The sequence below is a fragment of the Sediminibacterium sp. FW305-C-269 genome, assembly GCF_058231045.1.
The window spans coordinates 173,014-214,625 of the sequence record NZ_JBIQXQ010000005.1 but is presented as its reverse complement, the minus strand read 5'-3'; the positions used below and the strand labels follow the sequence as shown (position 1 = coordinate 214,625).

The window sequence follows — 41,612 nt, the reverse complement described above, 5'->3', positions numbered from 1 at the left end:
GCTGGAGCATGTTACCAGCGGGGCCTACCAGCATTATTACCAGTCCATGTACACCAACAGATAATTATGAGAATTGAAGAAACCATTTTGCCCGGCTGCTTCCTCATTCATGATAGCTTTCATGGTGATCATCGGGGTTATTTTTTCGAGAGTTTTAACCGAAAAACTTTTTTGGATAAAACGGGGCTTGACATCAATTTCGTCCAGGATAATCAATCACGCTCACAAAAGGGAGTACTGCGTGGGTTACATTGTCAACTGGGACAACATACACAAGCAAAACTTGTAAGGGTATTACAAGGTAAGGTATTAGATGTAGCAGTAGATCTTCGAAAGGAGTCTCCAACCTTTGGAAAACATATTGCCGTAGAATTATCCGAAGATAGCCATACCCAATTATTTGTTCCTCGTGGCTTCGGCCATGGTTTTGTTGTGCTGAGTGAAGAAGCAGTTTTCTTTTACAAGTGTGACAATTATTATCATCCACCGGCAGAGGCTGGCGTGATCTATAACGACCCCTCCCTATCAATCAATTGGGGGCTACCAGAGGGTGAATTAATATTATCAAAGAAAGACACCATATTGCCCCGTTTACAAGAGGCAGCAAACTCTCTATATTTTACATTATGAAAGGCATTATACTGGCAGGCGGATCCGGTACCAGATTGTACCCCATCACCAAGGGTATCAGCAAACAGTTGATGCCGGTGTATGATAAACCCATGATCTACTACCCGCTCTCGGTATTGATGCTGGCGGGTATCCATGAGATACTGATCATCACCACACCCGAAGATGCTGCACAGTTCCAGCGTTTGCTGGGTAATGGCGCTGAGCTGGGCTGCCGGTTTGAATATGCCGTACAGGCCGTGCCCAACGGACTGGCACAGGCTTTTGTGATCGGGGAGAAGTTCATCGGTCAGGATAAAGTGGCGTTGATACTGGGAGATAATATCTTTTACGGAGCAGGCTTCAGCAAACTGGTGCAATCGTTTAACGATGTAGACGGCGCTGCCGTATTTGCCTATGAGGTGAATGATCCCGAGCGTTATGGGGTGGTGGAATTTGATGAGAAGAACAGAGCTGTCTCCATCGAAGAGAAACCGGCACTTCCCAAGTCCAGTTATGCGGTGCCGGGTCTGTATTTTTATGATAACAGCGTAGTGGAGATCGCAAAAAATATTGCCCCTTCTGCCCGGGGTGAGTATGAGATCACAGATGTTAACAGGGTATACCTGCAACAGGGTAAACTACAGGTGGGCATCATGAACAGAGGCACTGCCTGGCTGGATACAGGGACCTTTGATTCACTGGCTGATGCTTCGGAGTTTGTACGGGTGATAGAGAAAAGGCAGAGCCAGAAGATCGGCTGCATAGAGGAAGTGGCCTACCGGATGGGGTTCATCAACCAGCAACAACTGCTTCAACTGGCCGATTTATATGCCAAAAGTGGCTATGGAGGGTATTTAAGACAGGTTAAATAATGTGGTCTTTGGTTGATTTGGAGTAAGATACTGGAAATTAATGAGTGAATGAGTGGATGATAGAATGAGTGAATGTTTTATTACTGCTAACCGCATGTTCGGGTGAAGCAATGGGGGGATTGTAAATGGGTAGGCTGGATACTGGATGCTAGATACTGGCTACTGGATTCTAGACACTAACGCGTTGTATTAACCACTTCATATAATCGGAGTCGCTCTGCGAAAACGCTGCTCCTCATGTTCTCCGCGGTGAAAAAATACCTCACACAAAGGCTAGCTGCTGGAAATCAATGAGCGAATGAAGCAAGCCCAAACACCCATTCTATCATTCTATCATACTATCATTCTATCATTATCTCCTCCCCCCTGACATATTTCCAGAAAAAAATATCACTCACCCATAGGGAAGTATCAAAAAAGCAGCTATCTTAGCTAAACTCCCCCCGTGATTGTTGGATTGTATGGTTAGATCGGTTTTTTGGGCAGGAAGTCCTGTGGGCTGCAGCCGAGGATCCTGGCGAGGTCGTTGAGGTGGCGGAGATTGTAGTGTGCGGGATAGTTCTTACTCTCCACTTTGCCGATAAAACCAACAGACATACCCAGTTCATAGGCAAGGTCGGACTGAGAAAGACCGTTTTCGATCCTTTTCTCTTTCACCCGCTCTATTACGTAACTGTCTATTTTGGTTTTCAATGCTGTCTGGTATAGGTGATTTAAAATTGAAGATTCTGCAGCTACCACTCAATCACCTATAGGCAAGTATTTGAAAAGACACAGTATTTGATGCAGGCTTATCGGCGGGAAACCGTCTTTCAGCAGCAACAGTTGATAACCGCATCAATACAACCATCAGCAGCGGCCCAGGAACCGCTGCAGGTTAACAGAGATACCGATATACTTTATTGACTATATATACTTTATCAACTTTATATACTCCTTCATGCCCAACCACCAACACCCAACCCCCATACAACTGCCTGCTAACCAGCGCAGGGAAGTACAGTCAGGGGTATTGTATTACCTGTTGCTGAAACGGCATCCGCATAAAGAACGTTTTCCGATACTGCCCAAAGCCATCTGTGTCTATAAAAATCATTGCCTGAAAAACCGCCTCTTACCCTCACCCATCGGACAGGCCCTGTGCCTATTGAAGACACAGTATGCCAAAAAGCCCAAGAACCCGGTGTAAAGCAGTGGTCTAATTGCTGATCCTCAATCTATTGTACAAACCTAAAACTACTGCAAATGATCCGAATTCTTTGCTTACTGTTATTATTATGCCCATTACGGAATGTTGCACAAAAAAGTGTTCTCACTGGCAGCATCCGTTCCGCTGCTGATACTTCATATCCCATAGCAGATAGCTTTTCTAAGGCTTCTGCATGCTGGAACTCAATCCTGGTCGCAGCCTGATGGCAGCTTCCGTTTTAACAACACAAAACCACTACTGCAAAATGAAATACTTGCTTTGCTTATTGGCAGTTTTGTGCCAACAATGGCTGTTTGCGCAAACTGTACAACCACTTACTGTCGGGGATCGGGTGCCGGACAAACTCCTTAGCCCCATCCTCAATACATCTTATTCTTCCTATCAACTGAATGCAGAAACAGGGAAATTGATCATCCTCGATTTCTTCGACACCAGGTGCGGCTCCTGTATCGCTGCCCTGCCCATGCTGGATTCGCTTCAAAACCATTTTGGAGATGCAGTCTCTTTTCTGGTGGTCAGCACTGAACCGGCTGCAGCCATCGGTCGGTTCCTAAAAATCAACCCAAGGGCAAAGCATATTCGCTTACCCTTTCTGGTGGGTGATACTGTTCTACACAAAGCCTTTCCGCACAATCTCTTACCCCATGAGGTCTGGATCAAAAACGGGAAGGTTATGGCCATTACCGAAGCATACGCCATCACCCCTGCCAACCTGCAGGCTGCATTATCTGATAAAGGGATCACCCTTCCGCTAAAAAGAGACCTGCTGGAATTTGACCCCACCACACCGCTACGTAGTCAACTGGCGGCCTCGGATCCTGGACTCTTTCTGCGGCAGAACCTCTTTACCAGACAGGTAAATGGACTGGGTACCAGGCGCGGAACCCAACTGAGCGCGGGGACCAAAAGGGTCTATTATATTAACTGGGGGCTTTTAAGCCTCTTCCAATATGCCTGGAAATTTGAGGCTAACCGGGTGATGCTCGACATACCGGATCCAAACCGTTACCTGGATAGAACAACCGATCCGGATAAGTGGAAACGCAATAATCTCTATTGTTACGAAGGCATATTTCCAGAAAACTGCCCGGATTCTTTGGTATTGGAAGACCTGAGAACCTCCCTGCAATCTGCTTCTCCCCTGCTGGGTTCCTGGCAAAACAGGGAAATGCCCTGCTATGTTCTTACTACTGAGGGGAATGGGCCTGCCCGATCTAAAGCAGAAAGACCAGCTTACAGGAAAGACAATCTTTCAGACAGTGTATTCATGCAAGGGCATAGCATGCAGGCCATTACAGCCATCTGCAATAGTGCATCACAGCCCTCACCGGGAAAAGCCATCATCCTCAATGAAACTGGGATAGACTATCCGTTAGACCTGGTTATTCCATTCAAAGCGCTTTCTGATCCGGACTTATTAAGAGAAGCATTGATCCCTTTTCAGCTAAGACTCTCTCCTGCAAAAAGAAAGCTTGCCGTATTCGTATTGACAGAGAATCCATCCTATCAACCCAAAAACTAAACCGCTATGAAAAAATACCTGATCCTACTTTTTAATTGCCTGCTGATAACATGCAGCGGGTTACAAGCACAGCAGGGCTTCCAGATCAATGGAACCCTTATCGGTTCAGACAGCTCCCTCCTGGTGGGAGCCAGGATCGCCCTGAAGCAATCAAAGAGCCAAACCATTTCAGCTACCGACGGCTCCTTTACGCTTACCTGCCGGTATCCAAAAGATACACTGATCATTGAATACATTGGTTATCCAAGAATGAGTCTCCCGGTAAACGTGTCCCTGGTTCAGCCCATGCTTATCCGGATGACCGGCAACGGCGAGATCCTCCAGGAAGTGATCGTCCAAACCGGTTATCAGTCAGTATCCAGGGACAAAGCCACCGGTTCCTTTGCCCTCGTCAGTAACCGCCTCTTCAATGAACAGGTAGGCACTTCTGTACTGGCAAGGCTGGATGGGATTGCCAATGGTTTAACCATTGATAAAAAAAGAGCCAACTCCTTTTCTACGGGCATCATGATCCGCGGCCTGAGCACTATTGGAGGACCGAAAGATCCGCTGATCATACTGGACAATTTTCCCTATGATGGTGACCTGAACAACCTCAACCCAAATGACGTTGAATCGGTTACCCTGCTGAAAGATGCAGCGGCAGCGGCCATCTGGGGAACACGTGCAGGAAATGGGGTGATCGTCATTACTACTAAAAAAGGGCATTTTAACCAGCCCACCACCATCGAATTTTCCTCCAATCTGTCCCTGACAGCCAAACCGGATATCTGGTATACACGTCCCATCAGTTCCACCGATTATATCGATGTGGAACAGTTCCTCTATGGCAAAGGGTTCTATAACACGAGTATCAATTCAGTAACTAAACCGGCCTTATCCCCGGTGATAGAATTGCTGATCAAAAAAAACAATGGGCAACTAACACCCGCAGAAGCAGATGCCAGGATCAATGAACTGCGTAAGATTGATGTGAGAAATGATTTTCAGAAATACATCTATCAGACCGCTATTCAACAACAATATGCCCTATCGCTCCGTGGTGGGAATTCAAAAACAGCATGGTCGCTTTCCGGAGGCTATGACCGCAATATCTCTGAACTGTCCGCCTCACTGGAACGGATCAGCCTGCGTAGTGAAAATACCATCCGCCTGAATTCCAGGCTGCAGCTCACTGCTGGTTTATCCTATACCCAAAACACCAATGGCAGCGGTCAGAATGGGTATGGTTCCATCACCTCAGGAACAGGCGTTTCCCTGTATCCCTATGCCAGGCTCGCGGATGAAAACGGTAATGCACTGGCCTTGAATAAATCCTATCGCCAGACCTATCTCGATACAGTGGGTCAGGGTAAACTGCTCGACTGGAAATATTACCCGCTGGAGGACTATAAACATACAGTTACTACCAGTAACCGTTACGATCTGATGGCATTTGCCAATCTTACTTACAGGATCTCCCGGGACTGGACAGCGGAATTCCAATACCGGTATGAAAACCAGCGTATCTCAAACCAGACCCTCTTCGACAAGGAAAGTTTTTTTACCAGGAATACTATTAACAACTTCACCCAGATCAATTATACCACCGGCCAGAAAACCAACAAAGTGCCCATAGGCGGGATCCTTGACCAATCCAATATACTGATGGAAGCAAAGAACTACCGGGCGCAGTTCCAGTACAACCGCAGCTGGAAAAACCACCGGCTCAGCGGTTTGGCAGGGGCGGAAATAAGGGAAGTGACTACCAACACCAATACCTACCGGACCTACGGATATAACCCCGATAACCTGACTTCTGTCAACGTGGACTATACGACGACCTATCCGCAGCTGGTTTCCGGGTTCTCCTCATTTATACCCAGTAATAGTTTTCTCTCCAGGTTGAATAAACGTTATGTGTCCGCTTATGCTAATCTGGCCTGGACTTTCCTGGATCGTTATACGGTCTCAGCCAGTGGCCGTCGGGATGCTTCCAATATTTTTGGAGTGAACACCAACCAGAAATGGACACCACTCTGGTCAGCGGGCGTTTCCTGGCAGCTTTCCAGGGAAAAATTCTACTCCGTCAGGTGGTTGCCCTACCTCAAACTGAACATGAGTTATGGATATAGCGGGAATATCAATCCCAATCAATCTGCTTTAACAACCATAACGTACCTATTCACCTCGCCCTATACGCAAACACCCATGTCAACCATCAGCCAGTACGGCAACCCCGACCTGCGCTGGGAAAGATCTGGGCAGTTCAATATCCGACTGGAATTTAAAACACCTGGCAACCGGTTTACTGGCACCATTGAATATTTCTCTAAAACTGGAAAAGATCTCTCTGGACTAACGCCCATAGACTATACCGGTGTGATTGCAAGTACACTAGTAAAAAATACCGCTTCAATGAAGGGTTCGGGATGGGATCTGGAAGTAAACAGCCTGAATATCAACCGGAAATTCAAATGGCAAACCACACTGATGTGGAACATGGCAAAAAACAAGATAACTGAATACTATACCAATACCGCCAGGGCTTCAAGTTACATATTAAGTTCCGGAACCTACGCTCTTTCTCCTTTACAGGGCTACCCGGTGTATTCCGTATTCTCCTATCCCTTCGCAGGTCTGGATCCGCTTACAGGCAATCCACAAGGTATCTTCCAAAAACAATTGAGTACCAACTATACGGCATTGGTGGGGGACTCCCTCCAGAATGTGGTATACAATGGTTCAGCAGTCCCCTTATCACAACTGGCGGTAAGAAACACGTTCACCTATGGACGGTTTGCACTGGCTGTAAATATCGTAGGCAAAACAGGGTATTATTTCCGGCGCAGTACCATTAGCTACTATACGCTATTCAATAATGGAGGAGGCCATGCAGATTTTGCCGGAAGATGGCAGAATCCTGGCGATGAAAACAACACAACAGTTCCTTCCATGATCTATCCGGCAGTATCAAACAGGGATGTTTTTTACCAGGGCTCCGAGCCCATGGTGGAAAAAGGAGATCATATCCGACTGCAATATATTACCCTGAGTTACGACTATACACCAGACAAAAGGACAAACACTGTATTCAGGCGTATCAGGTTATTTGTCAATGCCAGTAACCTGGGTATACTCTGGAGGGCCAATAAAGCAAAACTGGATCCTGATTACCTCGATAACACCATCCCTCCTTCAGCTGCTTTTGCACTGGGATGCAACCTTAGTTTTTAATCACCAAAAACATAACCATGAAACGACAATATAGATATACGATTGGTTTTTTAATGATGACTTCGCTACTGATGGAGGCCTGCACAAAATACCTGGATACCAAACCCAGCCAGGCGCTTTCTGTACCCAGCACTTTGAGTGATCTACAATCTTTACTGGATACCTATTACAAGTTAAATAACACCGATCCTGGCGCTGCCGAAACCAGTGCTGATGACTACTACCTGACTGAGGCAGATTGGAATCCGTTAGCAGAATTCTATAGAAGACAGTACACCTGGCAGGACGACCGCGTATTTTCCAACTACCAAAATGACTGGTCGAATATTTACAGCACGGTATATATAACAAATGTTGTTTTGGATAATATCAGATCCATTGAAAGAAATGCCGGGAACCAATCTGAATGGGACAATGTGAAAGGATCAGCTTTGGCATTACGTTCTCGCTCCTTCCTTCAGGCGGCGATCATCTGGACCCTCCCATATGATCCAGCCAAAGCAGAAACTGCGATGGGAATACCCTTGCGCATGTCACAGGATTTCAATGAAAGATCCGTCAGAGCCTCCCTGAAACAAACCTATACACAGATCCTGCAGGATTTGAAAGAGGCAGCTGAACGCCTGGCACCTTCCCCGCTCCATGTGATGCGTCCATCCAGAGCAGCAGCCTATGGATTACTTGCGAGAACCTATCTCTCCATGGGAAACTATGACAGTTGCCTGTACTATGCGGATAAAACACTACAGATCAAAAACACACTGCTCAACTATAATACCCTAAATTCAAACAGCGCCTTTCCTTTTTCGCAGCTCAATACTGAAGTCATCATGGAAAACCTGATTCCTGTTCCGTCTCCCATTTCTATTAACCGGGCAAAGATAGATTCGAACCTATACAATAGTTATCATCCCAATGATCTGCGCAAAACCTTGTTTTTCAAAAGCAATGGCAATGGAACTTATGGGTTTAAAGGCAGCTATGAAGGAGGAGGTAACCTATTTAGTGGCGTAGCTACAGATGAGGTTTACCTGATGCGGGCGGAAGCTAATGCAAAATTGGGCAACCTCTCACCGGCTATTTCCGATTTGAATACCCTTTTGCAGAACCGCTGGCGGACGGGAACTTATATTCCGGTCTCAAACCTATCCGGGCCAGCCTTACTGCAAATGATACGAACCGAAAGGAGAAAAGAATTACTGATGCGTGGTCTCAGATGGATGGACCTGAAAAGACTAAATATGGAGGGAGCTGGCATCAACCTTACACGAAATCTGGGTAGTCAGACCTATACCCTGCCACCCAATGATCCAAGGTATGCCATTGCGATCCCAGAAGAGATCATTCAATTGTCAGGTATTCCTCAGAACCCAAGATAATAATGAAAGAACACCAATGAAAACAGTTCATTGGTGTTCTTTTTTAGGAGCCCTTAATCCCTTTTCGTAATAACCTGCGCATCCAACAGCACCTGCTTATTAGGCTGTTGATTTAGCCAGGTCATGTAATCTTCTATACTGGAATACCCATCAGGCACCTGAACCTCACAGGCCAGGGTATTACCAGAACATCCACCAGACGGAGGGTTGATGTCATACTTGGTCGGATCGAACTCCTGACCAGCCGCCCCGGTGAAATAGTAGGTCAGCACCAGGTTATTTTTAGGTGCCGGCTTCATGGCAAAGGCTCCGGCCACTGCGATCAGCAGGGCCAGGATTGGAAGGATAGATGATAATTTTTTCATGATGATTTTTTTAAGTGTAAAAAAAGAAACCCATGTGTTGCTCCTTAGGCAACATTGGTGATAGAAATATCGCCTACTTTTTTATACAGGTTTTCGGCTTACTCCCTGCGATGCATGCATCTCTTTCATTTTTCTGTTTTTATGCAGGTACCAACCCGCCACCGATACCACCAACAATACCAGGTTTACCACCAGGTGCTGCCCCCAACCCAAGCCACTCAGAAAACCTCCACAGGCACAGGGTACCCGGTCAAACACACCCAGCAACACGGCCCCCACATACAGGGTAAACGCTCCCATCAGCACCACCGACAACCGAAAACCCCATACAACCCGCTTCGGAAAAAAGAGCAAAGCCGCCACCGCCAACTCCAGCAAGGGCAGCACCCCTATCAACAGATCCGCCAACCAGCGGGCAAAGGGCTGGTTATGCATATCATGCACAAACCGCCCAAAAGCAAACCATTTGCCGAAGGCCACATAACTATACAACCCTATTAAAATCAACCGGATCAACTGTAGTATGCTGTTTTTCATAAAGCCAAATTAGCAGCAGGCAGTTATGAGGGATGCGGTTTTTTGTATGAGGGAGAGAATTAATGAGTGAATGAGTGGATGAGTGAATGAGTGGATGTTTTGATGGGTGCTAACCGCTTGTTCTGGTGAAACAATGATAGAATGATAGCATGATAGAATGAGTGAATGTTTTGATTACTGCTAACCGCATGTTCTGGTAAAGAAATGGGGGAATGGGGATGCTGGATACTAGATGCGTGACGCTCACAGCTCGTGGCTCAAAGCTAGATGCTGGAGTCGCATGCCGCAGGCAGGAACCAAAGACCAAAGACCCAATCCCACTCACGACTGACGATTCACGACTACCCATTCACTCATTCTATCATGCTATCATTCTATCATTCTCTCCTCATCCATCCAAATCATCCAGAGATATCATATTATGCTTAAGTGCATAGATGACCACACCGGCGGGGGTTCTGACGTGCATTTTGCTGAAGAGGCGGGAGCGACTATTTTCGATGGTGCGTGTGCTGAGGGAAAGGGACTCTGCAATTTCCTGGTTGGTATTCTGGTGGCATATAAGGTAGATCAGGTCTCTTTCATGATCCGTGAAGCTGGCTTTTCTTTTATGGGAAAATGGGTTATAGTTGCTTTTGCTAAGTAGTCTCACCATTTTTGCATTGGTGCTGTGGCAGAAATAAGGGAATCCCCGGATGATCTGTTCCAGCGCCGTAAAGAGTTCCTGTTTCGGCATATCCTTGGTGATATAACCACTGGCTCCCGCTTCCAGGGCCTCGATAACGGAGCTGTTGTTTTCGTAGTTGGTCAGCACCAGGCATTTGCAGGTGGGACTGGCCAGGGTGATCTGATGAATGGCCTGTGCGCCGCTGAGCATGGGCATGCGCAGGTCGGTGAGTATGATCTGTGGCTGGTGCATTTTGGCCAGGGCTACCAGTTCTTTACCATTGTGTGCTGCTGCCACCACCTGGTAGACAGACTGGGTCTGGAAGAACCCTTTAAGGCCATCCAGGTACAGCTCATGATCGTCAGCCAACAGGATCCGGATGGGTGTTTTATTCATGACAGCAGCGATTCTAAGGGAATACGAATGGATATATCTGTACCGGTGCCGGGCAGGGAATGGATGGACAGACGGGCTTTGAGGATATTTGCCCTGGACTGTACATGCGATAAACCCATACCCTTCAGCCAGGTAGCGGGCTGCCCGGGTACAAAACCGATACCGTTATCGGAGAGGGAAAGAATAACAGATCCTTTGTTCTCCCTTAGCTGTAAGGAGATACGGCTGCAACAGGCATGTTTCAACGCATTGGTGAGCAGTTCGCGTGTCAGCCGGTACAGGTGCACCGATTTAGGGAGGGAATAGTGCTGATCCCTGATCTGAATATCGGCGGTGATAGAGACAGGATGGTTGCTGGCGATCTCTTCCACCTGATCCTGTATGGCAATAGCCAGGCCGCGTGTTTCCAGGATAGCCGGCACAAAATTATACGCGATCTCTTTGATCCTGGTTCGGAGCAGCTGGGTCTGGTGGTAGATCTTTTCAACAATGGGTGTAGGGTCATGGGGCTGTAACTGCTGCGTCAGCAGGCTGATATTGGCAAGGCCCGTACCTAATTCATCATGCAGATCGATATGTATTCTTCTTCGTTCAGCATCGATCAGTTCTACTTCGCGGGCCAGTTGCAGGTGGTATTGCTGCAGGCGCAGACGGAAACGGCGGATCAGGCTTACCAGAACGATGAGCAATAGTACACTCATAAAACCAAGACTGGTCAGGAATACCTGCTTGAGATCGATGGTTGTTTGGGTATCCATAGGATGGCAATGGTGTAAGTAATATGAATCAGGATATTAATGACAGCCAGGGCCAGCCATAACTGACGGCTGACAACAGAAAAAGGGTGACTGGCAAAAAAGCTGAACAGCAGGATGAAACTGCGGTACGTATGGTATACGAAGAAAGTGAGGCTGAGAGCCAGGTCGGTCTTATGCAGCACAGGGGAGAAACCGCCCAGCATTAATTGCGTAATGGTATCCATACTGAAATACACCATGATCAGCGAAGCGCTGATCCGGAACCAAACATTGGCCTGGTTAATGCCATGTAACCAGGTATTATCGACCAGCCAGATGATCAGTCCGGCGAGTGCGGCAACGGTAAGGATTGTTTTTTCCTGTGCCTGCATCCTTAGCAGTTGCCAGAGCAGGAGCAGGTATTCGATGAGGGTATAGGCGTTGGCATTTACCTGGTTATTATGCCACCAGTGTGCCGCTGTATAACTGATGAGTTCATTCAGTGTACCTGCCAGCAATAAAATGACCAGGGGCAGGTAGCGATACGATAAACGCCGGTACCTGCCTGCGGCCACGATCAGCGGCAACAGGATAGAGCAGGCAGATACCAGCAGGATATCAAAATCGCGCATATTATTCATTTAAGGGCGAAGGTGTTGGACAGATCGGGGGGCATTGAATGGCTTCTTCCAACAGAATACCTTCATCAACTGTAAAGTTTGCCGGCCCGGTGGGGGGAAGGATATCATGTCCGTTGGCATCAACACCTACCAATACGGTACAGATACGCTGGTCGGGCTTTCGTCCTAAATATACGCGAAAAGACCGACAACCCGGTTGGTTCAGCAGCGCCAGAACAGATGCGCCATCATAGACTTCTGAAAAAAACGCAGCAGTAACAGGTGCGGTTCGGTAACGGGAGGTAAGCGCAATGGCTTCCTGCAGAGAGATTTGATTTGGTATCATATGATTAGTTTTCGACAAAAGAAGCAGATAAAAAGTATGTTGCATAGCGTATTTATACGCTAATTCTGGTGGAAAACACTCTATTTTTCCAAAAAATCCTCCCACATAAGTGGACTAAGTTAGATTTACGATTGTTTTACCATGCAGCTGTACCTGAACGATATGCCGATTGTCTGCTCGAAGCAGGTCCCTGATCGCCTGCTTCCCTACCGTTTGCCCGGTACCGAGGCAAGCGTGTGGACCGCGCCCCAATGTGCTATCCTGTTACAAAACCTGGCCATTGTAACAACCGATATCTGGTATGTAGTGGCATCGCTTAAAGAAAATGACAGGTTACAGTTGAGACAAGCGGTATCGGCGCGTTTATTTGGCATCGTTTTTTCCGGTGAATGCAGTGTTCAACTGGAAAACGAATCACCCCTGCTGCTCGACCCCACCCATTTTATTATCGGCAGCGGCAATGAAGTAGTCATCACATCTGAGTGGAAAAATAACCAGTTCCTCCATTTGCTGTTGATCCATTACCCCGAATACACCCAGGATCCGTCATCCAAACGCAATAGCTGCTGGCAAACGATCGGACGGGTAAATACCCGCCTGGTACGTTCCTGCCTGCTATTAACACAAGCTTCCTATTCGCCGAAGCCCTTACCTTTTCACCATACCTGTTTATCCTTTATCAAAGAGCTGATCCGGAATCATGTATATGGCAGAACCGGCTCCGCAGAACTCAGTCTTGACGATATCCAGCAACTGTTTTCGGTAAAACAGTATATACAGCAACATATTCGCGATACCCCCGATACCCAGTGGCTGGCACAACTGCATGGCATGAGTAAACTGAAACTGGAGAAAGGTTTTCATCACCTGTTCCAGACCAGTCCCTACCGTTTCCTGGAACTGCAAAAAATGGAACTGGCCAAACAGGAGCTGGCTTCCTATAAAAGCATCAAAGAAATTGCCCACCGCTGCGGATATAAAAACGCCACCAATTTCAGTACGGCATTCAGGAGGGTTATGGGGTGTTCGCCGGGGGAGTATAGGGCAATGAGTGAATGAGTGAATGATAGAATGAGTGAATGTTTTGATGACTGCTAACCGCATGTTCAGGTGAAGGAATGGGGGGGGATGGAGTTGCTGGATGCTGGATACTGGATGCTGGATACTGGTTGCTGGATACTGGTTGCTGGATGCTGGATGCTCATAGGTGGTTTCTGGTTCGCTGAATCTTTTGGTCTTTAGGAGGAACATTAAATACTCAGGAATTATTATTCCCTTCATCGGCTTCTTGTTCATCTGTGAGCATTGGGCTTTATGTCGTCTGCCTGAGCATAAGGATTAGCGTATTAATCATTCACTCATCCACTCATTCACTCATTCACTCATTGGTTTGTCTTTGGTCTCCCGCAGAACGGGACTGCGATTTGGCTTATTCGGAGTAGTTTGGGGGGCGCAGTTCTTTGATTGATGAAGCATTTAGCATTTGGCTTTAAGTCGTCTGCCTGCGGCATACGGATTAGCGTATTAATCATTCACTCAATCACTCATCCACTCATTGGTTTGTCTTTGGCTTGTTTGGAGTAGTTTGTGGGAGCAGTTCATTGATTAAGGAAGCATTTGGCGGTTGGCATTTAGCTTTGGGCTTGTTCGGAGTAGCTTGGGGGAGCAGTTCATTGATGGGTAGGTCGCATTGGCGAATTAACTTTGGACGGCTGCCTGCGGTAGGCGGTTAGCAGCATTCAGATTTGAGCCTCGAGCAGTGAGCATCTAGCATCTAGTATCCAGCATCTCAATCGCTGATTCATTGCCTATTCACCTTTGACCATTCACAATAATCCCATTGCTTCATCTGAATATGCGGTTAGCAGCGATCAAAACATTCACTCATCCACTCATCCACTCATTCACTCATTGCCCCCTAAAGCCTTGCATCAACGAGCCCTCTATCCAACACACTTTTTGCATCAAAGATGAGTGCGCCATTGTTTCGGAAACCGGGGAAATCGAGTTGTTGAAAGACCTGGTGGGCCACGGCGAGGATCACAGCATCTTGTTGGTAAGAGAAAGTATCCGACAGCTGGATGCCATATTCCTCCGCTACGGCTTCGCTGCTGACACAGGGATCGTATAGGGTAACCTGCAGTCCTGCATGTTGCAGGGTATGGTAAATATCCACCACTTTGGTATTACGGGTGTCGGAGCAATTCTCTTTGAAAGCAAAACCGAGGATCAAAACTTTAGCTCCGGGTAAATGCCCTTTTTTACGTGCCGCCAGAAGGGCAATGGTCTTTTCGGCAACGAATACACCCATGCCATCGTTCACTTCTCTTCCGGAAAGGATCACTTTGGGCTGGTAACCCAGCTGCATGGCTTTATGTGCCAGGTAATGCGGGTCAACGCCGATACAATGTCCACCCACCAGTCCCGGCTGAAAGGGCAGGAAGTTCCACTTGGTGGCGGCGGCTTTCAGTACTTCCTGCGTATCGATACCCATCCGATCGAAGATGAGCGACAGTTCATTCATGAAAGAGATGTTCACATCACGCTGGGCATTTTCGATGGCTTTGGCGGCTTCGGCCACTTTCATACTGGGAGCCAGATAAGTACCCGCAGTAATGACACTGGCATACAGATCGTCGATCGATCTTGCCACAGACTCCGTAGAACCGGATGTTACCTTTCGGATAGAAGTGATGGGCCGCTGTTTATCACCGGGATTGATCCGTTCCGGCGAGTATCCACAGAAGAAATCAATATTATACCGTAACCCACTCTGTTTCTCCAGTTCAGGCACACAATCCTCTTCGGTGCAACCCGGATAAACAGTTGACTCATAGATCACGATATCACCTCTTTTCAAAACACTACCCACCTGCCGCGAAGCCTGTAACAGGAAATGCAGGTCGGGTTCTTTCTGTTGGTTGAGGGGTGTGGGAACGGTAATAATATAAATGGTGCAGCCTGCGATATCCGAGAGCTGGCTGGAGAACTGAAGCTGAACGGCATCCTGTATCGTTTGCCTGTCAACCTCATGGGTACAGTCAATCCCTTGTTGCAGTTCCGATATTCTCACGGAATTGATATCATACCCGGTCACCCGGTATTTCCCCGCAAAAGCCAGTGCCAGCGGAAGTCCTACATATCCCAACCCAACAACAGCAATATGTGGCGATGCACTCATAGGGGCTAAAGGTAATGTGTTGATTTGAGAGAAGGAGGGGGAAGTTAATAGTTAGGAATTAGGAATTGATTGCAGGGGGTGCTGGATGCTGGATACTGGATGCTGGATACTGGATGTTGGATGCTGGCAACTTTCACTGACGACTGACGACTGACGACTGACGACTCACGATTAACAATTCACCATTGCCCATTCACAATTCCCCCATTGCTTCACCAGAATATGCAGTTAGCAGAAATCAAAACATTCACTCATTCACTCACCCACTCATTCACTCATTGATCTACCCTCCAACAAACACACCGCATGCGCCACCAGTCCTTCTTTGCGGCCTACGAAGCCCATTTTTTCGGTGGTGGTGGCTTTGATGGAGATGTCTTTGATGGAGATCTGGAGTATGTCAGCGATCACTTGCTGCATGGCGGGGACAAAGGGTTTGATCTTGGGGGCTTCCAGGCAGAGAGATGAATCGATATTGACAACTTTGTATCCTTCTTTTTGGATCAGTTCATAGGTTCTCGCCAACAGTATTTTGCTGTCGATATTCTTGAATTCATTAGAGGTATCGGGAAAATGCACCCCGATATCGCCCAGGCTGAGGGCTCCCAGCATGGCATCGCAGATGGCGTGTAACAGTACATCCGCATCACTATGTCCCAGTGCACCCATATCATGTGGAATCTGTACGCCACCTATGAACAGGTCCCTGCCTGTAACCAACTGATGAAAATCTATTCCATATCCGATCCGTAAACGCATACAAGTGATTTTAATACTGCTTCAATGTTTATTTTGGTAAATGTAGTGAGAATTGTTGGGGGGACTAGATACTGGATACTAGATACTGGATACTAGATACTGGTTGCTGGATACTCATGGCCAGCAGGTTCTCAGCATTCACTCATCCACTCATCCACTCATTCACTCATTGTCTTCTGCTACTCCCCGCTCCCATTCAGGTTGAATACGATGCCAAAACGAAGGGTATTCGATAAGGGGTTACGTGTAACGCCGCTGCCGGAGGGGACCAGGTAGGAGAAGTTCACCTGCATCTGGTCGATGGAGAAACCGGCGCCAACGGAGAAAAATTTTCGGTTGCCGCGGTTCTTGTTCTCATAAAAATAGCCGGCACGGACAAAGAACTGGTTATTATAGGCATACTCTGCGCCCAATGAGGCCTGCAGCGATTTGAGCTGGCTACTGCCATCACTGAATGATTTCATCCAGCTGGACACTACGCTGGTGGAACGGTAATCGACCAGTCTTGCAGAGTCCACGGAATAATTACCGGTGGCCTGTGGCGCAGTAGGTACCAGCAGTTTATTGATATCCAGCCCGAACGTGATCTTGTTCATTTCGTTGATGGCTTTGGTATAGGTGAGCCCCAGTCCCAGGTTGGCGGGTATGAAATCCTTGTTGCGCGAGTCGTTGGTGTAACCCACTTTGCTGCCCAGGTTAGATAAAGTGACTCCCCAGTTCAATCCCTCCCCTTCTTCATTCACACCATGATAGAACAGCGACACATCGCCTGCCACTGCATTACCGGCTTTGTACACCACGCCAGTACCCACATCGCCCACCACCAGTCTGGAATTGATGTAACGCAATGCCACACCGATACTGAGTTTTTCATTCAGGATACGTGAATAACCGGCATCCATTGAAAATTCACTGGGTTTTACCGTGTTCAGAATATTACCGGAATAATCGGTGAGCTGAATATTTCCCAGACTGAAAAAACGGATGGAGGTAGAAATGGCCTGCCGTTCATCCAGCTGGTGATAAGCAGCCAGGCTGGCCAGGTACACATCTGTCAATCCCAGGTCCTTTAACCAGGGCGTATAGTTTAGGGCGATCGCCGATTTCTTTTTGGCAAAAGGTACTTTGGCCAGGTTCCAGAAAGGCGCATTGGCATCGGGTGAAGTGGCAATGGCCAGATCGCCCATACCTCCTGCCCTGGCATCGGGAGATATACGCAGGAAGGGTACTGCGGTAGATACGATATTAATAGAATCGGCCTGCGCCCTGGCAACACCATGGATACAGAACATAATTGCCAGACAGGCACTGATCTTCTTAAGAATCGAACGCATCAACAATGGTTTTAGACTGCCCCATAAGCCAAAGCAAACAGAACAGTAACAATAAATAGGATTTAGGGATATACCCATCTCTGGTTCTCTGTAAGAGCAGTAAACCAGAGCCAACGCTTGCCGGTGCCCGACAAAGTTTTCAGGCTATTCTTACAAACAGCCCGGGCGGTATACTACAATACTATTAAATTAATGTGTAACGTTAAGAACCAAAAAATGTAGAAATCAAACCATTCAGTCAGTTTTAGAGAAGAATCAGTTGCCGGGCAGTTTCGGCCCGATCGGTTTTGGTGGCAACGATTATTTTGTAAATATAGATACCTTTTTTCAGTTTTGAACCCGACTGGTCGGCCCCGTCCCAATTTATCTGGCAGTTACGGGTACCACCGGTATTGACCGTTTTCCTGATCTGTTTTACCAGCCCGCCACCCATATGGTAGATGCCGATGGTGATATCCAGGTCCGTATCGGGCTGGTTGTGTTCAAAGGCAAAAGTGGTGGCACTGCTGAACGGGTTGGGGAAGTTCCGAACCGCTGCTATCTGCAGGCGGTTCTGCTTCAACACCTGGCAATCCAGGCTCACTTCGCTGGAGTTATTGGCCACATCCCAGGCTTTGATGCGGATGGTATGTTTGCCCTCGCTAAGCGTGGGTAACTGGTACCGTACCCGGCCCCGTTGGTAGCTATCCTGGTCGGCCGTATAAAAATCGTTCAGCACCAGGATGCTTCTTTCCACCCCATCGATCACTGCGGTAATATCATGACCGATACCCGTACCGGAGGTATTGATGCCCGATGAATCGTATAGTTTCAGCAGCAGCACCGGGTTCTCGTGGGTCAGTCCGCCATTCTGGAACTGGTCATCATTCAGGTAAGGCAGGATCTGCGGGCCGGTGCGGTCTGCTAACACGGAAGTTCCGGTTCCGCCAATGGCCAGGTCTGCCTGCACACCATTGGCATCTTTTACGCCATCCTGCGCATACAGGCTGATCCTGGCTTTGCCTGCGGCATAGTTGATGTCTTTGGGAACCACAAATGTGAAACGGAACTTTCCGTTGGTGACAGTGGCGTTGCCTTTGTACAAAATATTCGTCTGCTGCTGAAACGTCACCACTTTACTGCCCGCATCATTACCCAGTGTCTTGACAGTCTGTGCCTGATCGTATACGGTCGAGTAAACGGTTCCGTTAAAACCGTTCTGCAGCCTGCCCTGTGCATCGGTCACTTCACCGGTGAAAGTATATGGCTGGAGCGCGCATAATGTATCGTTCGTGCCGATGGCATGGCCGTTGATGCCGGTGAGCCGCACCCTTCCTTCGGGGAAGGCGAGGCGTAGGGCGGGATCTCCGAGTAAAGTGAACTTGCGGTTATTCAGCAGGTCACCGGTGCTGAGCGAAGTATAGTTCTTAGCCTGTTGCACCGATTCGCCCAGGGTCAGGTAACGACCGTCGGGCAAGGGTTTCAGAGCAATGGACAGGTAGTTCTCGTTCATTTGCCGGTTACTGTACGCAAACACCAGCCTTGTGGTGGTGAGCAGGGCGATGGCGCCATGCGCATTACCGGTAAGGATGGCGGCACCCAGTGAATTTTTGGATGGATCATCATGCGGAGCAAAATCGCAACTGGCAGTGATGAACAGCGGCAGTTTATCGGGATTATTGAAACGGGCCAGTTCTTCCTGTGTGAGTACCGCTTCATCGGCAAGACGCAGGTAACTGCCATGGCCGCTGTAATTCACCAGTAAAGCCCCATTGAAGACCTGCCCAACGATGGCATCATTCACCACCGGATACCGGGCACCCGCACTGGTACTTACGGCCGGGTACGCATCCAGGTAGATCTTGTTGGGATTGAGCAAAGGATTGACCGAACTGGCCACTGTTGTAATGGCTTCCGCATCTTCGAGGTGCAGGTTCTGGTCGCGATCATCGGCCACAAAAACGGTCTGGTTGCGCCAGCTGCCGAGACTGGAGGCGGACTGGTAACGGATGATCTTATCCACCATGGTCTTAGCCTCTGCCAGGTTACGCGCGGGGATCCTGCCGATCCCGATGTCCAGCGTCATGCGCGGATCATTCCGGTTGATATCATCGGTATCGTCCAGCAAGCCGAAAAAATCGTCCGAAGTATGCGTCAGTAATGGCTCAAAAGAATTCACCGATTCATAACCCGGCACCAGGTTACTGTTACCATTGATGCGGTAACGATAATCGTAAGAGGCACTGCCAAAGAGCAACAGGTAGCGGGGCCGGTCGGAGAGATTGGCGCCCGCTTTATCGAAATACATTTTTACAAGATCACGTAATGCTGAAGGATCGGGTGTGCCACCTGAAAATTCCAGATACACCTGGTCGGTATTGACCACCACTGTTCGATACCCATTTCGTTGCTGGTGAAAAGCAGCGAGTCGCTGCGCTTCTGTAAGCAGGGAAGGATGACTGAGGATGATATAATCCACCGCCGTTGTATTGTGAAGGTCCTGGTTGGCTATTTTACCCATGACAACAGGCGTTAACAGACCGGTACCCGAAAAAGCCACATACTCACGCAAACGGGATGCATCCCTGGTAAAAACAGATTGTACGGCAGTATTTGTCACCCGCATGGCCAATGGCTGCAGGGGGTCTGTGACCTCCCATACAGACAAGGCACCGCCATTATTGGTAATACTGAATTGCGCCACCGAACCGTTTGCCACCGATGCCCAGTCGCGGAACAATAACTGTCCGCCGGGAGTGAAGGTCAAAGCCCTTCGCCCATGCAGTTCAAACCAGTTCAGCCATCCCTGGCTGCCTGCCACACCAGGTGTATATGCCAGGTTCAGTGCAAGGCTGTTCTGCGAAACGGTCCAGTTACTGGTATGGGCGGCAGTACTGGCGAATGCGTCCAGGAAATATCCTGATACAGCCGGCAGGTTCACCGTTTGTGCCGTTTGACCGTTCAGCCTGACCGAAAAACGACTATTGCCCCCCACAGAGCGGCTGGCCAGCTCTGTGACCAGTGTAACCGGCTGGCTCTGCTGTAATCCGGGCCAGTCTACCGTAAAAGTCCGGCTGCTGTTGCCGCCCAGCTGGTCATTGAATTCTTCGCCCAGCCATTCTTTTCCGCTGTTCAGCAGGTTCACCCGGTCGTTCTCATAAAAATAGCGCTCCTGGAAACTGTTCACCGTAATGGTAGCCACAGGGGATGTTGCGGCACTGTTGATCCGTTTACCCGTTCCGCCGATGGTGATAAAATAATAGGCAGTATCGGCATACAGGTTTTTCTGGTGCCGGAAGCGCTGGTTGGCACTGTCACGAAGCCATCTGTGAGGACCGGGTGCATAGAACAGGAAATAATCGGAGCCATTGAAAAGTCCGTCCCCCCCATCTACCACTTCAATGGGGTTCTCGATAAGGTCGTCGGGACGGGCAACCGCATTGTTCTCATCCAGCATGGCGCCACCATTTCCATAGAAACGGATGGCGGAAGAAGAAATAGCCGCGGTAGATATACCGAGCGAGGACAGGAAAGGCAGATCGACCTTGTACACCCCCTCGCGGGTAACGGCTATGCGGTACCAGTTGCCTGTGGCCAGCACGGAATGCGGGGTATAGACCCTTTGTGCCCATAGAAAATTACTACCCAGCACCAGGGAAATCCCTACCAAAAAAAAAGACCGCAGGTTCATACAAATCTAAGATCGGTAAATAATGCAGGCAGCAACAAGCCGCCACAGCGAATCAGGTTTAAAATTAGGCTTTTGCTAACATCAAAGCGGATGAGCATATTAGCGGATTAGTCAAAATCTTATATATTCGCATAGACGTATCTTAGAGAAACCCAATATTCCAAATTCAATCTATTGACATGCAGTTATTGAAAACAACCAGAAATGTAGTTTTACTTCTGGCAGTGGCAGGTTCTGTGGCCTCCTGTAGTATGCTGAAAAAGAAAAAGGAGCAGTCTACGGCAACCGGTTGGAATTACAATGATAAAGACCAGGGCAACTTCTCGGTTGCCAAACCAGCGGATGTAAAAACCGCACCGGGACTGGTATTTGTTCAGGGTGGTACTTTTACCATGGGCGCCGCACAGGAAGATGTGATGGGCGACTGGAACAATATCCCCCGCCGTATTACGGTCAACTCCTTTTTTATTGATAAGACCGAAGTGGCCAATGTGCATTACCGCGAGTACCTGTACTGGCTGGAGAACGTGTTCGGACAGGCCGGTATGGATTCTGTAGTGGACCAGGCCAAACCGGATACCCTGGTCTGGAGAAGTGAGCTGGCTTTCAACGAACCCTATGTGGAGTATTATTTCCGCCACCCTTCTTACAACTATTACCCCGTGGTAGGTGTGAGCTGGAAACAGGCCACTGAATACTGTATCTGGCGTACGGACCGTGTGAACGAGCTGACCCTGATGAACAAGGGTTTCCTGGACAAGCGCAGCCAGATCAAAAAAGAAATGAATGGTGCGGGTCAGGACAACTTTAACAGCAAAGCCTATATCATGGGCGAATACCAGGCAACCCCTGGCAAGCAGGCCACATCAAAAAGTAATCCGCTGAAAGATGCCCAGGGTCGTCCCAGGGCACAGGTGAAATTTGAAGACGGGATCATCTTCGGTGATTACCGCCTGCCAACAGAAGCCGAGTGGGAATATGCCGCTTATGGTTATATCATGCAGAACCCGCAGAAAAAGCAGAAAGGCAATGCACGTGGCGAGGAAGTGATCTCCAACAAACAGATCTATTCCTGGAAAAACGACGGCTTTGACAATATCCGTTACACCAAAAAAAGCGCGTTCCAGGGAGCTTTCCTGGCCAACTTTAAACGTGGCGCCGGTGACAACATGGGTGTGGCCGGTGGTTTGAACGATAATGCCGCCATCCCTGCAGAAGTGACTTCTTTCATGCCTAACGGTTTTGGCCTGTATAACATGAGTGGCAACGTGAACGAGTGGGTGATGGATGTATACCGCCCGGTTACCAATGATGGCGATGATGATTTTAACCCTTACCGTGGTAACGTGTTCCAGAAAGTGGACATGAGCGGTGGTGCAGGTAACCTGAGAGACGATAAAGGCCGTATCAAAATGATCCCCGAATCAGATTCGGCCCTGCGTAACCGCAGAAACTACCAGAAATCTTATGCCACCAACTACCTGGATGGTGACTCCACCAGCAACGTATTGTACAACTACGGTATCACCACCCTGATCTCCGATAAATCAAGGGTATACAAAGGTGGTAGCTGGAACGACAGGGCCTACTGGCTGGCACCCGGTGCACGCCGTTTCCTGGAAGAGGACCTGAGCACCAAAGAACTGGGCTTCCGTTGTGCCATGAACCATTATGGCCCCGCAGAATCCACATCCCGTAAAGCAAAAACCGGCATTTTCTTACCGACCCGCCGAAACAAACGATAACATCTCTGATTTTTATGATTATTATATGATGACGCAGATGAATATACCTTCTCAACGAAATCATACAAAAATCATAGAAATCTGAGATCAGGAAAAGGTAGAAATACAGCAAAAGCCATCCCGGATTGGGGTGGCTTTTTATGTAATGAGTGAATGAGTGGATGATAGAATGAGTGAATGGGGGGGGACGTTACTGGATGCTGGTTGCTGGTTGCTGGTTGCTGGATGCTCACGGCTCATAGCTCGCCGCTAATTCACCAATATTAAATAAGTTTGACAAATAAAATAGTTACCGTGAACATAGCAGAATTATACAAGATCTTCAAGCAACATCCTTCCGTGCAGACAGATACGAGGAAACTGAAGCCGGGTGATATTTTCTTTGCACTGAGAGGCCCTAATTTCAATGGCAACGAGTTTGCCAAACAGTCACTGGAAGCCGGTGCGGCTTATGCCGTGGTGGATGAGGAGGTAGATCCCTCGGACAACCGACTGATCAAAGTGGCTAACACCTTAGCTGCCTTACAGGAACTGGCCCATTATCATCGCCGCCAATTTACCATACCTTTTATCGGTATCACTGGGAGTAATGGAAAAACCACCAGCAAGGAACTGATCTATGCTGTGCTCTCCTCGCATTACAAGACCTACACCACTCAGGGTAACCTGAATAACCATATTGGCGTACCGCTTACCTTACTCGGTGTGCAGCCCGATGCGGAAATGGCTGTGATAGAGATGGGCGCCAATCACCAGAAAGAAATAGCCGGTTATTGTCTGTATACCGAACCCACCCACGGTTTGATTACCAATTGTGGCAAAGCACACCTGGAAGGTTTTGGCGGTGTGGAAGGGGTAAGAAAAGGAAAGGGGGAACTTTATGATTACCTGTCGGGGCACGACGGCACCGCGTTTGTATATGCCGATTATGATTACCTGCAAACCATGAGCCGGGCAGTACCACATATTGTACACTATGGTAAAAACCAGGGACTGGTACAGGGTGAAGTGCTGTCCAGCCAACCTTTTCTGGAAGTGGCTATCACACAGGGTCTTGCAAAACCCTGCACCATTCAAACACAATTGGTGGGCGATTATAACCTGCCCAATATTCTCTGCGCCGTAGTGATCGGTAAATATTTTTCTGTTCCGGAAGAAAAGATCATTGCTGCCATTGAACAATATGTTCCCTCCAACAATCGATCGCAGTTAGTGCAAAAAGGTTCCAATACCATTGTACTGGATGCTTACAATGCCAACCCAACCAGTATGAAAGCGGCCATTGAGAATTTTGCCAAGCTGCCGGCAACCCATAAAGTATTGATGCTGGGTGGCATGATGGAGCTGGGCAATGAGAGTGTTGCCGAACATGAGGACATCATCCGACTTATCCAACAGTACCCCTGGAAAGAAGTGGTGCTGGTAGGCGGCGACTTCAGAAGAGTGGATCACGACTATACCTTTTTCCCCGATTCAGCTGCAGCCGCTCAATGGTTTGCCCAACAGAATTTTGAACACACCCATTTTCTCATCAAGGGCTCCAGGAGCATGCAGATGGAGAAGATATTGCAGGGGTGAGGGGGGCTGGATCAATGAGTGAATGAGTGGATGATAGAATGAGTGAATGTTTTGATCGCTGCTAACCTCATATTTTGGCAAAGCAATTGGATTATTGTGAATGGACAATTGTGAATTGTCAGTCGTGAGTCGTCAGTGAGGAGTGAAATGCTGGATGCTAGAAGCTCACAGCTCGTGGCTCAAAGCTAGATGCTGGAGCCGTATGCCGCAGGCAGATGTCCAAAGCCAACGCGCCGGATCAATGAGTGGATGATAGAATGAGTGAATGTTGTGATCGCTGCTAACTTCATATTTTGGCAAAGCAATTGGATTATTGTGAATGGACAATTGTGAATTGTCAGTAGTGAGTCGTCAGTGAGGAGTGAAATGCTGGATGCTAGAAGCTCACAGCTCGTGGCTCAAAGCTAGATGCTGGAGCCGTATGCCGCAGGCAGATGTCCAAAGCCAACGCGCCGGATCAATGAGTGAATGAGTGGATGATAGAATGAGTGAATGTTGTGATCGCTGCTAACCTCATATTTTGGCAAAGCAATTGGATTATTGTGAATGGGCAATTGTGAATTGTCAGTCGTGAGTCGTCAGTGAGGAGTGAAATGCTGGATGCTAGAAGCTCACAGCTCGTGGCTCAAAGCTAGATGCTGGAGCCGCCTGCCACAGGGAGGCGCCCAAAGCCAACGCGCCGGATCAATGAGTGAATGTTTTGATCGCTGCTAACCTCATATTTTGGCAAAGCAATTGGATTATTGTGAATGGGCAATTGTGAATTGTCAGTCGTGAGCGCATGCCTCAGGCAGACGACATAAAGCCCAATGCCAAATGCTAACCGCCAAATGCTTCACTAATTAATGACCTGCTCTCCCAAACTACACCGAACAAGTCAAAGACAAACCAATTGAGTGAATGAGTGGATGAGTGATTGAATGAATGTTTAATACGATAATCCGTATGCCTCAGGCAGACGACTTAAAGCCAAATGCCAAATGCTAGCCGCCAAATGCTTCACTAATCAATGAACTACTACCCCAATCTACTCCGAACAAGCCAATGGCCAAAGACTAAAGACTAAAGACCAAATCCCACTCCCGACTGACGACTCTCACCTCTCTACTGACAATTCAGTACCTTTGCACCCGAATCAACAGCAAGTATATGCCAGAGCAGAAGAAAAGGTATTACCTGACCAGTATACTCGGCAACCGTTGTCCCCGGTGCCGTGAGGGAAAGGTTTTTGAGAAAGACAGTGCTTACCAGAAAAACAGCATCCACATGCACGAGCACTGTCCTGTTTGCGGACAACCCACAGAAATTGAAGTAGGCTTTTATTACGGAACCGGTTATGTGAGCTATGCACTCAGTATTGCCGTGCTGGTGGCCACTTTCGTTGCCTGGAAAGTGCTGATCGGCGTTACGTTTTCTATCGACGACAACCGCATATTTTACTGGATGGGAACCGCATTCACCATCCTCCTGATACTGCAACCGGTATTGATGCGTTTATCCAGGATATTATGGCTCAGTTGGTTCGTTAAATACGATCCCAACTGGAGAAACAAACCCAAGCCCAAAGCAGAGAGAATCGTTCCGGAACATATGAAAAATTGGTGATCGCGGCAGGCGTCAATCGTCAGTCGTCAATCGTGAGTAGTCAGTAGGGAGCGGGTAGTTGTTGGCAGATGTGAATAGGCAATGAATCAGCGAGAACCTCATTCACAATTGACCATTGACAATTCACCACTCACCACTCACGTCCCCTACCCCTTCTTCCTGTTAAACTGCGTAGTATCAAACGCATACTTCGTTCCGTTGGTGAAGTCGTAGCGGCTGCGGGCCAGGAAGAGGCTGAATTGGAGCATCTTTTTCATCACCACTTTTTTCTTATCGGGATAGGTAAGGCTGATCTTGTTATCGTCCAGCCGCACAAATTCATACTTCAGCGAATCGGCACCCGCAACAGCAAATACAGCCCTGGCACGTGTGGCACTGGTAAGGTGTAGTTTCTGGCCATTGAACTGCCACACCAATTGATCCTTTTCTGTCTGGATGGCAGCATACTGCACATGAGCGGAGTCTCCTTTTACCAACTGGTAGGCATAGGTCTTAACTACATAATTACCCAGGCGACTTACATAGAGATAACTGCTGTCCCTGGTACCGGGTATGAGCCAGTTATCATTCGTGAACAACTGCTCAAGTGCATTGTAATCGTTCAGGTAAGAAAGATTGGTGCGGATGGACTCAGCCATTTTCACTGTATCTGCCGCTTTGTTCTCTTCCGCTTTTTCTTCCTGGTTACCGCCCTGGCAGGCTGCTAATAAAAAAAGGATGCCGAAAACACTATTCCTGATGATGTTCATGGTAGCTGATTTTCTGTTGACAAAACTATAAAACTACTGGTATACAAAAGCCGCCCCGGGAATACGGAGCGGCTTCGATAGGATATTAATGCCTTATTTAAAAGAGGTCCAGGTTTTCCACCAGGTATCGCCAACTGCGCAGGCTCCTTTATAGGATACTACGGTAAAGTCTGGTTTACCAGTGGTAGAGGTCTTCAATTTAGCACTGCTGAAATCAGCACCGGTAGCTGCGGCTGCAGTAGCTGAGCTTGGGTTGAAATCAGGCGCACTGTAATTGAAAGGTGCTGTGATACCGGCATCAGTATTATTAGCCAGTAACACGTTACCGTAGGCGGTTGTATTTACCCAATCGGTAATAGTGGCTTTGGTAGCACCGGTTGGAGCCGTAGTGCTGGCAGCATAACTAACCGCATTGGTGGTTACCCCTGCAATGATATTGTTCCTGAAATTCAGTCCACCGGCAGGATCCAGGTTTTTGTCGGTTGGGGTTCCTTTACTTGCATCGATCAGTAATCCATTTACCGAACCGCCGTTCCATCCCAGGAAGATAGAGTTCATGATGCTCTGCTCAGAGTTTCTGCGGATCTGCGCACCAGCCAGGAACAGGCTATTTCCTTTTGAATTGGCGGTTTCTTTTGGTCCAACCAGTGTCATGTTACTGAACACAGCATTGGTTTTGGTTGGCGTGATGGCCACAGGATTATTGGCACTAACCGGGATGGTTGTCATGAAAGTAGTCCTGTCAGAACCATTCGCATCGTTATCGCTTTCAAAAGCTTCACTCTTGGAGATATCTGCAATAGCTGAATCACGTAGTGAGATACCGAACTGTACTTTTCCGCTGAAACCGTTATCGGTATCAAAGTCGTCATCCAGGGTACGGAATGAGATCAGGTGTTTACAGTTAACAGAACCACCGAACCACTCGAATGAATCATCGTTGGCATAAGATACCTGTACATAGTCCACGATGGTCTGGTTACCCACGCCACCCAGGGTCAACCCGTTGATCTCTTTATCTGGCAGGAATGCATATCCTGCATATTCGATCCTCACATAACGCAGGATACCGCTGTTATCGGCCAGGTTGGAAGAAGTGGCGCCCAGGCCATACAGACCCAAGCCATCACTGTTATTGATACCACCCTCAATTTCACCGATACCGTCCACGCCATTGAAAGATGAGTTATTAGGTGCCTGACCCAGGATCACCAGGCCGGCCCAGTCGCCACGCTGTGGGGTAGCAGCTTCAGAAGTAAATACAATGGGTTTATCTGCAGTACCATCAGCGATGATTTTGGCACCACGGGTAATGATCAGGGCACCGTTTCTGCCGTTCTCACCCACGATCTTGGTTCCCGGTTCAATGGTCAGGATGGCACCATTGGTTACATACACCAGTCCGCGCAGTTTATATGTGTACGCAGCTTTCAGGGTAAGGTTGTTAATGATACGACCTTCCAGGATAGTGTTCTCTGCTGTAGGAGACGGAGTAGTAACTGTTGTAGTACCACCATCTACTTCGATCTTACGACAACTGGTTGCGAACAAACCAGCCGAAGCAATCAGGATTAGTAACTTTTTCATTGTTGAGTTTTTATTGCGTTTGCTTGTTGTGATTGGTAGATTTATTTGATACTATATGAGAAAGAAAGACTCACATTGGTTCCGTATTTACGTGCGATTGAAATAGCATCCGCACCGCCTTTATCAAACTTGCCGTTGTTATTCAGGTCGTGATAGTAATAAGCTACCTGATTCAGCAGGTCTGAAATATTCAGTTTCAGCTCTCCTTTTCTTTTCAGCACTTTTTTAGCGATCTGGAAATCGATCAGCGCACGTGGATTCTCCCATACCGGAGGATATTCATTGCTGCCCACATACAGGATACGGCGGCCGATCTGGTTGAACAATAAAGTGGTACTTAAGCCATGCTTCTCTACATCATACTGCAAAGTGGCGTTGATGAGGTAAGGACTCTGACCCTGCATAGGACGGTCGAGGTTGGTACCTTCACTGGTAACACGGTTATAGATATAAGAGAAGTTACCCTGGAAAGTGAAGTTGCGTAAAGCATCTGCCACCACATCCAGTTTTTTGCGGAAATCCAGTTCCACACCATAACCAGATGCTTTATCGGCATTGATGTAGTTGAAAGTACTGGAGCTTCCGGCACCTGTCTGGTTAAAGTATAACTCGATCGGTTTGTTGAAATATTTATAGAACACACCCACTGTAAACAGTTCTCCCGCTCTTGGGTAAAACTCGTAACGCAGATCGGCATTGGTTACTTTGGTGCGCTGCAGGTCTTTGTTACCGGTAGTGGTGGCACCCAGGTCAAAATCGAAGAAAGCGAATGGGCTCAGCTCACGGAACTCAGGCCTGATCACGGTTTGTGAACCGGATAAACGCAGGTTGGTCTGTTCATTCAGTTTATACGTGAAATTGGCACCCGGTAAAAAGTCATCTACTTTGGTGTATACATAGCGGGGATCAGACTTTCTCACACTTCCCACCAACTGGTCAAAATTCTCCCAGCGCAATCCCCAGGTAGCACGCAGCTTGCGGCCTAACTGGTTATCGAACTGTAGGAAACCTGCGTTCAGGATGGTGTTGGCTATATAACGGTACTGATCGCCATAGATCTCGTTGAAGGCAAATTTGTTATCGAAACCGGTACCGAAATTTTGCGGACTGAACACCTGGTCTTCACTCAGCAAACGCAGAGAGGGGTTATCAGAAGGCAGGTAAATAGAGAAAGGTCTTGAATCGAACAAACGGTCTTTCACCTGTAACAGGTAGCCCAGTTTGACAGATTGTGTGCGGCCGCCCAGGGTGAAATTCTTGGCAATATCACCACCGGCAGTATATACATAATCGTTCAGGAAACCGAAGTAACGGCTACCGCTGCGCTGTGAGGTTTTGGAAGCGGATACCAGCAACAAATAAGGAGAACCCGGCACTACCACGTTCTGGTTATACTGGATACGACGCTGATCGGGAATATACTGGTCAAGGATGTTAAAACTGCCATACCAGTGAAATTTGGCTTTCAGGCCAGGCAGGTTATGATCGCCGGTTACCTGTGTATTGAAGAAAGTATTAGATTTCAGGGCCAGCTCTGTTGCACGGATATTTTCACCATTGATCGGGTCGTTCTCAAAATCCTTACCGGTACGTTTGGTGGTATAATCCGTTGCATTTACGTTCAGGATCGTTTTCCAGGAGATCTTGTGATTGGCGCCAAGCTGCAGGGTTACATTACCCAGTGCGCCCCATAATACATCCTGGCTGTATTTATCGTTGTAATAATCAAAGTTCAGACTTGCGGTTCCGCCGTTGATAGAATACAAGCGGTTTTCAAAATTGGTTCTTTTGAAGCTCTGGTTATAGGTCAATGCCAGTACCACACCCAGTTTGCTGCTGCTGCCCAGGTTCTTGTTGAATCCGCCGCTTACCTGGAAGGACTTATTGGTCACCGGGAAGAAGTTGGACGCATTTTTGTTAGTGCCCCAGATATTCGCGAACTGTTTGCCCAATTCGGTCTTTTGTGTCTGGTCAAGGCTGTTGAACACAGATTTGGTGGGCATACTGGCGGGCAGGCCACGGGTACCGTCGTCAAAACCCAGGAAATCCAGTTTACCGCCCTGGTACTGGTAAAAATCAGCACCTGCGGTCTGTGTATTGAAACCGGTTCCCAATTGTACGGTAAAGAAATTGCTGGAAGGGATGTCTTTGGTATTCACCTGAACCAGTCCACCCGCCCACTCACCGGGCAATTCGGGAACAAAAGCTTTGTTGATGATGATATTATCAATCATGGGTGCAGGGAACACATCGAAAGAGAAGGTTTTCCTGTCGGGTTCAGTGCTGGTGAGCAATACGCCGTTCAGCATAGCCTGGTTATAACGGTCGGCCAGACCGCGAACGATCAGGTATTTACCTTCCTGTACAGAGGTACCGGGAACCCTTTTCAGTACTTCGCTGGTGTTTTTGTCGGGCGATCTTTTAATGGCTTCGCCAGAGATCACCTGTGCAACGGCTGAGGTATTTTTCTGATAAGAAATAAGTGCATTGATCGTTTCACCCCTGGCGCTGGTATTACGGGCGGAAGCTTTTACCGTAACGGCTTCCAGTGCTTTGCCTGATTCTTCCAGGATCACGTTAACGGTCTCTTCCTCTTTTGCATTGGCAAGGCTGATATCCGCTACCACTTTGGTGGCATATCCTACATAAGAGAAGGTGAGGGTATATTTTTTACCCATTTCGGCAGTAAAAGCAAAACGACCATCCACATCAGTACTGATGGTTCCGGTAACGGCACCTGAGATCTTGATGGTAACGCCGGCCAGTCCTTCGTTTTTGCTGTTAGATACCTTACCGGCCACTTTGGCTTTTTGGGCTGCAGCAGAGAGGGATAGGATAGCAAGAACAACCAGGGTAGCAATTTTCTTCACGAACGATAATTTTAATGATGCAAAGGTGCCAAGGCTATGTTATGAAATTGTTACCGCCATGTTACCTACATATTAACAAAGCCTGAAATGCCCGCTGGTATTGAGTTTAGAAAGATTAAACCCGTCAGACCGATTTGTAAAACTTAACATAACACACTATGCATCAGTATATTAAATTCAAAAAAAATGCTTATATCCCGCAAATTAGGGGGGTGTGTCCTTGTAAAATAGAAGGGCAAGTTTTATAGTACTATACTATTGGAGATCCAGTGTCCGATAGGCTATAACAGGGACGGGGGCCATCAGGATCTTATGAATATTGTCTGCGAGGGTATTTGAGCACAGGAAAGTACCCTGTTTAACATGAGGGCACAGATCAATCAGGAACTTCTACGTTGCGATTCCTTTTATACCCTATCCCCCTCGACTCAGAGGGACTAATCGTTCAACCACCTAAATAATAAAAGCCGGTCTTTTTAGACCGGCTTTGCAGAGAGGAAGGGATTCGAACCCTCGATACGGTTTCCCGTATACACACTTTCCAGGCGTGCTCCTTCAACCACTCGGACACCTCTCTGTGTCTGATTTTCCTTAAACGTTGGTCTCATATGATGGTTTCCTGGACAAACCATCCGTTTAAAGGACTGCAAAAATAGCTTTTCAGCGTTAGCTACCGAATATTTTTTGGGCATTGGCTGTGGTAATGGCGGCCAGTTCCTCTACAGGCAGTTTTTTTACTTCAGCCAGACGATCCACAATATTTGCCAGATACGTGCTCTCATTGCGTTTGCCGCGATAAGGTACCGGGCTCAGGTAAGGAGCATCGGTCTCCAAAACCAGCCATTCTGTTCCGATATTGGCCAAAGCTTCGGGTAATCCGCTGTTCTTATAGGTCACCACACCCCCTATTCCCAGGTAAAAGCCCAGATCGGTGACCTGTTTGGCCTCAATGGCATTACCGCTGAAACAGTGAAAAATACCCCGGAGCCCCTTGGCAGCAAAGGGTTTGACCGCTTTAAGGGTCTCTGACATGGCTTTACGGGTATGGATCACTATGGGCAGGTTCCTGTCCAACGCCCATTGCATCTGGATGGCAAACGCTTCCTGTTGCTCGGATACAAAGGTTTTATCCCAGTAAAAATCCAACCCGATCTCCCCAATGGCCACAAAAGGCCGTTTATTCAGCCATTCTTCGGCAATGGCCAGTTCTTCGCGGTAATTGGCTTTTACATAACAGGGATGCAGTCCCATCATGGCCATACAAACCCCCGGATACTGCGCTTCCAGCGACAGCATACCCGGAATGGCCTCACTATCAATGGCCGGCAAATAAAACCGGCTAACCCCGGCCGCCCTGGCCCGTTCTATCATCTGGTCTCGGTCGGCATCAAACTCTTCTGCATATAAATGGCAATGGGTATCTATCAGTGTCATGCTGCAAAATTCCTTTTTAAAACGATACAATCCCAATGAGGGCTTTCACCAAAGAGGAGGATAGAAGAGATTTTACCGGGTTTTTAGTCGGTAACATACTAAAAGACAAGGGGTTGCCGTTTATATACCCGTGGCCCGACCGTATAGGGCCCGAAGATCCTGCGAAGCAATTAAACGCTGTTTTTATAGGGTACGGATTAAAAAGTGCCGGTGTTTCTACACCGGCATCCCTTTTTCGGGAACGGTCAGCGCAGCAAACCGGTAGCCGGCCTTACTGAAATGCGCCAGTACCCGGGGCAGGGCATATTGCATCCGGCTCCAGGCCTTGGTGCTATCGTGAAAAACTATGATAGAGCCGGGTTTGCTATGGTACAACACATAACCCAAACAGGCTTCGGGACTGAGGTTGGTATCAAAATCGCCACTGAGCACATCCCACATGATAATGTTGAGCCCGGGATGTTGTTGTTGCAGTTTTTGTTGCTGCGTTCGTTTGATACGTCCGTAAGGCGGACGGAACAGAGCAGAGTGGATGAGTTGAGCAGCATCGGCCACTTCCTTTTGATACACTTCATTACTTACTTTCCAGCCATTTACATGGTGCTGCGTATGATTGCCCACAGCATGCCCCTCGGACAGGATACGCAGGTAGATCTCAGGATATGCCGCCACATTTTTACCGATACAGAAAAAACTTGCCCTGGCCCCATACTGCTTCAACTGATCCAATACAAAAGGGGTGGCCGTTTCATGCGGACCATCATCAAATGTGAGATACAAGACCTTTTCCCTGGTCGGGATACGCCAGGTCAACGCGGGATACAACATGCGCAACAACCAGGGAGTTTTCACTAAATACATGGGATAAAGATACAGAACAGGCGGAGGGAATCATGAATATTGAACAAGGAACAGATGAATGTTGAATTAAAAATTATTTAATTGAACAGACGAATCTGCCTGGCGGCAGGCAGGCAAGGAACGGATGACTATTGACGTTAGAGGACTATCTGATTTTGCACTACCTGATCTCCGGCTTCGGGCATCAGCTAGCGTCTTCGGACATCCAATATCCAGTATCCAGTATGTAGTATCCAGTATCCAGTATCGAGCATCCAGTCCCCCCTTCGCCTGTTCCTTGCTCATCTGCTCATCTGTTCTGTATCTTTGTGCTATGAGTAAGAAAGTACGTGTTCGTTTTGCCCCATCGCCCACTGGCGGACTGCATCTGGGTGGTGTGAGGACGGTTTTGTTCAACTACCTGTTTGCCAGGCAGCATGGAGGTGATTTTATTTTACGGATCGAAGATACCGACCAGGGCCGTTTTGTGCCCGGCGCAGAAGAATATATCCTGAACACCCTGAAATGGTGCGGACTGGAACCCGATGAGAGCCCGGTACATGGTGGTCCTTATGCCCCTTACCGGCAGAGTGAGCGAAAAGCCAGTTACCGTCAATATGCCGAACAACTGGTGAAAGCCGGTCATGCCTATTATGCTTTTGACACACCGGCCGAGCTGGAAGAAATGCGCACCCGTTTTAAGACCGCAGAAAACCCTTCACCGCAATATAACCAGACCATCCGCCAGCAGATGCGCAATTCCTTAACGCTGGATGCCAAGGAAACGGAGCAATTACTGGCTGAAAATGTGCCACATGTGGTACGGATCAAAATGCCGGTGGATGAGACCATCCGCTTCACCGATATGATCCGTGGCGAGGTCTCTTTCCACACATCACAGGTGGATGATAAAGTATTGTTGAAAGCCGATGGTATGCCCACCTATCACCTGGCCGTGGTGGTGGATGATCATGCCATGAAGATCAGTCACGCATTCCGTGGGGAAGAATGGCTGCCCTCTGCACCCGTACACCTGCTGTTATGGAAATACCTGGGCTGGGAAGCCGATATGCCGCAATGGGCCCACCTGCCACTGATCCTGAAACCCGATGGCAATGGCAAACTCAGCAAACGGGACGGCGATCGTTTGGGTTTCCCGGTGTTTGCCATGGACTGGACGGACCCCAAGACCGGCGAGACCACGATCGGATTCAAAGAAAGAGGTTTCTTACCGGAAGCTTTTGTGAACCTGCTGGCCATGCTGGGCTGGAACGACGGTACCGATAACGAGATCTTTTCGCTGCAACAACTGGTAGAGAAGTTTTCCATTGAACGCGTACACAAAGGCGGCGCCAAATTCGACTACGAGAAAGCGAAATGGTTCAACCATGAGTGGATCAAACAATCTGCAGCGAGCCATCTGCAACCGGCAGTGAAAAATGAATTCGAACAAAAAGGCATACGCATTACCGATGAAACGTTACTCGCGAAAGTGATCGAACTGGTCAAAGACCGCTGTACCCTGTTACCCGATTTTGTGCAGCAGGGTGGTTTCTTTTTCCAGGCACCTGTTACAGTAGACACGGATGCCATCAAGCCCAAATGGGACGATAAGAAGAACCTGTTCTTTACAGAACTGGTCAGAGCTTATGAACTAAGCAGCACCTGGGACGCACATGGCCTGGAGAACGAGTTCAAAGAACTGGCTGCTGCCAATCATCTGAAACCTGGGGAACTGATGTTGCCATTCCGGGTAATGCTGGTAGGCGGCAAATTTGGTCCGGGCGTATTCGACATCGCAGCCCTGATCGGCAAAGCAGAGACCGTGAAACGCATCACGCATACCCTGAGCCTGCTACAATAACCAATAAGAATTTACCCATGACCGTGCCTTAGTGCCTTTGTGTGACTACATTATCTCCACACAAAGGCACTAAGGCACAGTTTGTTTGTTAAGGGTTAATTTTTATATCTTGTTATAAATCTTTCCTGATGAAGGCCCTGTCCAGACCTGTTTACATCATTGCCCTGTTTGCAGTGATCAAGTTCCTGATCCCCTTTCTGCTCATCCACCCGGCTTTTGAATTGCACAGGGATGAATTTCTGTACCTGGCCGATTCAGACCATATGGCCTGGGGTTATATAGAAATGCCACCGTTACTGGCTGTATTGGGCTGGTTAAGCAAACTGGCCGGCGGTTCCATTGGTACGGTCTATTTCTGGGGTGGTCTGTCGGGAGCGCTCACAATGGTTGTCATCGGAAAGATCGTACTCAGGCTAAAAGGCAACAGCACAGCCGTTTTGTTTGCCTGCCTGGCTTTTCTCTGCTCGGGTTTCCTGAGAATGCATATCCTGTTTCAACCCAATTTCCTGGATGTGTTCTTCTGGACCCTCAGCAGTTATTGTATCATTTGCCTGGTAGATAGCGGCCGTACCAAATATTTTTATTACCTGGGTATTTGCCTGGGATTGGGTATGTTGGGTAAATATTCCACTGCATTTTATATCCTGTCTTTTTCAGTTGCCATTGTCTTGACCGGTCAACGCAAATGGCTACGCAATCCGCATTTTTATGTAGCCATGTTACTGGGCATATTGATCTGTCTGCCCAACCTGTACTGGCAATACACGCATCAGTTCCCGGTATGGCACCATATGGACCTGCTTACCCGGCAGCAGTTGCAATACAATAACCGGAAAGATTTCCTGATAGACCAGTTGCTGATTTTATTGCCGGCGTTCTTTATCTGGATGGGAGGTCTATGGTATATCCTGATGAAGAAAGAAGGAAGGAAATATATGATCATCGGTTTCCTTTATATGGGTATCATCAGCCTGTTATTGTATTTTAACGGGAAGGGGTATTATGCTGCTGCCATCTATCCCACACTGATCGCTTTTGGTGGTATCTGGTTCTCACAACTGGTGAGCCAGAAATATACCGCTTGGTTGCGATGGGTAGCACCGGTTTTCATATTGGGTGTGACCCTGTTGGCCTTACCTGTGCTGATCCCCTATCAGTCGCCTGAGAAACTGGCCAATACCTACCGTGCCATGCATTGGGAGAACAGTCCCATGTTACGGTGGGAAGATCACCGGCAGCATGCTTTACCACAAGATTTTGCAGACATGCTGGGCTGGAAAGAAATGGCCGAAAAAACCGCCAAAGCCTATCACAGTTTACCCGATTCAGTACAACGGCAGACCATGATATACGGAGATGCCTACGGTCATGCTGCCTCGCTGAGCTTTTACAGGAAACCCTATCGGTTACCAGAGATCTATAGCGATGATGCCAGTTTTGTATTCTGGTTACCCGATCAATTTAACTACCGGTATTTCTTACTCGTTACCGATAAGATGCCCGAAGCAGATGATCGTTTTTTCAATCACTGGGGCAAACGGGGGATCCTTGATTCGGTTCAGAACCCGCTATCCCGGCAGCATGGCGACAAGATCATCCTGTACAGTTTTCCGGACGATTCTGTAAAGATCATCGCAGAAAGCAATATCCGCAGGGATAAGGCACAATTCAGGCATCGATGATATGGCAACAACATACCAGATGGTCGCTGTTTATCCCTGTTTCTCCATCATCTCCATCACCGGAAGCCAGTGAGTTTCGTACAGGTTCTGCAAATGCTGTTTATCGGCAGCCTCCAGCGTCACCAGGTGATCCGTATTCAGTCCCACATGTTCGGGTGTTCTGATACCGGGGATCACGGTGGATATTTCCGGGTAGCTGAGAATATAACTGAGGGCCAGTCCTGAGGCAGTTGTATGGTATTTTTCGCAAAGCGGCCATACCTGTTCTTTCAGGACCTGCAATGTAGCTTCTGTAATCGGCGGAACCACACGGTAGCTGCGGTGGTCATCGGCAGTGAATACTGTATCGGGTTTGATCTTACCCGAAAGCAGGCCAAACTGTAAGGGCATACGGGCGATGATCCCATACCCTTTTGCCGCTGCCTGGTGTATGATGGGCAAGGCCCTCTGGTTAATGAGGTTGAACACCAGCTGAAATCCTTGTCCGATCTGATTTGCCAAAAAGAAATCCGCTTCGGGAAAAGGATGGAATGTGATGAGCGAGATACCCCAGTAACGGATCTTGCCTTCTTTCTGTAATTGCTGCATGGCTTCTATGCATTCACCATTCTCCAGGTGCTGCATGCGCGCCACATGCAGCTGGTGAAAATCGATATGGTCACGCTTAAGCCGTTTCAGGCTGGCATCGCATGCTTTAATCACATAGTCCTTGGTATAATCGATCTCAATATTGTTATTAGTCCCCACCTTCTGCCCCACTTTGGAAGCGATCACCACATCATTCCGGTTGCCCAGGGTGTTACCCAGCAGTTCCTCCGAATGCCCAAGACCGTAGAAGTCGGCCGTATCAAAAAAATTGATGCCCGCATCCAGTGCCGTATGTATGGCAGCAGCGGATACCACATCATCAGACGGTCCCCAGCCAATCGGTATCTTTCCTACAAAAGCTGCGCCGCCAATGGCCCAGGTACCAAAACCGATCTCACTTACGGTGAGGTCTGTGTTCCCAAATTTCCGGTAGTTCATATGTTATGTCTGTTAGAATTGTAAACCTAAGTACAATTGAACTAAATTTACGGCATTGTTCCTGTTTAATTGAGCCAAATGAAAAGACCGATCCGAGTTTTAGTTGCCAAAGTGGGACTGGACGGCCACGATCGTGGTGCCAAAGTAATTGCTACCGCCTTGCGGGATGCAGGCATGGAAGTGATTTATACCGGCCTTCGCCAGACGCCCGAAATGGTGGTGAATGCCGCTTTGCAGGAAGACGTGGATGCCATCGGCATCAGCATACTCAGTGGCGCTCATATGACCGTATTCCCGAAAGTGATGGCACTGATGAAGGAAAAAGGAATGAATGACGTGCTGGTGACCGGTGGGGGCATCATACCCGAAGATGACATGCAGCAATTGAACGAAATGGGTGTAGGCAAACTCTTTGCCCCCGGAGCCGCCACAACAGATATTGCGGTGTATATCACCGATTGGGTAAAAGCGAATCGAAGTTTTTAATATCGATATCGGCACTCATCATACTTCCGGTAGACGAACCCGGTTACGTATAGAATAGATCCTGACACCTACCACGATACAGATGCAGATGAACAGGCCCAGATTATATTCAATACCCATTTTCTTCAGCAGGATATAAATGACACCTCCAATGGCACAGGCCGTAGCGTAAAGCTCCCCACGTTTCAACAGGTCTGGTTTTTCACCACAAAGGATATCGGCCAGTAACCCACCGAAGGTAGCGGTGACCACACCCATGATCACAGCATACCCATCATTGATGGTAAGAGCGATGCTCCGTTCAATACCCGTTACGGTAAAAAGTCCCAGCCCGATAGCATCGGTAAAGAAAATGGTTCTGCGGAAACGGATCTGGCTGGAGCGGATCATGGAAATGATGATTACGGCACCTACCACCAGGCCCAGAGCCAGGTAATCATTGATCCAGTTCACCGGATGTGCCCCTATCAACAGGTCGCGGATGGTACCACCACCGTATGCCGTGGCAAAAGCAATCACAAAACCGCCGAAAATATCCATCTGGTGGGTGCGGGCTTTCAGTGCGCCGGTAAGAGCAAACACAAAAATACCGCAGTACATGATGACCTGAATAAAATTCATACCCCAAATTACAGAAGAACAGTGACTAAGCGATAAGTTTTATCACGCAAAGAAACAGTCATTGCTGGCTGATATTTTCGCATAGATAAGCAGATCCGCTTCTGAATATCCATCGTAAAATCAAACGTCACGCGTAACTTTACATAAACCTACAGATCATGTATACCACATTACTCACTTCTCTCGAGAACAGCATATTCACGATTACCATCAACCGACCCGATAAACTGAATGCCCTGAACAGGGACGTATTTGCCGATCTGAACAAAGCCTTGGATGAGGTATACAACCATCCTGATATCCGATCTGTGATCATCACCGGTTCTGGTCCCAAGGCATTTGTTGCCGGTGCCGATATCAGTGAATTCAGCGGATTAACTGTGGAAGCCAGTAAAGCATTGGCCAAAGCAGGGCAGGATACGTTTTTCCGTATCGAGAACTCACCCAAACCCATTGTGGCCTGTGTGAATGGTTTTGCTTTGGGTGGCGGCTGTGAGCTGGCCATGAGCTGCCATTTCCGGATCGCATCTGATAATGCAAAATTCGGACAGCCCGAAGTGAACCTGGGCCTGATACCGGGTTATGGCGGTACCCAGCGACTGGTACAACTGATCGGCAAAGGACGCGCCATGGAATTACTGATGAGCGCCGGCATGCTGGATGCTGCCACTGCCCTGCAATATGGATTGGTGAACTATGTGGTGCCCCAGGAAGAACTGCTGACCAAAGCCAGAACGATACTGGAGCTGATCAATACCAAAGCCCCTATTGCCGTAGGAAAATGTATTGAAGCTGCCAATGCTGTTTTTGATGAAACCAGGAACGGCTATGAAGTGGAAGTGGCCGCATTTGGCCATTGCTTCGAAACCGGGGATATGAAAGAGGGTACCACCGCTTTCCTGGAAAAGAGAAAAGCGGTATTTACCGGAAAATAACCGAAACCTTTATCGGATCACTGACCTGATCTCTTCTGCCACCGGGTGTTCTGCCTGGAAGACCAGCCCCATCAGTTTCGCCATGGTTTGCGCAAACTGTTTCTGGTAAAGCAGCCCCTCGGTCTTTACTTCGCCCAGAGCGGGTGTATTGGGTCCCATGGCAGCAAACCAGATCTCATGTGAATCCTCTACGGATGTACCGTGTGCATTCCATTTCGATTTGGTTTTATCGCCCCTGCCATGATCTGTTGTGAACAGGATCGTGGTCTTATTGCGGTATTGCGGATCGCTCTGTACAAAATCCCAGATCTCCCGTAACCAGCCATCCACCCGGTTGGCTGCATCCAGGTAGGAACGGTATTCGCGCCCGTGCGCAAACTCATCCGTTTCACCGTAACCGATGAACAGCACTTTGGGTTTACGCGTTTTCAGGTATTCCATGGCGCCGTAGTGCGTGAACACATCAAAACATTCTTCCGGCCAGGCCCGGTGCGAATGATCGAGCATGGTATTGAGTAGTTTTTCATTGGCAGTAGGATTCTTTCCGCCAAAATGCTCGTAGGCGGCCACCACCGGCACACCGCTTTTCTGTTCAGGCAAGATGCGGTTGAACACACCCCAAGCACCAAAAGCAGCCACTTTCCCTTTCAGGCCTGGCTGGCGGTTAAAGAATTCCAGGATGGTGGTATTGGGATTATCGGGATAACGGTTACTGTTGATGGCCGTATCCACATACCCGCACATGATCTCAGCGTAACCCGGATAAGAGATGCGGTAAGGATTGGATACCTCCACTTTATTGCCCAACCAGCGATTCCCGTATACCTGTCCATGACTGGCCAGGGTATTCCAGAAAAAGGGCATGAGTTTTTTACGGCGTTCGCCGGCATCCTCCGACCAGAAGCGGGAGAAGATCCGCAGGCTGTCTTTCTGGTTATATGCTTTATCCGCTGCCAATACCGGATCCATGCCGCCAAACAGTTCCTGCCAGCGAAAACCATCTGTGGTGACGATGATCAGGTTCTCTGTTTGCTGTGCACGGGATACAAAAGGGATCAAAACAATTGCGAGGATGCCAAAAAAATGTCTCATAAAACGGGTGGTATGGAAAGAGGTAAGAAAAGCGCTATGCTGTATGCGAATATACTGATCAAACGCAAAAGCCTT

The 41,612-nt window shown here is 48.2% G+C and carries 33 protein-coding genes and 1 tRNA gene; 14 read left to right on the top strand and 20 right to left on the bottom strand.

What is annotated here, in order from left to right; translation table 11 throughout:
• A partial coding sequence (rfbC, locus tag ACH3Y6_RS15635) for a dTDP-4-dehydrorhamnose 3,5-epimerase (protein WP_490836564.1) occupies nucleotides 1-630 on the top strand: 630 nt, incomplete at its 5' end.
• The gene (gene rfbA / locus ACH3Y6_RS15630) at nucleotides 627-1,484 is read left to right on the top strand and encodes a glucose-1-phosphate thymidylyltransferase RfbA (RefSeq protein WP_490836563.1); all 858 of its coding nucleotides are present in this window, start codon (nucleotides 627-629) and stop codon (nucleotides 1,482-1,484) included. The genes rfbC and rfbA, both read left to right, overlap by 4 nt.
• A 465-nt stretch (nucleotides 1,485-1,949) precedes the next feature.
• On the opposite strand, the gene ACH3Y6_RS15625 is transcribed toward rfbA, so the two are convergent.
• Nucleotides 1,950-2,177, bottom strand: coding sequence for a helix-turn-helix domain-containing protein (locus tag ACH3Y6_RS15625; protein WP_490836562.1), 228 nt, complete (start codon nucleotides 2,175-2,177; stop codon nucleotides 1,950-1,952).
• Nucleotides 2,178-2,424: 247 nt separating this feature from the next.
• Here ACH3Y6_RS15625 and ACH3Y6_RS15620 point away from each other — a divergent pair, with 247 nt between their 5' ends.
• From ACH3Y6_RS15620 to ACH3Y6_RS15605, 4 genes are all read left to right on the top strand, one after another.
• A complete protein-coding gene (locus ACH3Y6_RS15620; protein ID WP_490836561.1) occupies nucleotides 2,425-2,673 on the top strand; it encodes a hypothetical protein in 249 nt (82 codons plus the stop codon).
• Between the two features lie 265 nt (nucleotides 2,674-2,938).
• Nucleotides 2,939-4,216: a TlpA family protein disulfide reductase gene (locus tag ACH3Y6_RS15615; protein ID WP_490836560.1), complete on the top strand. Its 1,278-nt coding sequence runs from the start codon at nucleotides 2,939-2,941 to the stop codon at nucleotides 4,214-4,216.
• Between the two features lie 6 nt (nucleotides 4,217-4,222).
• On the top strand, nucleotides 4,223-7,432 hold the full coding sequence (locus ACH3Y6_RS15610) for a SusC/RagA family TonB-linked outer membrane protein (protein ID WP_490836559.1): 3,210 nt from the start codon (nucleotides 4,223-4,225) through the stop codon (nucleotides 7,430-7,432).
• A gap of 17 nt (nucleotides 7,433-7,449) precedes the next feature.
• Nucleotides 7,450-8,811 carry a RagB/SusD family nutrient uptake outer membrane protein gene (locus ACH3Y6_RS15605; protein WP_490836558.1) on the top strand — a complete coding sequence of 454 codons (1,362 nt, stop codon included), beginning with the start codon at nucleotides 7,450-7,452 and terminating at the stop codon, nucleotides 8,809-8,811.
• A 53-nt stretch (nucleotides 8,812-8,864) separates the two neighbouring features.
• Here ACH3Y6_RS15605 and ACH3Y6_RS15600 read toward each other — a convergent pair whose 3' ends face one another.
• From ACH3Y6_RS15600 to ACH3Y6_RS15575, 6 genes are all read right to left on the bottom strand, one after another.
• Nucleotides 8,865-9,176: a DUF6520 family protein gene (locus ACH3Y6_RS15600; RefSeq protein WP_490836557.1), complete on the bottom strand. Its 312-nt coding sequence runs from the start codon at nucleotides 9,174-9,176 to the stop codon at nucleotides 8,865-8,867.
• 81 nt (nucleotides 9,177-9,257) lie between these two features.
• On the bottom strand, nucleotides 9,258-9,713 hold the full coding sequence (locus ACH3Y6_RS15595; RefSeq protein ID WP_490836556.1) for a MauE/DoxX family redox-associated membrane protein: 456 nt from the start codon (nucleotides 9,711-9,713) through the stop codon (nucleotides 9,258-9,260).
• A 388-nt stretch (nucleotides 9,714-10,101) separates the two neighbouring features.
• Nucleotides 10,102-10,776: a response regulator gene (locus ACH3Y6_RS15590; RefSeq protein WP_490836555.1), complete on the bottom strand. Its 675-nt coding sequence runs from the start codon at nucleotides 10,774-10,776 to the stop codon at nucleotides 10,102-10,104.
• Nucleotides 10,773-11,534, bottom strand: coding sequence for a sensor histidine kinase (locus ACH3Y6_RS15585; RefSeq protein ID WP_490836554.1), 762 nt, complete (start codon nucleotides 11,532-11,534; stop codon nucleotides 10,773-10,775). Before ACH3Y6_RS15585 ends, ACH3Y6_RS15590 begins: the two co-directional genes overlap by 4 nt.
• Nucleotides 11,492-12,145 (bottom strand): hypothetical protein, encoded by a 654-nt coding sequence (locus ACH3Y6_RS15580; protein ID WP_490836553.1) that lies wholly within the window; start codon nucleotides 12,143-12,145, stop codon nucleotides 11,492-11,494. Before ACH3Y6_RS15580 ends, ACH3Y6_RS15585 begins: the two co-directional genes overlap by 43 nt.
• Before the next feature lies 1 nt (nucleotide 12,146).
• A complete protein-coding gene (locus ACH3Y6_RS15575; protein ID WP_490836552.1) occupies nucleotides 12,147-12,479 on the bottom strand; it encodes a hypothetical protein in 333 nt (110 codons plus the stop codon).
• A gap of 141 nt (nucleotides 12,480-12,620) precedes the next feature.
• On the opposite strand from ACH3Y6_RS15575, the gene ACH3Y6_RS15570 reads away from it, so the two are divergent.
• Complete coding sequence (locus ACH3Y6_RS15570; RefSeq protein ID WP_490836551.1) at nucleotides 12,621-13,538, top strand: helix-turn-helix domain-containing protein; 918 nt, start codon at nucleotides 12,621-12,623, stop codon at nucleotides 13,536-13,538.
• A gap of 859 nt (nucleotides 13,539-14,397) precedes the next feature.
• Here ACH3Y6_RS15570 and ACH3Y6_RS15565 read toward each other — a convergent pair.
• From ACH3Y6_RS15565 to porU, 4 genes are all read right to left on the bottom strand, one after another.
• Nucleotides 14,398-15,660 carry a nucleotide sugar dehydrogenase gene (locus tag ACH3Y6_RS15565; protein ID WP_490836550.1) on the bottom strand — a complete coding sequence of 421 codons (1,263 nt, stop codon included), beginning with the start codon at nucleotides 15,658-15,660 and terminating at the stop codon, nucleotides 14,398-14,400.
• Nucleotides 15,661-15,927: 267 nt separating this feature from the next.
• The gene (ispF, locus tag ACH3Y6_RS15560; RefSeq protein WP_490836549.1) at nucleotides 15,928-16,419 is read right to left on the bottom strand and encodes a 2-C-methyl-D-erythritol 2,4-cyclodiphosphate synthase; all 492 of its coding nucleotides are present in this window, start codon (nucleotides 16,417-16,419) and stop codon (nucleotides 15,928-15,930) included.
• Between the two features lie 179 nt (nucleotides 16,420-16,598).
• Nucleotides 16,599-17,753: a type IX secretion system outer membrane channel protein PorV gene (gene porV, locus ACH3Y6_RS15555; protein ID WP_490836548.1), complete on the bottom strand. Its 1,155-nt coding sequence runs from the start codon at nucleotides 17,751-17,753 to the stop codon at nucleotides 16,599-16,601.
• 244 nt (nucleotides 17,754-17,997) lie between these two features.
• A complete protein-coding gene (gene porU, locus ACH3Y6_RS15550) occupies nucleotides 17,998-21,402 on the bottom strand; it encodes a type IX secretion system sortase PorU (RefSeq protein WP_490836547.1) in 3,405 nt (1,134 codons plus the stop codon).
• A 200-nt stretch (nucleotides 21,403-21,602) separates the two neighbouring features.
• On the opposite strand from porU, the gene ACH3Y6_RS15545 reads away from it, so the two are divergent.
• The 3 genes from ACH3Y6_RS15545 (at nucleotide 21,603) to ACH3Y6_RS15535 (ending at nucleotide 26,351) form a co-directional block, all read left to right on the top strand.
• The gene (locus ACH3Y6_RS15545) at nucleotides 21,603-23,168 is read left to right on the top strand and encodes an SUMF1/EgtB/PvdO family nonheme iron enzyme (protein WP_490836546.1); all 1,566 of its coding nucleotides are present in this window, start codon (nucleotides 21,603-21,605) and stop codon (nucleotides 23,166-23,168) included.
• 294 nt (nucleotides 23,169-23,462) lie between these two features.
• Nucleotides 23,463-24,746, top strand: a complete 1,284-nt coding sequence (locus tag ACH3Y6_RS15540; protein WP_490836545.1) for a UDP-N-acetylmuramoyl-tripeptide--D-alanyl-D-alanine ligase — start codon at nucleotides 23,463-23,465, stop codon at nucleotides 24,744-24,746.
• A 1,149-nt stretch (nucleotides 24,747-25,895) separates the two neighbouring features.
• Nucleotides 25,896-26,351 carry a DUF983 domain-containing protein gene (locus ACH3Y6_RS15535; RefSeq protein WP_490836544.1) on the top strand — a complete coding sequence of 152 codons (456 nt, stop codon included), beginning with the start codon at nucleotides 25,896-25,898 and terminating at the stop codon, nucleotides 26,349-26,351.
• 146 nt (nucleotides 26,352-26,497) lie between these two features.
• Here the strand turns inward: ACH3Y6_RS15535 and ACH3Y6_RS15530 are convergent, their stop codons facing one another.
• From ACH3Y6_RS15530 to ACH3Y6_RS15505, 6 genes are all read right to left on the bottom strand, one after another.
• Nucleotides 26,498-27,100, bottom strand: a complete 603-nt coding sequence (locus tag ACH3Y6_RS15530; protein WP_490836543.1) for a hypothetical protein — start codon at nucleotides 27,098-27,100, stop codon at nucleotides 26,498-26,500.
• A 93-nt stretch (nucleotides 27,101-27,193) separates the two neighbouring features.
• On the bottom strand, nucleotides 27,194-28,687 hold the full coding sequence (locus ACH3Y6_RS15525) for a beta-helix domain-containing protein (RefSeq protein ID WP_490836542.1): 1,494 nt from the start codon (nucleotides 28,685-28,687) through the stop codon (nucleotides 27,194-27,196).
• Between the two features lie 41 nt (nucleotides 28,688-28,728).
• Nucleotides 28,729-31,557 (bottom strand): outer membrane beta-barrel protein, encoded by a 2,829-nt coding sequence (locus tag ACH3Y6_RS15520; RefSeq protein WP_490836541.1) that lies wholly within the window; start codon nucleotides 31,555-31,557, stop codon nucleotides 28,729-28,731.
• A 490-nt stretch (nucleotides 31,558-32,047) separates the two neighbouring features.
• A tRNA-Ser gene (locus ACH3Y6_RS15515) sits at nucleotides 32,048-32,134 on the bottom strand.
• Between the two features lie 89 nt (nucleotides 32,135-32,223).
• Nucleotides 32,224-32,991, bottom strand: coding sequence for a TatD family hydrolase (locus ACH3Y6_RS15510; RefSeq protein WP_490836540.1), 768 nt, complete (start codon nucleotides 32,989-32,991; stop codon nucleotides 32,224-32,226).
• Between the two features lie 216 nt (nucleotides 32,992-33,207).
• Nucleotides 33,208-33,852 (bottom strand): polysaccharide deacetylase family protein, encoded by a 645-nt coding sequence (locus ACH3Y6_RS15505; RefSeq protein ID WP_490836539.1) that lies wholly within the window; start codon nucleotides 33,850-33,852, stop codon nucleotides 33,208-33,210.
• Between the two features lie 313 nt (nucleotides 33,853-34,165).
• On the opposite strand from ACH3Y6_RS15505, the gene gltX reads away from it, so the two are divergent.
• Both gltX and ACH3Y6_RS15495 read left to right on the top strand, forming a co-directional pair.
• Complete coding sequence (gene gltX / locus ACH3Y6_RS15500; protein WP_490836538.1) at nucleotides 34,166-35,695, top strand: glutamate--tRNA ligase; 1,530 nt, start codon at nucleotides 34,166-34,168, stop codon at nucleotides 35,693-35,695.
• 128 nt (nucleotides 35,696-35,823) lie between these two features.
• Complete coding sequence (locus ACH3Y6_RS15495; protein ID WP_490836537.1) at nucleotides 35,824-37,377, top strand: glycosyltransferase family 39 protein; 1,554 nt, start codon at nucleotides 35,824-35,826, stop codon at nucleotides 37,375-37,377.
• 30 nt (nucleotides 37,378-37,407) lie between these two features.
• Here the strand turns inward: ACH3Y6_RS15495 and ACH3Y6_RS15490 are convergent, their stop codons facing one another.
• On the bottom strand, nucleotides 37,408-38,403 hold the full coding sequence (locus ACH3Y6_RS15490; protein ID WP_490836536.1) for an aldo/keto reductase: 996 nt from the start codon (nucleotides 38,401-38,403) through the stop codon (nucleotides 37,408-37,410).
• 78 nt (nucleotides 38,404-38,481) lie between these two features.
• On the opposite strand from ACH3Y6_RS15490, the gene ACH3Y6_RS15485 reads away from it, so the two are divergent.
• Nucleotides 38,482-38,889: a cobalamin B12-binding domain-containing protein gene (locus ACH3Y6_RS15485; RefSeq protein WP_490836535.1), complete on the top strand. Its 408-nt coding sequence runs from the start codon at nucleotides 38,482-38,484 to the stop codon at nucleotides 38,887-38,889.
• Between the two features lie 18 nt (nucleotides 38,890-38,907).
• On the opposite strand, the gene ACH3Y6_RS15480 is transcribed toward ACH3Y6_RS15485, so the two are convergent.
• Nucleotides 38,908-39,510 (bottom strand): trimeric intracellular cation channel family protein, encoded by a 603-nt coding sequence (locus tag ACH3Y6_RS15480; RefSeq protein WP_490836534.1) that lies wholly within the window; start codon nucleotides 39,508-39,510, stop codon nucleotides 38,908-38,910.
• Nucleotides 39,511-39,668: 158 nt separating this feature from the next.
• On the opposite strand from ACH3Y6_RS15480, the gene ACH3Y6_RS15475 reads away from it, so the two are divergent.
• On the top strand, nucleotides 39,669-40,445 hold the full coding sequence (locus ACH3Y6_RS15475; RefSeq protein ID WP_490836533.1) for an enoyl-CoA hydratase/isomerase family protein: 777 nt from the start codon (nucleotides 39,669-39,671) through the stop codon (nucleotides 40,443-40,445).
• Between the two features lie 9 nt (nucleotides 40,446-40,454).
• On the opposite strand, the gene ACH3Y6_RS15470 is transcribed toward ACH3Y6_RS15475, so the two are convergent.
• A complete protein-coding gene (locus ACH3Y6_RS15470) occupies nucleotides 40,455-41,537 on the bottom strand; it encodes a hypothetical protein (RefSeq protein WP_490836532.1) in 1,083 nt (360 codons plus the stop codon).
• Nucleotides 41,538-41,612: the final 75 nt, after the last annotated feature.

Excerpts from the sequence above, each read along its gene's own strand:
- rfbA (WP_490836563.1), top strand. The coding sequence starts at position 627 with ATGAAAGGCATTATACTGGCAGGCGGATCCGGTACCAGATTGTACCCC.
- ACH3Y6_RS15620 (WP_490836561.1), top strand. The coding sequence starts at position 2,425 with ATGCCCAACCACCAACACCCAACCCCCATACAACTGCCTGCTAACCAG.
- ACH3Y6_RS15615 (WP_490836560.1), top strand. The coding sequence starts at position 2,939 with ATGAAATACTTGCTTTGCTTATTGGCAGTTTTGTGCCAACAATGGCTG.
- ACH3Y6_RS15610 (WP_490836559.1), top strand. The coding sequence starts at position 4,223 with ATGAAAAAATACCTGATCCTACTTTTTAATTGCCTGCTGATAACATGC.
- ACH3Y6_RS15605 (WP_490836558.1), top strand. The coding sequence starts at position 7,450 with ATGAAACGACAATATAGATATACGATTGGTTTTTTAATGATGACTTCG.
- ACH3Y6_RS15600 (WP_490836557.1), bottom strand. The coding sequence starts at position 9,176 with ATGAAAAAATTATCATCTATCCTTCCAATCCTGGCCCTGCTGATCGCA.
- ACH3Y6_RS15595 (WP_490836556.1), bottom strand. The coding sequence starts at position 9,713 with ATGAAAAACAGCATACTACAGTTGATCCGGTTGATTTTAATAGGGTTG.
- ACH3Y6_RS15590 (WP_490836555.1), bottom strand. The coding sequence starts at position 10,776 with ATGAATAAAACACCCATCCGGATCCTGTTGGCTGACGATCATGAGCTG.
- ACH3Y6_RS15585 (WP_490836554.1), bottom strand. The coding sequence starts at position 11,534 with ATGGATACCCAAACAACCATCGATCTCAAGCAGGTATTCCTGACCAGT.
- ACH3Y6_RS15580 (WP_490836553.1), bottom strand. The coding sequence starts at position 12,145 with ATGCGCGATTTTGATATCCTGCTGGTATCTGCCTGCTCTATCCTGTTG.
- ACH3Y6_RS15575 (WP_490836552.1), bottom strand. The coding sequence starts at position 12,479 with ATGATACCAAATCAAATCTCTCTGCAGGAAGCCATTGCGCTTACCTCC.
- ACH3Y6_RS15570 (WP_490836551.1), top strand. The coding sequence starts at position 12,621 with ATGCAGCTGTACCTGAACGATATGCCGATTGTCTGCTCGAAGCAGGTC.
- ACH3Y6_RS15565 (WP_490836550.1), bottom strand. The coding sequence starts at position 15,660 with ATGAGTGCATCGCCACATATTGCTGTTGTTGGGTTGGGATATGTAGGA.
- ispF (WP_490836549.1), bottom strand. The coding sequence starts at position 16,419 with ATGCGTTTACGGATCGGATATGGAATAGATTTTCATCAGTTGGTTACA.
- porV (WP_490836548.1), bottom strand. The coding sequence starts at position 17,753 with ATGCGTTCGATTCTTAAGAAGATCAGTGCCTGTCTGGCAATTATGTTC.
- ACH3Y6_RS15545 (WP_490836546.1), top strand. The coding sequence starts at position 21,603 with ATGCAGTTATTGAAAACAACCAGAAATGTAGTTTTACTTCTGGCAGTG.
- ACH3Y6_RS15535 (WP_490836544.1), top strand. The coding sequence starts at position 25,896 with ATGCCAGAGCAGAAGAAAAGGTATTACCTGACCAGTATACTCGGCAAC.
- ACH3Y6_RS15530 (WP_490836543.1), bottom strand. The coding sequence starts at position 27,100 with ATGAACATCATCAGGAATAGTGTTTTCGGCATCCTTTTTTTATTAGCA.
- ACH3Y6_RS15525 (WP_490836542.1), bottom strand. The coding sequence starts at position 28,687 with ATGAAAAAGTTACTAATCCTGATTGCTTCGGCTGGTTTGTTCGCAACC.
- ACH3Y6_RS15510 (WP_490836540.1), bottom strand. The coding sequence starts at position 32,991 with ATGACACTGATAGATACCCATTGCCATTTATATGCAGAAGAGTTTGAT.
- ACH3Y6_RS15505 (WP_490836539.1), bottom strand. The coding sequence starts at position 33,852 with ATGTATTTAGTGAAAACTCCCTGGTTGTTGCGCATGTTGTATCCCGCG.
- gltX (WP_490836538.1), top strand. The coding sequence starts at position 34,166 with ATGAGTAAGAAAGTACGTGTTCGTTTTGCCCCATCGCCCACTGGCGGA.
- ACH3Y6_RS15495 (WP_490836537.1), top strand. The coding sequence starts at position 35,824 with ATGAAGGCCCTGTCCAGACCTGTTTACATCATTGCCCTGTTTGCAGTG.
- ACH3Y6_RS15490 (WP_490836536.1), bottom strand. The coding sequence starts at position 38,403 with ATGAACTACCGGAAATTTGGGAACACAGACCTCACCGTAAGTGAGATC.
- ACH3Y6_RS15485 (WP_490836535.1), top strand. The coding sequence starts at position 38,482 with ATGAAAAGACCGATCCGAGTTTTAGTTGCCAAAGTGGGACTGGACGGC.
- ACH3Y6_RS15480 (WP_490836534.1), bottom strand. The coding sequence starts at position 39,510 with ATGAATTTTATTCAGGTCATCATGTACTGCGGTATTTTTGTGTTTGCT.
- ACH3Y6_RS15475 (WP_490836533.1), top strand. The coding sequence starts at position 39,669 with ATGTATACCACATTACTCACTTCTCTCGAGAACAGCATATTCACGATT.
- ACH3Y6_RS15470 (WP_490836532.1), bottom strand. The coding sequence starts at position 41,537 with ATGAGACATTTTTTTGGCATCCTCGCAATTGTTTTGATCCCTTTTGTA.